The sequence below is a fragment of the Enterobacter chuandaensis genome, from assembly GCF_039718975.1.
GTDB classification, from domain to species: domain Bacteria; phylum Pseudomonadota; class Gammaproteobacteria; order Enterobacterales; family Enterobacteriaceae; genus Enterobacter; species Enterobacter chuandaensis.
The window spans coordinates 1,484,231-1,541,901 of sequence record NZ_CP097173.1; the positions used below are offsets into that span (position 1 = coordinate 1,484,231).

General features: G+C 54.9%; 52 protein-coding genes (2 of these 52 running past the window's edge). 29 read left to right on the forward strand and 23 right to left on the reverse strand.

What is annotated here, in order from left to right; all coding sequences use genetic code 11:
* Nucleotides 1-313, reverse strand: the 5' portion of a protein-coding gene (locus tag MX657_RS07160; protein ID WP_080327819.1) for a fimbrial protein. Its footprint begins 224 nt before the window's first position; the window shows 313 of its 537 coding nt (coding positions 1-313); the start codon lies at nucleotides 311-313; the stop codon falls past the left edge of the window.
* Nucleotides 314-568: 255 nt separating this feature from the next.
* Here MX657_RS07160 and ybiB point away from each other — a divergent pair, with 255 nt between their 5' ends.
* A complete protein-coding gene (gene ybiB, locus MX657_RS07165; RefSeq protein ID WP_080327818.1) occupies nucleotides 569-1,531 on the forward strand; it encodes a DNA-binding protein YbiB in 963 nt (320 codons plus the stop codon).
* Nucleotides 1,532-1,650: 119 nt separating this feature from the next.
* On the opposite strand, the gene ybiJ is transcribed toward ybiB, so the two are convergent.
* The 3 genes from ybiJ to mcbA form a co-directional block, all read right to left on the reverse strand.
* Nucleotides 1,651-1,911 (reverse strand): DUF1471 family protein YbiJ, encoded by a 261-nt coding sequence (gene ybiJ / locus MX657_RS07170; RefSeq protein ID WP_048957009.1) that lies wholly within the window; start codon nucleotides 1,909-1,911, stop codon nucleotides 1,651-1,653.
* Nucleotides 1,912-2,196: 285 nt separating this feature from the next.
* Nucleotides 2,197-2,463, reverse strand: coding sequence for a DksA/TraR family C4-type zinc finger protein (locus MX657_RS07175; RefSeq protein ID WP_346807843.1), 267 nt, complete (start codon nucleotides 2,461-2,463; stop codon nucleotides 2,197-2,199).
* Nucleotides 2,464-2,577: 114 nt separating this feature from the next.
* A complete protein-coding gene (mcbA, locus tag MX657_RS07180) occupies nucleotides 2,578-2,844 on the reverse strand; it encodes a DUF1471 family periplasmic protein McbA (RefSeq protein ID WP_080327817.1) in 267 nt (88 codons plus the stop codon).
* Between the two features lie 243 nt (nucleotides 2,845-3,087).
* On the opposite strand from mcbA, the gene rlmF reads away from it, so the two are divergent.
* Entirely contained in the window at nucleotides 3,088-3,999 is a 912-nt protein-coding gene (gene rlmF, locus MX657_RS07185) for a 23S rRNA (adenine(1618)-N(6))-methyltransferase RlmF (RefSeq protein WP_218728764.1), read from the forward strand.
* A gap of 44 nt (nucleotides 4,000-4,043) precedes the next feature.
* Here the strand turns inward: rlmF and ybiO are convergent, their stop codons facing one another.
* The 6 genes from ybiO to rhtA form a co-directional block, all read right to left on the reverse strand.
* Nucleotides 4,044-6,257 (reverse strand): mechanosensitive channel protein, encoded by a 2,214-nt coding sequence (ybiO, locus tag MX657_RS07190; RefSeq protein WP_346808535.1) that lies wholly within the window; start codon nucleotides 6,255-6,257, stop codon nucleotides 4,044-4,046.
* Nucleotides 6,258-6,382: 125 nt separating this feature from the next.
* A complete protein-coding gene (glnQ, locus tag MX657_RS07195; protein ID WP_028012446.1) occupies nucleotides 6,383-7,105 on the reverse strand; it encodes a glutamine ABC transporter ATP-binding protein GlnQ in 723 nt (240 codons plus the stop codon).
* A complete protein-coding gene (glnP, locus tag MX657_RS07200) occupies nucleotides 7,102-7,761 on the reverse strand; it encodes a glutamine ABC transporter permease GlnP (RefSeq protein WP_003858462.1) in 660 nt (219 codons plus the stop codon). The genes glnQ and glnP overlap by 4 nt, the downstream gene beginning before the upstream one ends.
* 93 nt (nucleotides 7,762-7,854) lie before the next feature.
* Nucleotides 7,855-8,598, reverse strand: a complete 744-nt coding sequence (glnH, locus tag MX657_RS07205; RefSeq protein WP_080327814.1) for a glutamine ABC transporter substrate-binding protein GlnH — start codon at nucleotides 8,596-8,598, stop codon at nucleotides 7,855-7,857.
* Between the two features lie 361 nt (nucleotides 8,599-8,959).
* The gene (dps, locus tag MX657_RS07210) at nucleotides 8,960-9,463 is read right to left on the reverse strand and encodes a DNA starvation/stationary phase protection protein Dps (RefSeq protein ID WP_008501171.1); all 504 of its coding nucleotides are present in this window, start codon (nucleotides 9,461-9,463) and stop codon (nucleotides 8,960-8,962) included.
* A gap of 299 nt (nucleotides 9,464-9,762) precedes the next feature.
* Entirely contained in the window at nucleotides 9,763-10,650 is an 888-nt protein-coding gene (gene rhtA / locus MX657_RS07215; protein WP_080327813.1) for a threonine/homoserine exporter RhtA, read from the reverse strand.
* Between the two features lie 355 nt (nucleotides 10,651-11,005).
* Here rhtA and ompX point away from each other — a divergent pair, with 355 nt between their 5' ends.
* Nucleotides 11,006-11,524: an outer membrane protein OmpX gene (ompX, locus tag MX657_RS07220; RefSeq protein WP_028012448.1), complete on the forward strand. Its 519-nt coding sequence runs from the start codon at nucleotides 11,006-11,008 to the stop codon at nucleotides 11,522-11,524.
* A 116-nt stretch (nucleotides 11,525-11,640) separates the two neighbouring features.
* On the opposite strand, the gene MX657_RS07225 is transcribed toward ompX, so the two are convergent.
* Complete coding sequence (locus tag MX657_RS07225; protein ID WP_080327812.1) at nucleotides 11,641-13,224, reverse strand: phosphoethanolamine transferase; 1,584 nt, start codon at nucleotides 13,222-13,224, stop codon at nucleotides 11,641-11,643.
* Nucleotides 13,225-13,503: 279 nt separating this feature from the next.
* On the reverse strand, nucleotides 13,504-13,632 hold the full coding sequence (gene mntS, locus MX657_RS07230) for a manganase accumulation protein MntS (protein ID WP_014831181.1): 129 nt from the start codon (nucleotides 13,630-13,632) through the stop codon (nucleotides 13,504-13,506).
* Between the two features lie 184 nt (nucleotides 13,633-13,816).
* Here mntS and mntR point away from each other — a divergent pair, with 184 nt between their 5' ends.
* The 9 genes from mntR to MX657_RS07275 all read left to right on the forward strand — a co-directional run bounded on the left by mntR (nucleotide 13,817) and on the right by MX657_RS07275 (nucleotide 24,457).
* On the forward strand, nucleotides 13,817-14,290 hold the full coding sequence (mntR, locus tag MX657_RS07235; protein WP_023335001.1) for a manganese-binding transcriptional regulator MntR: 474 nt from the start codon (nucleotides 13,817-13,819) through the stop codon (nucleotides 14,288-14,290).
* Entirely contained in the window at nucleotides 14,287-15,396 is a 1,110-nt protein-coding gene (locus tag MX657_RS07240; protein WP_119917212.1) for an anion transporter, read from the forward strand. Before mntR ends, MX657_RS07240 begins: the two co-directional genes overlap by 4 nt.
* 101 nt (nucleotides 15,397-15,497) lie before the next feature.
* A complete protein-coding gene (locus tag MX657_RS07245) occupies nucleotides 15,498-16,592 on the forward strand; it encodes an HlyD family secretion protein (protein WP_080327810.1) in 1,095 nt (364 codons plus the stop codon).
* Nucleotides 16,589-18,160: a DHA2 family efflux MFS transporter permease subunit gene (locus MX657_RS07250; protein ID WP_346807850.1), complete on the forward strand. Its 1,572-nt coding sequence runs from the start codon at nucleotides 16,589-16,591 to the stop codon at nucleotides 18,158-18,160. The genes MX657_RS07245 and MX657_RS07250 overlap by 4 nt, the downstream gene beginning before the upstream one ends.
* On the forward strand, nucleotides 18,160-19,683 hold the full coding sequence (locus MX657_RS07255; protein ID WP_346807851.1) for an efflux transporter outer membrane subunit: 1,524 nt from the start codon (nucleotides 18,160-18,162) through the stop codon (nucleotides 19,681-19,683). Before MX657_RS07250 ends, MX657_RS07255 begins: the two co-directional genes overlap by 1 nt.
* Before the next feature lie 102 nt (nucleotides 19,684-19,785).
* Complete coding sequence (locus MX657_RS07260) at nucleotides 19,786-20,826, forward strand: aldo/keto reductase (RefSeq protein ID WP_346807853.1); 1,041 nt, start codon at nucleotides 19,786-19,788, stop codon at nucleotides 20,824-20,826.
* A 148-nt stretch (nucleotides 20,827-20,974) separates the two neighbouring features.
* Nucleotides 20,975-22,351, forward strand: a complete 1,377-nt coding sequence (locus MX657_RS07265) for a glycoside hydrolase family 1 protein (protein WP_346807854.1) — start codon at nucleotides 20,975-20,977, stop codon at nucleotides 22,349-22,351.
* A 51-nt stretch (nucleotides 22,352-22,402) separates the two neighbouring features.
* Nucleotides 22,403-23,725 carry a PTS sugar transporter subunit IIC gene (locus MX657_RS07270; protein ID WP_346807856.1) on the forward strand — a complete coding sequence of 441 codons (1,323 nt, stop codon included), beginning with the start codon at nucleotides 22,403-22,405 and terminating at the stop codon, nucleotides 23,723-23,725.
* A 15-nt stretch (nucleotides 23,726-23,740) separates the two neighbouring features.
* Complete coding sequence (locus tag MX657_RS07275) at nucleotides 23,741-24,457, forward strand: GntR family transcriptional regulator (protein ID WP_080327804.1); 717 nt, start codon at nucleotides 23,741-23,743, stop codon at nucleotides 24,455-24,457.
* A gap of 41 nt (nucleotides 24,458-24,498) precedes the next feature.
* On the opposite strand, the gene ldtB is transcribed toward MX657_RS07275, so the two are convergent.
* Nucleotides 24,499-25,419, reverse strand: coding sequence for a L,D-transpeptidase (gene ldtB, locus MX657_RS07280; protein WP_080327803.1), 921 nt, complete (start codon nucleotides 25,417-25,419; stop codon nucleotides 24,499-24,501).
* A 222-nt stretch (nucleotides 25,420-25,641) separates the two neighbouring features.
* Here ldtB and MX657_RS07285 point away from each other — a divergent pair, with 222 nt between their 5' ends.
* Nucleotides 25,642-27,237 (forward strand): ABC-F family ATPase, encoded by a 1,596-nt coding sequence (locus MX657_RS07285; RefSeq protein ID WP_346807857.1) that lies wholly within the window; start codon nucleotides 25,642-25,644, stop codon nucleotides 27,235-27,237.
* Nucleotides 27,238-27,299: 62 nt separating this feature from the next.
* Here MX657_RS07285 and MX657_RS07290 read toward each other — a convergent pair whose 3' ends face one another.
* Both MX657_RS07290 and MX657_RS07295 read right to left on the reverse strand, forming a co-directional pair.
* The gene (locus MX657_RS07290) at nucleotides 27,300-29,663 is read right to left on the reverse strand and encodes a glycoside hydrolase family 31 protein (protein WP_346807859.1); all 2,364 of its coding nucleotides are present in this window, start codon (nucleotides 29,661-29,663) and stop codon (nucleotides 27,300-27,302) included.
* Between the two features lie 17 nt (nucleotides 29,664-29,680).
* Entirely contained in the window at nucleotides 29,681-30,982 is a 1,302-nt protein-coding gene (locus MX657_RS07295) for an MFS transporter (protein ID WP_346807861.1), read from the reverse strand.
* 288 nt (nucleotides 30,983-31,270) lie between these two features.
* Here MX657_RS07295 and MX657_RS07300 point away from each other — a divergent pair, with 288 nt between their 5' ends.
* Entirely contained in the window at nucleotides 31,271-32,344 is a 1,074-nt protein-coding gene (locus MX657_RS07300) for a LacI family DNA-binding transcriptional regulator (protein WP_346807862.1), read from the forward strand.
* Here MX657_RS07300 and MX657_RS07305 read toward each other — a convergent pair.
* The 4 genes from MX657_RS07305 to MX657_RS07320 all read right to left on the reverse strand — a co-directional run bounded on the left by MX657_RS07305 (nucleotide 32,341) and on the right by MX657_RS07320 (nucleotide 38,064).
* On the reverse strand, nucleotides 32,341-33,597 hold the full coding sequence (locus MX657_RS07305) for a DUF1479 domain-containing protein (protein ID WP_119917198.1): 1,257 nt from the start codon (nucleotides 33,595-33,597) through the stop codon (nucleotides 32,341-32,343). The two genes, MX657_RS07300 and MX657_RS07305, sit on opposite strands and share 4 nt — an antisense overlap.
* Nucleotides 33,598-33,746: 149 nt before the next feature.
* Nucleotides 33,747-34,562: a Cof-type HAD-IIB family hydrolase gene (locus tag MX657_RS07310; protein ID WP_119917197.1), complete on the reverse strand. Its 816-nt coding sequence runs from the start codon at nucleotides 34,560-34,562 to the stop codon at nucleotides 33,747-33,749.
* A gap of 165 nt (nucleotides 34,563-34,727) precedes the next feature.
* Nucleotides 34,728-37,160: a formate C-acetyltransferase/glycerol dehydratase family glycyl radical enzyme gene (locus tag MX657_RS07315; RefSeq protein ID WP_346807864.1), complete on the reverse strand. Its 2,433-nt coding sequence runs from the start codon at nucleotides 37,158-37,160 to the stop codon at nucleotides 34,728-34,730.
* Nucleotides 37,161-37,164: 4 nt separating this feature from the next.
* Nucleotides 37,165-38,064 carry a glycyl-radical enzyme activating protein gene (locus MX657_RS07320; protein ID WP_346807866.1) on the reverse strand — a complete coding sequence of 300 codons (900 nt, stop codon included), beginning with the start codon at nucleotides 38,062-38,064 and terminating at the stop codon, nucleotides 37,165-37,167.
* 128 nt (nucleotides 38,065-38,192) lie between these two features.
* Between MX657_RS07320 and fsa the strand changes: the two genes are divergently transcribed.
* Nucleotides 38,193-38,855, forward strand: a complete 663-nt coding sequence (fsa, locus tag MX657_RS07325; RefSeq protein WP_346807868.1) for a fructose-6-phosphate aldolase — start codon at nucleotides 38,193-38,195, stop codon at nucleotides 38,853-38,855.
* An 85-nt stretch (nucleotides 38,856-38,940) separates the two neighbouring features.
* On the opposite strand, the gene moeB is transcribed toward fsa, so the two are convergent.
* Nucleotides 38,941-39,693: a molybdopterin-synthase adenylyltransferase MoeB gene (gene moeB, locus MX657_RS07330; protein WP_346807870.1), complete on the reverse strand. Its 753-nt coding sequence runs from the start codon at nucleotides 39,691-39,693 to the stop codon at nucleotides 38,941-38,943.
* Between the two features lies 1 nt (nucleotide 39,694).
* On the reverse strand, nucleotides 39,695-40,927 hold the full coding sequence (gene moeA, locus MX657_RS07335) for a molybdopterin molybdotransferase MoeA (RefSeq protein WP_265194223.1): 1,233 nt from the start codon (nucleotides 40,925-40,927) through the stop codon (nucleotides 39,695-39,697).
* A 188-nt stretch (nucleotides 40,928-41,115) separates the two neighbouring features.
* On the opposite strand from moeA, the gene iaaA reads away from it, so the two are divergent.
* Genes iaaA through gsiD form a run of 5 tightly spaced genes read left to right on the forward strand, consistent with a single transcriptional unit; the run spans nucleotide 41,116 to nucleotide 47,338 of the window.
* A complete protein-coding gene (gene iaaA, locus MX657_RS07340; RefSeq protein ID WP_080327792.1) occupies nucleotides 41,116-42,054 on the forward strand; it encodes a beta-aspartyl-peptidase in 939 nt (312 codons plus the stop codon).
* 11 nt (nucleotides 42,055-42,065) lie between these two features.
* Entirely contained in the window at nucleotides 42,066-43,937 is a 1,872-nt protein-coding gene (gene gsiA, locus MX657_RS07345) for a glutathione ABC transporter ATP-binding protein GsiA (RefSeq protein WP_265194222.1), read from the forward strand.
* Between the two features lie 23 nt (nucleotides 43,938-43,960).
* Nucleotides 43,961-45,499 carry a glutathione ABC transporter substrate-binding protein GsiB gene (gsiB, locus tag MX657_RS07350; RefSeq protein WP_080327790.1) on the forward strand — a complete coding sequence of 513 codons (1,539 nt, stop codon included), beginning with the start codon at nucleotides 43,961-43,963 and terminating at the stop codon, nucleotides 45,497-45,499.
* Nucleotides 45,500-45,504: 5 nt separating this feature from the next.
* Nucleotides 45,505-46,425 (forward strand): glutathione ABC transporter permease GsiC, encoded by a 921-nt coding sequence (gene gsiC, locus MX657_RS07355; protein WP_061098770.1) that lies wholly within the window; start codon nucleotides 45,505-45,507, stop codon nucleotides 46,423-46,425.
* A gap of 1 nt (nucleotide 46,426) precedes the next feature.
* Nucleotides 46,427-47,338: a glutathione ABC transporter permease GsiD gene (gsiD, locus tag MX657_RS07360; protein ID WP_119917189.1), complete on the forward strand. Its 912-nt coding sequence runs from the start codon at nucleotides 46,427-46,429 to the stop codon at nucleotides 47,336-47,338.
* Between the two features lie 60 nt (nucleotides 47,339-47,398).
* On the opposite strand, the gene rimO is transcribed toward gsiD, so the two are convergent.
* Nucleotides 47,399-48,706 carry a 30S ribosomal protein S12 methylthiotransferase RimO gene (gene rimO / locus MX657_RS07365; protein WP_119917188.1) on the reverse strand — a complete coding sequence of 436 codons (1,308 nt, stop codon included), beginning with the start codon at nucleotides 48,704-48,706 and terminating at the stop codon, nucleotides 47,399-47,401.
* A 43-nt stretch (nucleotides 48,707-48,749) separates the two neighbouring features.
* On the opposite strand from rimO, the gene MX657_RS07370 reads away from it, so the two are divergent.
* On the forward strand, nucleotides 48,750-50,639 hold the full coding sequence (locus MX657_RS07370; protein WP_346807875.1) for a recombinase family protein: 1,890 nt from the start codon (nucleotides 48,750-48,752) through the stop codon (nucleotides 50,637-50,639).
* Nucleotides 50,640-51,864: 1,225 nt separating this feature from the next.
* Nucleotides 51,865-52,362: a hypothetical protein gene (locus MX657_RS07375; RefSeq protein ID WP_346807877.1), complete on the forward strand. Its 498-nt coding sequence runs from the start codon at nucleotides 51,865-51,867 to the stop codon at nucleotides 52,360-52,362.
* Between the two features lie 199 nt (nucleotides 52,363-52,561).
* Here MX657_RS07375 and MX657_RS07380 read toward each other — a convergent pair whose 3' ends face one another.
* Nucleotides 52,562-53,176, reverse strand: coding sequence for an XRE family transcriptional regulator (locus MX657_RS07380; protein WP_346807879.1), 615 nt, complete (start codon nucleotides 53,174-53,176; stop codon nucleotides 52,562-52,564).
* Between the two features lie 102 nt (nucleotides 53,177-53,278).
* Between MX657_RS07380 and MX657_RS07385 the strand changes: the two genes are divergently transcribed.
* The 7 genes from MX657_RS07385 to MX657_RS07415 form a co-directional block, all read left to right on the forward strand.
* On the forward strand, nucleotides 53,279-53,551 hold the full coding sequence (locus tag MX657_RS07385; protein ID WP_346807880.1) for a helix-turn-helix domain-containing protein: 273 nt from the start codon (nucleotides 53,279-53,281) through the stop codon (nucleotides 53,549-53,551).
* A 9-nt stretch (nucleotides 53,552-53,560) separates the two neighbouring features.
* Nucleotides 53,561-54,118, forward strand: a complete 558-nt coding sequence (locus MX657_RS07390) for a hypothetical protein (RefSeq protein ID WP_346807882.1) — start codon at nucleotides 53,561-53,563, stop codon at nucleotides 54,116-54,118.
* Nucleotides 54,119-54,144: 26 nt separating this feature from the next.
* Complete coding sequence (locus MX657_RS07395) at nucleotides 54,145-54,501, forward strand: hypothetical protein (RefSeq protein ID WP_346807884.1); 357 nt, start codon at nucleotides 54,145-54,147, stop codon at nucleotides 54,499-54,501.
* A gap of 134 nt (nucleotides 54,502-54,635) precedes the next feature.
* Nucleotides 54,636-55,361, forward strand: coding sequence for an HNH endonuclease (locus tag MX657_RS07400; protein ID WP_346807886.1), 726 nt, complete (start codon nucleotides 54,636-54,638; stop codon nucleotides 55,359-55,361).
* A 2-nt stretch (nucleotides 55,362-55,363) separates the two neighbouring features.
* A complete protein-coding gene (locus tag MX657_RS07405) occupies nucleotides 55,364-56,155 on the forward strand; it encodes a DUF6998 domain-containing protein (RefSeq protein ID WP_346807888.1) in 792 nt (263 codons plus the stop codon).
* 586 nt (nucleotides 56,156-56,741) lie between these two features.
* Entirely contained in the window at nucleotides 56,742-56,972 is a 231-nt protein-coding gene (locus MX657_RS07410; protein WP_346807889.1) for a hypothetical protein, read from the forward strand.
* Between the two features lie 456 nt (nucleotides 56,973-57,428).
* A protein-coding gene (locus MX657_RS07415) for a recombinase family protein (RefSeq protein WP_346807891.1) crosses the window boundary here: on the forward strand, nucleotides 57,429-57,671 show its 5' portion. It continues 378 nt past the right edge of the window; 243 of the gene's 621 nt are visible here — the first part of the coding sequence; the start codon lies at nucleotides 57,429-57,431; its stop codon lies beyond the right edge, outside the window.

A 57,671-nucleotide genomic window follows, 5' to 3' on the forward strand; every position in this document is an offset into this window, starting at 1 on the left:
GCGTAGAGTTGTTATTCGCATCCGGGGTCCCGCCGAAGTTAATCGCTGCGGAGGTGACCGTTTCCGGGCAATTGGTTAACTGAATATCAAACTTCGTTAATGTGCTGGTGGAGCCTGCTCCGGTAAATACCGTTTTAGACACTTTGCCCAGCTGAACATTTAATGGATTACTTAACCCATTCACGACCTGGCAAGCAGAATCGATGATCTCGCCGGTGAAATTAATCTGGCCTTCACCGTTAGTTGCCGCAAATGCGGATGCAGAACATCCCACCGCTGCGGCGATGATTAAACCTAAAGCAACCTTGTTCATAACAAATCCTGGTATGTTTCTGGTGATAGCGTTGCCTGGACGTTTTCACCGTTGACCCTAAATGACTTTCCGCTGGTTATTTAAACAAATAATGACGGGTTAAGGATCTTCTGTAGAAATCACAAATAATTGAAATAATCCTTGAGTTTCATTTTTCGCCATAAAAACAGCGCCTTGATTGTGTCGAAAAAACTAACGTCCGGACGTTCAACGGGGCTATATTGTTAATAAGATGATATTTTCAGGAGAGATGTCGTGGATTATCGCAAGATTATCAAAGAGGTAGGCCGGGGCAAAAACCACGCCCGCGATCTGGACCATGAAACCGCTCGCGCGCTGTATACCCATATGCTTAATGGTGAAGTACCAGACCTGGAGATGGGCGGCATCCTGATTGCGCTGCGCATCAAAGGCGAAGGTGAAGCGGAGATGCGCGGCTTTTATGAGGCTATGCAGGCGCAAACGCTGCGCTTAACCCCGCCGGTGGCAAAACCAATGCCGATTGTGATCCCAAGCTATAACGGGGCGCGCAAGCAGGCTAACCTGACGCCGCTGCTGGCCATTCTGCTGCAAAAACTCGGTTTCCCGGTGGTCGTGCATGGGGTAAGCGAAGATCCCACGCGCGTACTGACAGAAACCATCTTTGAACTGCTGGGCATTGAACCGACTCTCCATGCCGGCCAGGCGCAGGCAAAGCTGGAGGGGAACCAGCCGGTCTATATTCCCGTGCGCGCGCTCTGCCCGCCGCTGGAAAAGCAGCTGGACATGCGCTGGCGCATGGGCGTGCGTAACAGCGCGCACACCCTGGCGAAGCTGGCGACGCCGTTTGCTGAAGATGCCGCACTGCGCCTTTCCAGCGTTTCTCATCCGGAGTACGTGACGCGCGTCGGTCAGTTCTTTGCCGAAATCGGTGGACGCGCGCTGCTGATGCACGGAACAGAAGGGGAGGTGTACGCCAACCCGCAGCGTTGCCCACAGCTGATGCTGATTGAACCTGCCGGTACGCGCGTTGTGCTTGAACGCGGGGAAGAAAACAGCGATGTGATTCTGCCGGAGTCGAAAGATCCCCAGGTTACCGCGCACTGGATTACGCAGTGTCTGGCTGGAAATGTGCCGGTTCCACAGTCGATCAAGCTGCAAATGGCCTGCTGCTTGCTGGCGACAGGGGAGGCTGAGACGGTTGAGGCGGGGCTACAGCGCGTGGCGCAGTCGTTTTAGGCAAAAAAAAGCCCGTCCAGTGGCGGACGGGCAAGCAAGGGTAACAAACAACAGGGTCAATGAGGGTTGGAGCAGCTCACCAGAGGGTTTGGCGAGGGTACAGCATTCATTTCAGGCGATTATTTGTAGATAACCGCAGTACCGCTCAGCTTGTTATTGGTGTTAGCGGAAGTGATGGTGTATCCGCTTGCACCGGCAGCAGCAGCTTTCTCAGCCAGTTTGGCTTCCAGGCCGTCCAGCGTGGTCGCGCCTTCTGCACTTACCACACCGATTTTATTCATGCTCTGTGCCTGAGTGGTTGAAACAGGCTCTACAGCGAATGCGCCAAAGGACAGAGCGGACAGGGCAACAGCAGCAACAGCATATTTGATGGTTTTCATAGTTAATCTCTCGCAGGTTATTCTGTTAAGGGGACGATGTTCCGTCGATGTGATAAGTATCACGGTTTTTCGCGAAAGATAAAATCGAAGAGAATTGACGTGGTCAGTCAAAAAAATTGAATGACAAATAACTTATTGAATATTAATAAATTCAAACCAGCGCTTTACACTTCTTGTTGATGCGCTTTACAGAAGAACGATGAAGGGCACATTTTGCTACGCGGTTCGCTAAAAACCATGAGCGTAAAGGAAAGTGCAGGCAGGGTTAACTTAGGTAAAGGAGAGTCAGCGTAACTGGCTATCTTTCGATCCTCTGCGATTATAACCTGAATGTGAAGCATTTTTTGAATCTTTATCCTGTTGGCAGGTGATACATAACCTTACGCCGGGGATGGCTTTACGGCGCGCCTGCGGAATCGGCTCGCCACACTCTTCGCACTCCTTCAGGCTTTCGCCGCGTGGAATCTCACCGCGAGCGCGCGCCACCGCATCTTCAATGGTACTGTTGATCTGTTCGTTAACGGCGTCATCATTTGCCCAACCGGAAGCCATACTTCCTCCTCAAATCGGTATACACCCTGACAATAATATGGGGTTAAAAAGTGAACAATCAAGGGGGAGGCAAACTGCATCTGGCAGGCAGATGCAGTCTTGTGGAGGGGGAAACTATTTGTAGATGGTCGCCGTGCCGTACATATGGTTATCTCCGCCTGCGGAGTTCACCACGAAGCCTTTCGCACCTTCCTGGCGGGCTTTCTCGGCCAGTTTGTTTTGCAGATCGTCGAGGTTACTCGCGCGGCTTACCGAGACGGTGCCCGCAGGACGCAGCTGGCTGGTATCGTTACTTTGGGTCAGCGACTGGACGGCCATTGCAGAAAATGAAGCGGTCGCCAGAACGCCAGCGATAACAGCAAGGGTCAGATACTTTTTCATAATCACATCCTCATGAGGAAACAACAGGTGATTCCCTTTAAGTTTAGAAGCCTGCCGAGTGTGACTTAGCGCAAATATTTGATGATGATCTGCTTATTTTTTGAACGATAAAAATTGACAATCTGCTGACAGATCATAGAGATAAAGGTGTTTGATTTATGAAGAGTTTTTAAGCGACGCAGAGAAAGATTTACCGCTGAGCCAGCACAGGGTATCTTACGCCGCTGTTTAAAGGAGAACGCCATGACTTCCCACAAGCCGGGATTGCACCCACGAAATCGCCACCGCAGCCGCTACGACATGAACGCCCTGTGCCAGAGCTGCCCTCCGCTGCAGGACTATATTGTCCAGACGCCTGCCGGGGAGCCGTCGGTCAACTTTGCTGACCCGCTGGCGGTAAAAACGCTGAACAAAGCGCTGCTGGCCCATTTCTACGGTGTGGCGCACTGGGATATTCCGGAAGGCTTTCTCTGCCCGCCCGTGCCGGGCCGTGCAGATTACGTTCATCACCTTGCCGATCTGCTTGCCGAAGATCGTGACGGCGCTGTACCGCAGCAGGCTTCTATTCTGGATATTGGCACCGGGGCAAACCTGATTTACCCGCTGATTGGCGTGCATGAATATCACTGGCGCTTTACCGGCAGCGAGATCGGTGCCGAGGCATTTGCCAGCGCTCAGGCGATTATCAGCGCGAACCCTGGCCTGAGTCGATCCATTCGCCTGCGCCGTCAGAAAGAGGCGGCTGCGATCTTCAACGGCATTATTCACAAAAACGAAAGCTATGACGCCACGATGTGCAACCCGCCGTTCCATGATTCTGCAGCGGCAGCCCGCGCAGGCAGCGAGCGCAAACGCCGCAACCTCGGTCAGGCGGAAGATGCCGCGCTGAACTTCGGCGGGCAGCAGCAGGAGCTGTGGTGCGAGGGTGGGGAAGTCGCTTTTATCCTGCGCATGATTGCAGAAAGCAAACAGTTCGGACGTCAGGTGAAGTGGTTCACGACGCTGGTTTCCCGGGGGGATAACCTGCCACCGCTCTACCGCGCGCTGACCGAAGCGGGCGCCGTAAAAGTAGTAAAAAAAGAGATGGCGCAGGGCCAGAAGCAGAGCCGATTCATCGCCTGGTCGTTTATGGACGATAACAAACGTCGCAAATAGCACCCGTCGTAAGCCGGGTAAGGCGAAGCCGCCACCCGGCTCGGTTACAGCGTCGGCTCCTGCGGAGGGAGTGGCGAGGTGGGCGGCGGTAACACCTGATACGTCTGCACCGGCATCCGCACGTTCGCCAGATCAAAGTGTTTTTTCACCATGCTGTCGAGGGCGAAACGCACCGTCCACTGCTTCAGCGGCTGCGTGGTGAACGACACGCGCAGGGTGAACGCCGTGTTGGTCAGCCCAACGATGCCGGCAAACGACGGTTCACCAATCACCAGCCCGCGAATATCCACCATCTCCATCAGTTCGCTGACCGCATCCCGCAGCGCCTGCTTCGCTTTATCCGCATCCTCGTGACGATCCACATCGTAGTTGGCCACAACGGAGCCAATCCCGCGCACAAAGTTGGCGAAGGTGGTGATCGATGACCACGGAATAATGTGGTACGCCCCGGTATCCTGGCGCACCCCGACGGAACGAATCGACATCCGTTCGACCGTGCCGGTCAACGGCCCGATGGTCACCAGATCGCCGGTGTTCATCCCGTTCTCAAACTGGATAAAGATGCCGGTAATAATATCCTTTACCAGCGTTTGTGAACCGAAGGAGATCGCCAGCCCCAGGGCACCGGCACCCGCCAGCAGCGGGGCGATATTCACCCCGATTTCAGAGAGCACAATCATGATGGTGATGGTGCTGATAATCACCGCCAGCGCGTTACGGAACAGCGTTAACAGCGTGCGCGCGCGGGCGCTGGGGAGTGGTCTGCCGTGAATATCGGATACCAGACGGTTCTCGATAAGGCTCGCCAGCAGCGTCCAGCCGACGGCGGAGAAGAACAAAATCAGCGCGATGCGAATTAAAATATCGACGGTTTTCTCACCTGCGCCGTTGTGCAGCCAGTTCCAGAAATCAAACAAGCTCCACGCATTCAGCAGCAGCATGATCGCCACGCAGACGGTCAGAATGCGCGCCACCTTGAGCGACACCGACATCCAGCCGTTCACCCGCTTTTGCAGCTCCGGGTAGTTACGCTGCACCTGCGGCGACAGGGTAATGGTTTTCGAGAGCCAGCGCGAAAGCAGCCCGGACACAAACGCTGCGATGCCGATAATCGCCAGGCTTTTAAACGTCGCCCCCATCATAAATTTCAGGCTGTTTCCCGGGTCGAACAGCGAGAAGAAGCACAGCACGATAAAGTACGCGCTCGCCAGCCAGTGCCAGACCAGCGCGAAGGCGCGGATAAACAGGCTGAAGAAAGAGAGGGAACGGTCGGCCAGATGCAGCAGACTTTCGGTGATCGCCTTTTTGTTGTGAAAGATAAGGTAAAGGGACCAGACGGTTATACAGAGCATGATCATCACGTTCGCCAGCGCGCCAAACTGCACGTTGACCTGGTTGGAGATAATCGGCACGGCAACCAGCAGGCCGTAGCCTATCAGGCCGCTGAGCACGCTTAGCCGCACGGCCCAGTATTTCGCGCTGTCGTCGGTGATATTGAAAGGACGAAGTTCAGGCACGCGCGGGCAAAAGATGACGCGCAGCACCGCTTTAAAAAATTCGATGAGCGCAAACGCATTCAGGAAGAGCGCCTGCTGAAAGGCAATGGTTTTGTTGCCCGTGTTGAGGCGATCGGCCACGACCTGACCGACAAACAGCGTCAGTGCCAGCAGCAGTAAATCGATGAAAAACGCCCCGGTAATCATGGCCGGGAGATGCAGCCAGCTGCTTTTATGCTGGTTCTTTTTTCGTCCCCACAGGCCCATCCTGCGGTACAGGGGCCAGGCGCACAGGCGCACCAGCCAGTAAAAAATAAAAACGGCAGCGGCCAGCATCAAAAACTGGGTGGCAGCCGCGGTAAAGGTTTGCGGATTGAATGCCTTATGCGGCGATCCCATCAGGTTGCGGTAGAGCTGGGCAAAGCGTGAGGAGAGCGCTTCACCATAGTGGCGGCTTACGTCGGTGACGTTTTCCAGCACCGTTTTTTGCTCCTCCACCTGCGGCGGGGTGAGGGTAGGAGCAGACTCCTGCGGCGGCGTGGCGGCGGCTTTGCGCAGCTGCTCGATGAGCTCTTTGCGTGAGGCGTCGTTCTCCAGAACATCGGCAAGGGCGCTATAGGCCGCTTTTTTTTGTTCTGCATCCGGCTCCGGAGGCGGCGTATTTTGCTGAGTAGCAGTTGTTCCGGTGGTGACGCCGGGGATCGCCACGGCGAGCGATGGCGCACTAAACAGGCTTATCAACAGCAGCAGGATCCACGGCACGGCGTCCTCCGACAAAAAATATCGTGCAAAATGATAAGTATAGAGGGCGAGAGGCGGAGGGGAGTTTTTGGGAACAATCTGGCGTAAAAAAGCCGGGCAAGCCCGGCTCTGTACGAAGCGAGTGATCAGGAGACGTGCTGCAGGAACTCCTGCAAACGCTGGCTCGGCGGATTCGCGATCAATTCCTGCGGGTTACCGTCTTCCGCGATGCGGCCCTTATCAATAAAGATCAGGCGGGAGGCCACTTTCTCGGCAAAGCCGATTTCGTGGGTCACGATCACCATCGTCATCCCTTCTTCTGCCAGATCCTGCATGACTTTCAGCACCTCGTGGCGCAGCTCCGGGTCGAGTGCGGACGTTGGCTCATCAAACAGCATCATCTTCGGTTTCACCGCCAGCGCGCGCGCAATCGCCACGCGCTGCTGCTGGCCACCGGAGAGCTCGGAAGGGTAGTGGTGTGCACGCTCCGCCAGGCCCACCTTCGCCAGCAGATCTTTTGCCAGCGCTTCCGCCGCCGCTTTGTTGGCACCGCGCACGCGCAGTGGACCAAACATCACGTTTTCCAGCGCCGTCAGGTGCGGGAACAGGTAGAACTGCTGGAACACCATGCCCGCTTCCTGGCGAATCAGACGCTCGTCCACTTTCGGATCGTTAACCTTCAGGCCGTCGACGATCAGATCGCCGCTGGTGATCTCTTCCAGCTTGTTGATGCAGCGCAGCAGGGTGGATTTACCGGAGCCGGACGGCCCGATAATCACCACCACTTCACCCTGCTTAATGTTCAGATCGATATTGTGCAGCACCTGGGTTGGGCCAAAGTGCTTGGAAACGTTTTTAAATTCAATCACAGGATTTTCATCCTTCTTTCAAGACGGCGCAGAACAAAGCTCAGTACCAGCGTAATGATCAGATAAACAACGGCGACCGCACTCCAGATTTCCAGCGCGCGGAAGTTGCCCGCAATAATCTCCTGACCCTGACGGGTCAGCTCGGCCACGCCGATAACGATGAACAGCGACGTATCTTTGATGCTGATGATCCACTGGTTACCCAGCGGCGGCAGCATGCGGCGCAGCGCCAGCGGAAGTATAACGTGGCGGATCGTTTCGCGACGAGAAAGACCTAATGCCAGACCGGCTTCGCTGAAACCTTTATGAATCGACAGCACCGCACCGCGGGTGATTTCCGCGATGTAGGCGCCCGAGTTGATCATAATGGTAACCACGGCCGCGCTGAACGGATCGATGCGCAGGTCGGTGAAGGCCATTGGCAGGGCGAAGTAGATAAACATGACCTGCACGACAATCGGGGTGCCGCGGATCACTTCGATGAAAACCAGTGCGATGTGGTTTGCAATCCAGCCACCGTAGGTACGGGCGAAACCGGCGACAAGACCGATAATCAACCCACCTACCAGACCCAGGACCGAAATCCACAGGGTCATTTTAGCGCCTTCAAGCAAGAGTGGAATGGCAGGCCAGATGGCGCTCCAGTCAAACTGCATGATGTATTCCTGTATACCGTGGTGAAAAACGAAAAACGTAGGCCCGGCAAGCGTGAGCGTCGCCGGGCGTTACAAACCTGAATTCAGGTAAAATTATTTAGGCTCAGTACCGAACCATTTTTTGTAGATTTCGTTGTAAGTACCGTTCTCTTTCAGCGTTTTCAGCGCGCCGTTAACTTTCGTGCGCAGGTCGTCGCTGCCTTTCGGGAACGCGATACCATACTGCTGCGCTTCCAGAGAGTCGCCTACGGCTTTGAACTTGCCGTTACCGGCCGTTTTGATGAAGTACAGGATGTTCGGGGTGTCGTGCAGAACGGCGTCAGCACGGTTGGTGCCGAGCTCCATGTACGCGTTGTCGATGTTCGGGAACTGGCGCAGGTCTTTGGTTTTGATGTTCGCTTTCGCGTAATCCACAGAACCGGTGCCGCTCTTCACTGCCACCACTTTACCGTCGAGATCTTTCACGCTTTTGACGTCGTTATTATCCGCTTTCACCATCACCAGCAGACCGCTTTTGTAGTAGCCGTCAGAGAAGTCGATCGCTTTTTTTCGTTCGTCGGTAATGGTGATACCCGCCAGGGCCAGATCAACGTTTTTGGTTTGCAGCGCCGGGATGATGCCGCTGAAGTCCATCGGCTTCAGGGTGTAATCCAGTTTGAGTTCTTTGGCGATAGCGGCCCACAGATCCACATCAAAACCAACGTATTTATCACCCTGTTTGAATTCAAACGGAACGAACGCCGTGTCGGTCGCCACAACCAGTTTGTCGGCAGCCTGAGAGGACACCGCAAAAGCCAGGGTAAGTGCAGCCAGTGAAACTTTTAATACAGACTTCATAGCATTTCCTTTTATATCCACGGGGCGATCCCCTGCGAGAACGAGTGGCACAATGAAAAAATCGTGCCAACTTTACAAGCTGTTGTTTTGCAAAGGGGATGGAATCATGCATTGCACAAAAAACGGGGCAATGATGTCGTGTTGCACCAGGATGGAGCACCATTTTGGTGCGCTTCGTTTGGCTCAACTGACGGGGAGATATTTAGCGTCCATTCTGACGAAAAAACAATCTTCCGTTAACGGTTGTGTGAGGTGATTATTACAATTTTTTCACTTTTGCACCGTCTCAGGCAAAAAGTGTGCACCACAGATGTGCAAAACCCTCACCGGAGGCGAGGGTTTGATAGAAAAGTCGTATGGATTATTCGATGTTGGATTCGATAAACCACAGGAACTGATCAAGGTCGCGGGACGCGGCGGTGAAGATGTCTGCGGTATCTTCATCTTTGGCTTCGCTAATCGCTTTACGCACGTCATTAGCCACAATCGCGTAACGGTCTGCCAGCTCTTTCAGGTGATCCTGAACGGTGTGGATATCCAGCGGGTAGCTTTTCAATGGCGTTTTGCTGTTGATGACCTGCGTGGTCCCCAGAGCAACACCGCCCAACTGTACGGCACGTTCAGCCATCGTATCAAGGTGTGTCACCAGTGCTGTGCGGAAACCATCCAGCATTTCATGGACGGCAATAAAGTTTGCACCGCGCATATTCCAGTGGGCCTGTTTGGTGATCAGCGAAAGATCGATGAACTGGATCACCTGGCGATTCAGCAACTCAATGGTCGCTTTTTTGTCGCTATCCGATACATCGTTACGGGTATAAAGCAGATTAGACGCTTTCGTTTTCACCAGTTTAGCGGTACTCATAATCTCATATCCTCTTGATGTTTATGTCCCAGGTAATTACGGAACTAAGTATAGCACCGGATTTTTTCTCTGCGGTCTGGCTGTGCCTATCGGTTTAATAGCAAGAAGGATCTTGATAATTTAATTGATTGAAATTAATGGATAATTTTAAAATTGATACAGATCAATCTTAATTCCCCTGGAGAGGAGTGGGTGGGGAAGGATATTTCGATAATATGACAAACTATGTAAGAAATTATAACGGATGATGTTCTGGCCTTTATTCTGCATGGCCGTGAAGCCATGCAGAATATATGGCTTTAGCGGATGTCGACTTTCTCGACTTTGGGTTCAGGACGCATGGTGAGCGTTGAGCCCATCGACGCCGCAATAATCGAGCAGAGCGCCAGCGTCTGGGTGAATGTCAGCGTTTCGCCCAGGAACACCATTCCGGAGATTGCGGCGAGAGCAGGCTCCATACTCATAAGGGTGCCAAATATGCGCGTCGGCAGACGCGTCAGGGCGATCATCTCAAGAGAGTAGGGGAGAGCCGTTGAGAGAACAGCGACCGCCAGGCCGATGGGCATGACTGACCATTGCCAGATAGACTCCGTGGCCTGCGCCATCCCGATCGGCACAAAAACGATAGCCGCAATCACCGAACCCAGGGCCACCGTTGCCGGGCCATGTTCCTCTCCCGCGCGCTGCCCGGTGAGGATGTAAACAGCCCAGCAGGCACCTGCCCCCAACGCCAGCGCTGCGCCTGTGAGATCAATCTCAGAGACATTCTGGCCGAGCGGCAGCAGGAACCATAATCCCAGCACGGCTAACACGACCCAGATAAAATCCACCGCCCGACGGGAAGAGAAAAGCGCCACCGCCAGCGGACCGGTAAACTCCAGCGCGACGGCAATCCCCAGCGGGATGGTCTGGATGGAGAGGTAGAACATATAGTTCATCGCCCCAAGAGAGAGACCATAAAACAGAAGGGGGAGACGCTGCTCCTTTTTGAAGCGCAGACGCCAGGGTTTGAAAATGGCAACCAGTATCGCCGTTCCCAGCACGATACGCAGCGCTGTCACCCCGGGCGCGCCCACCAGTGGGAAAAGCGATTTTGCAAGCGAAGCACCGCTCTGAATGGACAACATGGCAATAAGTATGACTGCTACCGGCAACCAGACCGACGACGTGCGGGATAACCCAGGCATCCTTTCTCCTGTCAGCTTATGTCAAATGAAGTAAAGGTTGCAGTGTAAAGGAAATATACGGCAGCGGTTGAGACTCCGTTGAAATAAAAGCCTCATGAAATCCGTAAAATGGTTAAGCGCTGGTGGATTTATCGCCTGAAAGATTAGGAATAATCTGGATGAATGTAACAGCGCACACGCGCACTATGAGCATTTAGTAGGGAAAATTGCATGTGATTTGAAAGGGATAGCTGAGGCTGGAAACGTTTAGTTACAGGAAAAGCCTCATTAGACATCACGAATCGCAAAGAGTTTCGCAAATTTTTTTGATATATTTAAAACTTACGGACTTACTTGAAGCACATTTGAGGTGGTTATGAAAAAAATTGCATGTCTTTCAGCACTGGCAGCCGTTCTGGCTGTTTCTGCAGGTACCGCTGTAGCGGCAACTTCAACTGTAACTGGTGGTTACGCTCAGAGCGATATGCAGGGCGTGATGAACAAAACTAACGGTTTCAACCTGAAGTATCGCTACGAGCAGGATAACAACCCGCTGGGCGTGATCGGTTCTTTCACCTACACCGAGAAAGATCGTACTGAAAACGGCGCATATAACAAAGGCCAGTACTACGGGATCACTGCGGGTCCAGCTTACCGTCTGAACGACTGGGCGAGCATCTACGGTGTTGTAGGTGTTGGCTACGGTAAATTCCAGCAGACCGAAAACCAGGGTCTGAACCGCACTGCAAGCAACAGCGACTACGGCTTCTCCTATGGCGCAGGCCTGCAGTTCAACCCAATCCAGGACGTTGCTCTGGACTTCTCCTATGAGCAGAGCCGTATCCGCAACGTTGACGTTGGCACCTGGATCGCGGGCGTAGGTTACCGCTTCTAATCACTTCGGTGAGCTAATAAAAAATCCGCCCAATGTGGCGGATTTTTTTTGTTTGTACCCTCTCCCGACAGGAGAGGGCCAGGGTGAGGGCATCAGACCGCACGAGACAGCAGAAACTACTTACTCTTAATATCAAAAATATCCGTACCCAGGTGGTTATAGTCAACTTTCTGTAACTTGAAGTTAGTAATGTAGACTGCCGGCCCCTTTTTCCCGGAGATAAACGGGTAATCATTTTTTATCTCTTTGGCCTTAATCCCCGTCCACTGCGAGAAGAACTGCAGGAAATCATTCGCTGAGCGCCGCGCTTTAATAATGCGATGCGTTTTATCATCGCTCGACAGCACCATAAACGGCACCTGGAAGTTCTGCTGGAACGTGTCGTCGTGCGCCAGATACTGCACTTCTTTCCCACGCTCTTTAAACGCCAGCCCGTGATCCGAGAAGTAGACCATCGAGAAGCTGTCGCCCGTATTGCGCAGCTGATCGTACAGCTTGCTGAGCAGCTCGTCGGTTTGCGTCATGGTGTAGAGATAGCAAGAGGTCTCTTTCGACTGCACAAACTCCGCGTATTTACCGCCAGTGCGATCGCAGGCCTGCGGATGCGATCCCATCAGGTGCAGGACAATCAGCTGAGGCTGAGTGCGCGGAGTAGCAAAGACCTGGGCCGTCATTTTCAGCAGCGCCTCGTCTTTGGTATTTTTGTCGGCTTCAAAATCGCCGCTCTTGAGGAACTGCACTTCGTCAGCACGCTTAGCGATACTGGCTATGGCCGTGTCGTACTCGCCAATTTGTCCCTGATTGGAGAACCACCATGTCTGAAAACCGGCGCGGTTGGCCAGGGTGACAAAATTATCCTGATACTGGGGTTTACCATCCACTACACGGTTAAGCGTCAGACCGAGCGATTTCTGCGTCGAGCCGCTGGCCGCAATATAGTCGGTAAACAGAGTGCCATTGACGGAGCTGGCAAACGGGGTGTTATTCCAGTGCCCGCCGAAGGCGCCCAGCGCGTCGCGACGCGCGCTCTCGCCAATCACCACCACGTAGGTATGGTATTTCGGCTTAACCGCCAGCACGTTCCAGGTGTCTTTCATCGTGGAAAGCTCAGCCATGCGCGCCTGTTCGTCGAGAACCTCTTTATTGTTCACCACGACGTCTTTCACGAAACGGAATACCGGGTAGCCAGTATCCTTCAGCTTGAATACGCCACCCCAGGCCAGGTTTTGCACCGGCGCAACGAAAAACGTCCCCACGCTGAACGCCAGGCACAAATATTCTATTTTTCCCCATGCTTTTTTGGCTTCTGCTTTACGGCGAACCGCGATGACGCCAAGCGCAAAGATAAAGAGGCCGACGACGTAGCTGTACCACGGGAAGATCGTCAGGATCTCCGTCGACTCTTCCATATTGGTGGAGTGCAGCGCCAGCAGGGTGTTGAAGTTTGGCGCGCCATAGGCCTGGCCAAACGGGAAATACATCGCAGCAATCAGCGAACAGACCCCCACCAGCGCTTTCTGCACGCGCGGGGCACTCCGCCACAGTACGTGGAGCACGCAGGTGAACGCCACGGCGTAGAGAAGGCTAAACGGGTAGCCAAGCGCAAAGTTAATCAGCAGCGATTGCAGAAAGTAGAATCCCGTCCACGGGCTTAAGGCCCGGCTGCGGGTAACAAGTGTTTCTTTCAGGGTTAAGTTCATAGATCACTATCATGAAAACGCCATGTGCTCACCCTGGCGCCAAGGGTCAAAACCTGCCTGACAGTGCGTGGAGAGGGAATGAGGGTCCGCTTCAGCGAGCCGCAATTTGTGCAGGGCTGCAAGAAGATAGAGCGAGCGAGTAATAAGGTCAACAGTTGCTAAGCAGATGTTTTGCGAAGGGGGCTGCAAATCCGTAAAAAAGATCGGGAATAGGGCGGCCGAAAGCCAGTGTACAGCGGAAGTGTGACGGAAAAATGAAGCGGCGTACCGCAACGCCGCTTAGTGGGAAGGTTTGTCGTCCTGATGCGGTTTGTTGTTAAACATATCGCACAGCATGTTCAACAGCATTAAGCGCACTTTAAAAGGAGAGTGGGTAAACACGGTCATACACCTCTTGAATTCGTTCATAAGACCTCCTGATTTCAGATCCCTTCGATCCGTGAAGGGTGACTGCATTACATACAGATATAGCACAGGCTATATTGTATAGCTATGGCTATTTCGTTAATTTTTTGTGCTTGCAGAGCTATGGTTTACAATGTGCGCTCTCGATACCGGGCGCTGGAAGCGTCACCCCCACTGAGGAAGTACAATGAACCGTCGTGCAGGTAAGCCAACAATGAGGAAAACGACGCAACTGGTGAACGTTGAAGAACATGTCGAAGGTTTTCGCCAGGTTCGTGAAGCGCACCGACGTGAACTGATTGATGATTATGTTGAGCTGATTTCCGATTTGATTCGCGAGGTTGGGGAAGCGCGTCAGGTCGATATGGCCGCCAGACTGGGCGTTTCGCAACCGACTGTCGCGAAAATGTTAAAACGTCTGGCCTCGGTAGGCCTGATCGAAATGATCCCCTGGCGCGGCGTATTTCTGACGCCGGAAGGGGAGAAGCTTGCGCAGGAGAGCCGCGAGCGCCACCAGCTTGTCGAGAACTTTCTGCTGGTTCTGGGCGTCAGCCCGGAGATTGCCCGCCGGGATGCGGAAGGAATGGAGCACCACGTGAGCGAAGAGACGCTGGTGAAGTTTCGCGAGTTTACCCTTAAATATGGTCCCTCCGCTGAATGAAAATCCCTGGACTGCAGGCTCTGTCACGCGATCGTTTCTTCCATCTTTTATTAATCACTGGCGCAGGGTTAAGCCTCTTTGTGCCATTTGCCCCCCACGCCTGGCCCGCAGCCATTGACTGGCGCACTATCATTACGCTGAGCGGCCTGATGATGCTCACCAAAGGTGTCGAGCTGAGCGGCTATTTTGACGTGCTGGGGCGTAAAATGGTGCGCCGTTTTGCCACCGAGCGCAGGCTGGCCCTGTTTATGGTGTTTTCCGCCGCGGTGCTGTCGACATTTCTGACCAATGATGTGGCGCTGTTTATCATTGTGCCCCTCACGCTCACCCTGCGTAAGCTGTGCGAGATCCCGGTCAGCCGCTTGATCATCTTTGAAGCGCTCGCGGTTAACGCCGGCTCACTGTTGACGCCCATCGGTAACCCGCAAAATATTCTTCTCTGGGGACGTTCCGGCCTGTCGTTCGCCGCCTTTACCTGGCAGATGGCGCCTCTGGCGCTGGTGATGATGCTGTCGCTGCTGGCGGTCTGCTGGTTCGCGTTCCCGGATAAAAAGCTGCAATACCATAGCGGGACCACGGGCCCGCAGTGGCAGCCGCGGCTGGTCTGGAGCTGCCTCGGGTTATACATCGTCTTTCTGTTCGCGCTGGAGCTGAAGTATGAGCTGGCGGGCGTGCTGCTCGTTGCCGCGGGCTTTGTCGTGCTGGCGCGGCGCGTGCTGGTGAGCGTGGACTGGACGCTGCTGCTGGTCTTTATGGCGATGTTTATTGATGTGCATCTCCTGATTCAGCTTCCGGTGCTGCAAAACGTTCTGCACAGCGTCAGCACGCTGTCGCAGCCGGGACTGTGGCTGACGGCGATTGGCCTGTCTCAGTTTATCAGCAACGTGCCTTCCACCATTCTGCTGCTTAACTACGTTCCACCGGATACCCTTCTGGCCTGGGCGGTGAACATCGGCGGGTTTGGGCTGCTGCCCGGCTCGCTGGCAAACCTGATCGCCCTGCGTATGGCCAACGACCGTCGCATCTGGTGGCGCTTTCATCTCTGGTCAATTCCGATGCTGTTCTGGGCAGCGGCGATCGGTTTCGGACTATTCCTTCTCATATAGTGCGCAATTTGTCAGTTTTTCCTGGCAAACGTATAGCAACGTCCTAGCTTTAGTGAACGGCATAGTGTGATGCCGCTCACTGACAGGACCGTTGCTGAACTATGGCTGAAGATCAAAACCCACCTGCTGACGAGCAGGACAAAAACAATAATGAGCGTAAGCGCCCGGGCAAAAAACCGTTAATTATCCTCGGCATTGTCGTGGTGGTAATGGTCGTCGTGGCGCTGGTCTGGTGGTTTTTAACCCGTAACGAAGAGACGACTGACGACGCCTTTACCGACGGCGACGTGGTGACGATTGCCCCCAAAACGGCGGGCTACGTTACCGAGCTGCGGGTGCGCGATAACCAGCGCGTGAAAAAGGGCGATCTGCTGGTGGTCATCGATCCGCGCGATACCACCGCCCAGCGCGATCAGGCTCAGGCTCAGCTTGGGCTGGCTATCGCGCAGCTGCATCAGGCCCAGGCGCAGCTGGCGCTCTCGAAGGTGCAATATCCCGCCCAGCGTGACGAAGCCAAAGCGCAGGTGCTGAAAGCGCAGGCCGATCTGGCGAACGCCCAGGCGGAGTACCGTCGCCAGCGCGGCGTCGACCCGCGGGCGACCACCCAGCAAAGTATTGATTCCGCGAACGCTCAGCTGCGCAGCGCCCAGGCTGGCCTTGCCAGCGCGCAGGCGCAGCTGGAAGTGGCGGAGCAGGTACAGCTGCAAATCCGCCAGCAGGAGACCAACGTCGAAGCCCGCGAGCGTCAGGTCGACCAGGCTAAAGCGCAGCTGGAAACTGCGAACCTGAACCTCTCTTACACCGAAGTCCGCGCCCCGTTCGACGGCTTTGTCACCAAACGCAACGTGCAGCCCGGCACGCTGGTGCAGGCGGGCACGGCCCTGTTCTCGCTGGTCTCCCCGAACGTGTGGATAGTGGCGAACTTTAAAGAGTCTCAGCTCGAGCGCATGAAGCCCGGCGATAAGGTTACCGTCTCCGTGGATGCGTGGCCGGATATGGAGCTTGAGGGCCACGTCGACAGCATCCAGCAGGGCAGCGGCTCGCGCTTCTCCGCCTTCCCGGCAGAAAATGCCACCGGCAACTTCGTCAAAATTGTGCAGCGCGTGCCGGTGAAAATCGTGATTGATAAGGGACTCGATCAGAATAAACCGCTGCCGCTGGGGCTGTCGGTTGCACCGAAGGTGACGGTGGAATGACGGATCACAGCCACGATAACTGGAAGCCCGCCAGCAACCCGTGGGCGGTGGCGATTGTCGTCACCCTGGCGGTGTTTATGGAAATTCTGGACACCACCATCGTCAACGTGGCGCTGCCGCACGTGGCGGGGTCACTCTCGTCCAGCTATGACGAATCCACCTGGGTGTTAACCAGCTATCTGGTGGCGAACGGCATTGTGCTGCCCATCTCGGCGTTTTTGAGCCGGGTGTTTGGCCGCAAGCAGTTCTTTCTGATCTGCATCGTGATGTTTACCGTCTGCTCGTTCCTGTGCGGGATTGCCACCGAGCTGTGGCAGATCATCCTGTTCCGCGTGTTGCAGGGCTTCTTTGGCGGCGGACTGCAGCCCACGCAGCAGTCGGTGCTGCTCGACTACTTCAAGCCTGAAGACAGGGGCAAAGCGTTTGGGCTTTCCTCCATTGCGATTATCGTTGCGCCGGTCCTCGGCCCGACGCTGGGCGGTTGGATCACCGACAACTACTCCTGGCGCTGGGTGTTCTTTATCAACATCCCGGTGGGGATTGTCACGGTGCTGGCGATCTACCAGCTGCTGGAAGATCCGCCCTGGGAGAGCAAATCAAAAGAGAAGCTGACGATCGACTGGACGGGGATCGGCCTGATTGCCTTAGGGCTTGGTTGTTTGCAGGTGATGCTCGACCGGGGGGAAGATGAAGACTGGTTCTACTCGAACTTTATCCGCACCTTCGGGGTGTTAACACTTATCGGCATTATCGGCGCAATCTACTGGCTGGTGTATGCCAGAAAGCCGGTGGTGGATCTCCACTGCATGAAAGATCGCAACTTCGGCATCTCCAGCCTGCTGATGGCGGGGATGGCGATGATCCTCTACGGCAGCTCGGTGGTGATTCCGCAGCTGGCGCAGCAGGATTTGGGCTATACCGCCACCTGGTCCGGGCTGGTGCTGTCGCCCGGCGCGGTGCTGATTGTGCTGACCATCCCGCTGGTGCTGAAGCTGATGCCGGTTGTGCAGACGCGCTGGATCATCGCCTTCGGCTTTACCTGCCTGGCGGTGTCGTTCTTCTGGTCGCGCACGCTGACGCCGGATATAGACTTCGAAACGCTGGTGCTGTTCCGCAGCGCCCAGTCGATTGGTCTTGGGTTCCTGTTTGTGCCGCTGACTACCATCGCCTTTATCTCGATACCGAGGCGGCTCAACGCCGACGCGGCGGCGCTGTTTACCATGTTCCGCAACGTGGCGGGCTCAATTGGGATTTCGCTCTCGACGGCCGCCATTACCGAGCGCTCGCAGGCGCACAGCGCCCATCTGGCGTACCACGCCTCGCCGTTTAACGAGCAGTTCCAGCAGGCGATACGCGAAAGCGCCCAGGCGATCCAGAACTTCACTACCCAGGTGGGCGACCCCACCGGCATCGCCACCGGGCGGATGTACCAGACGATGATCGAGCAGTCGCGCTTTTTGGCCTACATCGACGTCTTCACCATCCTGAGCGCGGTGGCCTTGTTACTGATTCCGTTTTGTTTGTTGCTCTCGCCGGTTAAGAGCGAGGGGAGTGCAGGAGCACACTGATGATACACAGACGTTTACACCCTCTGATGATAATGATGCTGCTGGTGGGCTGCGCCGTCGGGCCGGACTACCAGCAGCCCGCGCCGCCCGCCGTTACGCACTGGAACGATAAGGGCGACAGCGCGGTGAAATCGCAAACCACCTCCGCCGCGACCAACCCGCGCTGGTGGAAGACCTTTGGTTCGCCGCAGCTCGACAGCCTGGTCGAGCGCGCCATCGCCGGGAACCTGACGCTGCAGCAAACGGTGCTGCGCATCGCAGGAGCGCGTGAGCAGATTAACCAGGCGGGCGGGGCGTTTTTCCCGTCGGTGAACGGCAATCTGCAGGCGACGCGCCAGCAGCTCGGGCTGGAAGGGGAGCTGAAATCCCACGGCGTGTATGACCAGCTGGATAATGTCGACCCTGAACTCAGAGGCGCGCTGGGGCCGCTGACGCAGCCGATCAATCTCTATCAGGGCAGCTTCGACGCCCAGTGGGAAATCGACCTCTGGGGCAAGGTGCGCCGTCAGGTAGAAGCCGCAGAGGCGCAGCAGAAGGCCGCAATCGAGCAGCGCAACGACGCGCTGGTATCGCTGGAAGCAGAAGTGGCGCGCGCGTGGCTCCAGCTGCGCGGGGCGCAGAGCATTATCGCCACCCTGAACACCCAGATTAAAAGCGCCCAGCAGACGCTGGATCTCACCGAAAGCCGCCAGCGCGGCGGGCTGTCACCGCAGATGGACGTGGAAAACGCCCGGGCGCAGTTGGGCAATCTTGAAGCGCAGTTGCCGCAGTATCAGGCTCAGGAACGACAGGCGATGAACGGCCTGGCTATATTGCTCGGCAAGCCGCCGGGTGCGCTGGATGGCGAACTTCAGTCTGTGCAGCCAATGCCCGCACTGCCGGATATCGTACAGACCGGCATTCCGTCCACGCTGGCGCGCCGTCGCCCGGACGTGCGCGAAGCGGAGGCGAACCTTCATGCCGCCACGGCGCAAATCGGCGTCTCGGTGGCGGAACTGTTCCCGAGCTTTACCCTCTCGGGTCAGTTTGGCCTGCGCAACAGCGAAACCAACTGGCTGACCGACTGGAGCAGCCACTTTTACAGCTTCGGTCCGCAGGTCTCCATTCCCATCTTCCAGGGCGGTCGACTGGTCTCCAGCGTCAAGGTGGCGCGCGCGCAGCAGGGGGCGGCGGTGCTGGACTATCGCCAGACGGTCCTGACGGCGCTCGGGGACGTGGAAAATGCGCTGGTGAGCTATCGCACCGACCAGCAGCGTGAAGCGGGCCTCGCGAAAACCATCGACGCCCTGCAAAACGCCTTTGATTTAGCCAGCGACAGCTACCGGCAGGGGATCGCCAGCTTTATCGACGTGCTGGACGCCCAGCGGCAGCTGGCGCAGGCCGGGCAGCAGCGCGCGCAGGCGCAGGTCCAGAGCGCGCTCGATCTGGTGGCGCTCTACAAGGCCCTCGGCGGCGGCTGGGAGCCCTATCAGCAGGTGCAGCTCCCGGATTACAGCGTCTTTGGTGATGCCCCGCGCGGATAAATTCAGAGGATTGGGCAAGAAACGGACAGGAACGCCACATTCGCGATGGCTGAGGGGCGGGTATAACTAACAGGCACCCAATCGACATGCGAGGAATGACTTATGCGTTATCAAAAACTGGGCAACACCGGTCTGTTTGTGTCTGAACTCTGCCTCGGCACCATGACCTTCGGCGGTGAAGGCGGCATGTGGGGCAAGATTGGTCAGCTTCAGCAAAACGAGGCCGAGCAGCTGGTGGGCCGCGCACTGGATGCCGGGATCAACTTCATCGACACCGCCGACGTTTACTCGGAAGGGCGCTCGGAGGCAATTCTCGGGCAGGCGCTGAAAAACCTCAACGTCCCGCGCGAAAATGTGGTGGTTGCCACCAAGGTGTTCGGTGAAACCGGCACCGCGGGGGTGAACTCGCGCGGCAGCTCGCGGTATCACATTATCAGCAGCGTGAAGGAGAGCCTGCGCCGCCTGCAGCTGGATCATATCGATCTCTATCAACTGCACGGTTTCGACCCGGCAACGCCGATTGAAGAGATGCTTTATGCGCTGGATAACCTGGTGCAGCACGGCCACGTGCGCTACATCGGCGTTTCTAACTGGGCGGCATGGCAGATTGCCAAAGCGCTCGGTATCTCTGAACGCCTCGGGCTGGCGCGTTTCGCGTCGCTGCAGGCGTATTACACCATCGCCGGGCGCGACCTTGAGCGCGAGCTGGTGCCAATGATGCAGAGCGAAGGCGTCGGCTTGATGGTCTGGAGCCCGCTGGCGGGCGGCCTGCTGAGCGGAAAATATGGCCGCGACGGGACGAGCGAGGCCGGTAGCCGCCGTCTGGAATTTGACTTCCCGCCGGTGGATAAAGATCGCGCCTTCGACTGCGTGGACGTGATGCGCACGATTGCCGAGAGCAAGGGCGTCTCTGTCGCGCAAATCGCCCTGGCGTGGCTGCTGCACCAGAAAGCGGTGACCAGCGTCATTATTGGTGCGAAACGCGTCGATCAGCTGGACGACAACATTGCCGCCACCGGGATCCTCCTCAGCGAAGACGAGCTTAAGCAGCTGGATGCCGTCAGTGCAATGCCGCGCGAATATCCGGGCTGGATGCTGGAGCGTCAGGGGGAATATCGCCGCAATCAGCTTGCGCAACAATAACCTTCCTTTCCCCGGCGGCGTTTCGCCTGCCGGGGCTTTTTTTCCCGCACTGCTCACAAAAAACGATCCTCCTCTTTGATCCTCATTTCATCTTCGCCTATATGACTAGTCATGAAATATTAAATGACTAGTCATATAGGGAGAGAGCATGAACAATTCGCTGCCGGCCAACTTTTTATGGGGCAACTCGGTGTCCAGCATGCAGACGGAAGGCGCATGGAACGAGGGTGGAAAGGGGATGTCGGTCTACGACATTCGCGAAGCCGGAGAAAACATCTCCGACTGGAAAGTGGCAACCGACTCCTACCACCGCTACCGGGAAGATTTCGACCTGATGCAGGATCTGGGCATGAACTGCTACCGCTTCCAGATCTCCTGGAGCCGCGTCTGCCCGCAGGGCGACGGCGTGTTCAATGATGAAGGCATCGCGTTTTACGACCGCTTTATTGACGATCTGATCGCCCGCGGCATCGAGCCGATGGTCTGCCTGTACCACTTCGATATGCCGCTGGCGCTGGCGCAGGAGTACAACGGCTTCAACGACCGCCGCGTGATGGACGCCTTTATCCGCTACGGCAAAAAAATGATCGACTGCTTCGGCGACCGCGTGAAGTACTGGCTGACCTTCAACGAGCAGAACATCTTCCATATGCCGGAAGCGTTCCGGATTTCCGGCTACATGAAAGGGGGGCAAACCCTGCGCGAGCTTTATGAGCTGCAGCACCATGCGATGGTGGCGCACATGTCGCTCACCGAGTACCTGCACCAGACCAAACCGGGCCAGCTGATGGGCGGCATGCTGGCGCACCAGCTGATCTACCCGGCCACCTGCAAGCCGCGCGATATCTTCTGCGCCCAGCAGTACGACGAATTCCTCAACCAGAACCTGCTGCGCGTCTTTGCCGGTCAGGGCTACAGCCCGGCGGTGATGGCGGTGGTGGAGCAGGAGGGCTTTGGCGATATCTACCGTGCTGAGGACCTGGCGCTGTTCGCCCGTACAAAGAACGACTATATGGCCTTCAGCTACTACGCCAGCAAAACGCTGGACAGCGATGCGATCCCGGAAGGCACGCCGGTGAACTATTACCTGCTGCACGGCGAGAAAAACAACCCGTACCTGAAAGCCACCGAGTGGAACTGGCAGATCGATCCACTCGGTTTTCGCACCATCATCACCCGCTACGCCAACGACTGGCGGATGCCGGTCTTCCCGATTGAAAACGGTATCGGGGTGATTGAGTCCTGGGACGGCGTAAATCCAATCGACGACACCTACCGCATCGACTACCACCGGGCGCATATCAACGCCATGAAGGACGCGATGTTCGAGGACGGGGCAGAGGTGATCGGCTACCTCGGCTGGGGGTTAATCGACATTCTCAGCTCCCAGGGCGACATGCGTAAGCGCTACGGCGTGGTCTATGTCAACCGGGAAAACCACGACCTGAAAGACCTGAAGCGTGTGCCGAAGAAAAGCTACGCGTGGTTAAAACAGGTAATCCATACCAACGGACGCGAGATGTAAGCCGTACGCTGCCGGGCCGTTTTTGTGACTGATTGATGGGAATTATCCGCTATGTCTGAAGCAAAAATAACACCGCACATGCAGTCTTTTGTCGATAAATTTGTTGAGTTCTCGGCGCGCCTGGCAAACCAGGTGCACCTGCGTTCCCTGCGCGATGCCTTCGCCACGGTGATGCCGATTTTCATCCTCGCCGGTCTGGCGGTGCTGGTGAACAACGTGGTGTTCCCGTGGATTTTTGAGGGCGACACGCTCGCGCAGTTTAAGGTGTGGGGCGAGGCGATCGTCAACGGCACGCTGAACATTGCCGCGCTGCTGCTGGCGCCGATGATTGCCTGGTCGCTGGCGCGCAACAAAGATTTCGGCAACCCGGTCTCGGCAGTGGTTATCGCCGTCAGTAGCTTCATCATCATGATGCCGATGCGCTTACAGATTACGCCCGTAGGCAGCGACGCCGCGGTGAACGTCACGCAGGTGCTGACGTTCGCCAATATCGGCTCTACCGGGATTTTCGCCGGGGTGCTGATCGGGCTACTCTCAACGGAGCTGTTTATCACCATTTCGCGGCTGAAGGCGCTGCACATTTCGCTGGGGGAGAACGTGCCCCCGGCGGTCAGCCAATCCTTTACCGCGCTGATCCCAACCATTCTTACCCTGTCAGTGTTCGCCGTGCTGGCGGCGCTGCTGGCGAATGTGCTGCACACGGATCTGATCCACCTCATTACGACCTTTATCCAGCAGCCGCTGCGGCTGATCAATACCAGCCTGCCGGGGACGATTTTCATCTACAGCTTCGGTAACTTCCTGTTCACGCTGGGTATTCATCAGTCGGTGGTCAACAGCGTGGTGCTGGAGCCGTTCCTGCTGATCAACACCAACGAGAACATGCTGGCCTTCGCCAACGGACAGCCCATCCCGCACATCATCAACAATATCTTCGTGCCGACGTTCGGCATGGTGGGCGGTACCGGCAGCACGATCTCGCTGCTGATCGCCATTTTTATCTTCTCGCGGCAACAATCGGCGAAACAGGTGGCGCGTCTGTCGCTGGCGCCGGGCCTGTTCAACATCAACGAGCCGGTCATTTTCGGCCTGCCGATCGTCTTTAACCTGCCGCTGATGATCCCGTTTGTGCTGCTGCCCGCCATTGGCATTTACTTTGCCTGGCTCTGCACCACGCTGGGGTTAATGTCGCGCTGCGTGGTGATGATCCCGTGGACCACGCCGCCGATCCTCAGCGCCTGGCTGGCGACGGCGGGGGACTGGCGGGCGGTGGTAGTGCAGTTGGCAATCATCGTATTTGGTGTATTCTTCTACCTGCCTTTCCTCAAGATTGCCGAGCGAGTGGCGTTGAAAAACAGCGGGATAGAAAACTAACGGTAAGGAAGGACGATGGCGGCGAAGTACATCACCATAGCGCGGGAAATTAAGAAACGTATCATCACCCAGCAGTACGCCGCCAATGAACCCCTGCCGGACCAGTTTGCGCTGGCGGCGGAGTTCAGCACCAGCCGGATGACCATTCAGCAGGCCATGCGCCAGCTTATCGTCGAAGGGCTGGTCTATACCCGTCAGGGGCAGGGAACGTTTATCCGCAAGAATTTCCTTCAGCTTTCCCGGTGGGATCTCTCCGGCAGCGACTACTTCGGCGCCACCAAAACCTGGGAACATCTGGGTACGGTCACCAGCCAGGTGGTGCATTTTGAACTGCGCTTCCCGAACGAAAAAGAGCAGGCGTCGCTGATGATTAACGCCGATGCGCCTGTTTATGACTTTATTCGTCTGCGTTTGCTGAACGGGGAACCCATGTCGCTGGATTCGACGATAATGCCGATGAATCTGGTTCCCGGCCTGACGAAAAGCCATCTTGAAGGTTCGGTGTTCCAGTACGTGCAGGAGACGCTGGGGCTGAAAATTATGGGGTCGTATCGCGTCGTGCGCGCGCTGAAGCCAAACGCGCTGGATATGCAGCACTTAATCTGTGAGCAGACCGATCCGGTGCTGGAGGTGGAGCAGGTGATTTATCTGGAGGACGGCACAGCGCTGGAGTACGCCCATTGCCACTATCGCTACGACCACGGCGGGATTGTGATCGTCAATAACGGATAAAAAAAGCGGGCATCGAAGCCCGCTTTTTTAATGTTGCTCTATCAGTTCAAACGAACCGGCATACCGGAACGGTTTTGAATCGCCTGGTCAACGATGGTCGTTTCCACGTCAGCCTGAGAGGTCACGGACTGCACCGCGCTGTTCAGCGAAATTGGCACGATCTCGTTGTTGTTGATCTGGTCTTCGCTGGTGGACAGCGGGTTGTGCACTTCAATATAACGGCTGCCGTCTGGCTCAGACGTTGCTTTCACCGGTTCGTTGATGAACTGCACGCGCGTACCGACCGGCACGTTTTCGAACAGGAACTTAATGTCGTCGTTACGCAGACGCACGCAGCCGTGGCTTACGCGCAGGCCGATACCGAAGTTGGCGTTGGTCCCGTGGATCGCATACAGACGACCAATATACAGAGCGTACAGGCCCATAGGGTTATCCGGACCTGCCGGCACAACGGCGGGCAACGGTTCGCCCGCAGCGATGTATTCTGCGTGCATTTTCGCGGTCGGCGTCCAGGTTGGGCCCGCTTTCTTACGCTCTACTTTGGTGGTCCAGTTCAGCGGGGTGTCTTTGCCCAGCTGGCCGATACCGATTGGCAGCACGATAACGGTGTTGGTACCTTTCGGATAGTAGTACAGACGCATTTCGGCGCTGTTGATCACGATGCCTTCATGAACGGTATCCGGCAGGATCAGCTGCTGAGGGATGTTCAGCACGGTACCCGCTTTCGGCAGATACGGATCAACGCCCGGGTTGGCTTCCAGCATGTTGGACAGGCCCAGCTGATACTGCGCAGCGTAGTACTCCAGCGGCTGCGTGTTACCCTCAGGCACCGTCACCACCTGGTTTTGACCCACCAGACGGCTTCCGTCTGTCGGCAGGGGATACGTCACCGCAGACGCGGTCTTACAAAAACCTACTACGGCTAACGCCGCCGCAAAAAGCGTTGTTAATTTCATGTTCATGTTGTGCGAGGTATCTAAGCCATTCTGGCGATGAGTTGATAAGTCTGAATCTGTGATGGGAGCGCATTATATGTGCATTCCCGCTAACAGGGAATTCAGATGTGTACGAAATCACATTTTTTTCGATTTTGTTAAAGTTTAGTGGATCGCCGCAACACGGGATCTCAATTCGGAATTGTGGCATAATGCCGTGTTTATCACACTTTTCGCAGGAATCTCCCCGTGTTAGTTACCAGCAACGTCACTATGCAGTTTGGCAGTAAGCCGCTGTTCGAAAACATTTCCGTCAAATTTGGCGGCGGCAACCGTTACGGCCTGATTGGTGCCAACGGTAGCGGAAAATCCACCTTCATGAAGATCCTCGGCGGTGACCTGGAGCCGACGCTCGGCAACGTGTCGCTCGACCCTAACGAGCGCATCGGTAAGCTGCGTCAGGATCAGTTCGCCTTTGAAGAGTTCACCGTGCTCGACACCGTGATCATGGGGCACGCGGAGCTGTGGGAAGTGAAGCAGGAGCGCGATCGCATCTACGCGCTGGCCGAAATGAGCGAAGAAGACGGCTATAAAGTGGCCGATCTGGAAACGCAGTACGGCGAGATGGACGGTTACTCAGCGGAAGCGCGTGCGGGCGAGCTGCTGCTGGGCGTGGGCATTCCGGTCGAACAGCATTACGGCCTGATGAGCGAAGTCGCGCCAGGCTGGAAGCTGCGTGTGCTGCTGGCTCAGGCGCTGTTCTCTAACCCGGACATCCTGCTGCTCGACGAACCGACGAACAACCTGGACATCGATACCATCCGCTGGCTGGAGCAGACGCTGAACGACCGTGACAGCACCATGATCATCATCTCGCACGACCGTCACTTCCTGAACATGGTCTGTACCCACATGGCGGATCTGGACTACGGCGAGCTGCGCGTTTATCCGGGCAACTACGACGAGTACATGACGGCGGCCACCCAGGCGCGTGAACGTCTGCTGGCGGATAACGCCAAGAAGAAAGCGCAGATTGCGGACCTGCAGTCCTTCGTCAGCCGCTTCAGCGCCAACGCCTCAAAATCGCGCCAGGCAACGTCGCGCGCCCGTCAGATCGACAAAATCAAGCTGGAAGAAGTTAAAGCTTCCAGCCGACAGAACCCGTTCATCCGCTTCGAGCAGGACAAGAAGCTGTTCCGTAACGCGCTGGAAGTGGAAGCACTTACCAAAGGCTTTGATGAAGGCCCGCTGTTTAAAAACTTCAACCTGCTGCTGGAAGTGGGCGAGAAGATCGCCATTCTGGGCGCCAACGGCGTGGGTAAATCCACTATGCTGAAAACCCTGGTGGGTGAACTGCAGCCGGATAACGGCACCGTGAAGTGGTCTGAAAACGCGCAGATTGGTTACTACGCGCAGGACCATGAATACGAATTCGAAAACGACCTCACCGTCTTCGACTGGATGAGCCAGTGGAAGCAGGAAGGCGACGACGAGCAGGCGGTGCGCAGCATTCTGGGTCGTCTGCTGTTCAGCCAGGACGATATCAAGAAGCCAGCCAAAGTGCTCTCCGGTGGTGAGAAGGGCCGTATGCTGTTCGGCAAGCTGATGATGGAAAAACCAAACATTCTGGTGATGGACGAACCGACCAACCACCTGGATATGGAATCTATTGAGTCGCTGAACATGGCGCTGGAGATGTATCAGGGCACCCTGATCTTTGTCTCTCACGACCGTGAGTTCGTCAGCTCACTGGCGACCCGCGTGATCGAAATTACGCCAGAGCGCGTGGTGGACTTCACCGGTAACTACGAAGATTACCTGCGCAGTAAAGGTATCGAGAGTTAAAACAAATTCCCCTTACCCCGACCCTCTCCCCATAGGGGAGAGGGCTAGGGTGAGGGGCTCTGTTACAGCACCCACTCGCCCCCTTCAACCCCGTTCACCAGCAGCGTACGTTTTTCCCCTACCGGCAACGACACCTTCAGCGCCTTCCACGCCGGACGATAGTCCCCGCGCGCGTTGACCTTCAGGTTGATGGTTGCGCCGTCGCACACCATTTCCCACTCCACCCACAGCGCATTGCCGTTCTGGTAGCCCCAGCTTTCGCCGTCGTCTTCAAACAGCATTCCTGAGGTTGTCCCCACGCCCTTCACCGGGAACAGCTTCAGCTCGCGGGTATCGTCTTTATCGGCGCTAACGTGACGGATGCGCTCGCTGAGCGGAAGAGCGGCACCGGCGCGCACCAGCAGCGGCAGTTGTTCCAGCGGGGCATCGAGGACGATCGACTGGCCCCCCGCATACCACGCGTGGGTGTAAAAATCGTACCAGCCGGTTTCGTTATCCGGCAGCCAGACGCGGCGCTTGCGCTGCCCGGCTTCAACGACGCTGGCCACCAGCAGGTCGCGGCCCAGCAGGAAGTCATCGCACTCTTCGAAGGTCTGCGCGTCGTGCTCGTGGTCGAGGAAGGTCGGGCGCAGCATCGGCTCGTCGTCGGCGTGCGCCTGCCAGAGCAGGGTGTAGAGGTACGGCAGCAGGCGGTAGCGCAGCTCAATCGCGCCGCGAATGGCGGGCGTGACGCCCGGGTACATCCACGGCTCGTTCACGGTGTGGTCATCGTTCCACGAGTGAATGGTAAAGCGCGGATGCATCACGCCGTTCTGCACCCAGCGCACAAACAGCTCTGCGTCCGGCTTGTCGCCGGAGAAACCCCCGACGTCGTGACCGACGTTGAACAGCCCGGACAGGCTCATGCCCAGCCCCATGCGGATGTTATAGCGCAGGGTGTCCCAGCTGGTGCGGTTATCGCCGCTCCAGGTCTGGACGTAGCGCTGCATCCCGGCGCAGCCGGAGCGGGAAATCAGATACGGACGCTTCTCCGGTGCGAAACGCTGCTGTGCTTCCAGCGAGGCGCGCATCATCAGCAGCGGCATCACCGGGCGAATATGCTTGATGGCGATCTCTTTGCCAAAGCCAAAGCAGCGGGCTTCCCCGTCCCACACTTCATACTCGTTGTTGTCGTTCCAGGTGGAGTCGATGCCCATTTCCAGCAGCTGTGTGGTGACGCCGTTCTGCCACCACTGCACCGTCTGCGGGTTGGTAAAGTCGAGGTGCGAGCCTTCGTCATCCCAGAAGCTGGAACGTTCGGGCGCGTCGGTTTCTGAATCGCGAATGAACAGACCGCTTTCCGCCACTTCGTTATAGCGCGGATGGTCCTGCAGCAGGCACGGCTTGATGTTCGCAGCCAGCTTCAGCCCCGCGTCGTGGAACGCCTGGCTCATCACCTTCGGCTGCGGCACCTTGTCGTAATTCCAGTTAAAGACGTAGCGCTTGCCGTTAATGGAGGTATAGCCGGACGAGAGCTGGAACGAGTCGCACGGAATGGCGTGCTCTTCGCACAGGCGGATGAAGTTCATCAGCTGGTTTTGCGCATCCGGCGCGTCAGTGTAGTGCATGGTCGAGCCGCTGTAGCCCAGGCTCCACTTCGGCCCGAACAGCGTTTTCCCGGTCAGGCGCACGAAGGCTTTGGTCACGTCCAGCACGCGCTTGCCGGTAAAGATGTAGTAATCAATATCGCCCGCTTCCGCCTGCCAGCGGCGGTAGGCGGTGTGGTAGTTGTCGATCTCGTTGCCCAGATCCAGCCAGCAGCTGCTCAGGTTGTCGTAGAACAGGCCGTAGCTCACGTCATCGCGGCGGGTGATAGTGAACGGGATGTGCTTGTACAGCGGGTCGGTGCTGGCCGCGTTGTACCCCATCGCGTCAAGGTTGCGCATCTCGTAACGTTTGCCGTTGCGCTGCAGATCGCCCGCTTTCTCGCCCAGGCCGTAGAAACGCTCGTCCTTACGGCGGCTGAGGTAGTGCGCCACGCCGTCGCCGTGGGCGTTCAGCAGGTAGGCGCTGGTCGGACGGTCATTGACCAGCGGCTGCCACTCGCCTGCGTCATTGCGGTAGTGCCACTCCAGCCACAGGGGCTGGTGGACGGTCACGCGCAGCTGTTCAGTCGCTACGGTTAATGTGTCGTCCTGCTGCGTCAGCGTCCAGGCCGGGCAGGAGAAACCGCTCAAGTCGTCACGACGGCGGCCTTCCCACGGCACGTCTTGTTCCGGCGCGATGCTCCAGGTGCGGTCCAGCGCCAGCTCGCCTTTGCGCTTAATCAGCACGCGGAACAGGTTCTCTTCCAGCACATACAGGCACAGGCGGTGCTGGTTATCCACCAGCAGTTCCAGATGGTTCGCCGACTGCGTATCAACGGTCCAGTTTTTCAGGGTTTTCATATGCAATACATCCACTATCAGGCGCGCTTGGCGCGACGTTCAGCAATAAATGCTACCAGGAAGACAGCGCCAATCAGGTCAAAGAAGCCCATGGCAATAAAGAGCGGGTTAAAGCCGATTTTGTCGGCGGTCACCCCGATTAACAGCGAGAACAGGAAGCTGGCGATCCACGCCGCCGAGCCGCGCATACCGTTGACGGTCGCCATCTGGCCTTTGTCGAACGACTCCACGACCAGGGCGCTCAGCATGCAGGAGATGATCTGGTGCCCGAAGCCGCCGATGGAGATCAGCACGATGGTGATGTACGGGTCGCGAGTCACGGCGACGATGGCGAGAGAAATCATCAGGAACGCGCCGGTAGCGGAGCTTGCGACGACCGAGTTCACACGGGTGCAGCCGAACCAGCGGGTGTACAGGCGCGTCAGGTAGCCGCTCGCCACGCTGCCGAGGTCGGCGGCGAGGAACGGCAGCCAGGCGAACATCGCAATCTGCTTCAGATCCATGCCGTGCTCTTTGGCGAGGTACAGCGGCACCCAGAAGCTCAGCACGGCCCAGGCCGGTTCCGCCATAAAGGCCGGAATGGCGATACCGTAGAAGCGTTTGTTTTTCGATACGGTTTTCAGCGCCGTCAGGAAGGGCAGCTTGACCGGTGCGGGTTCGTTATCCTGCTTAATAAACGCCAGTTCGTCCTTGCTCAGGTTCGGGTGCTGTTCCGGGTTGTGGTAGAACACCCACCAGAGGATCACCCACAGCAGCGCCAGCACGCCGGTGAACATAAACGCGCCCTGCCAGCCGAACGAGGCGTGCGCGAAGTAGATGATAGGCGGGGCCAGCATCGCGCCGATGGAGAAGCCCACGCCCGCCCAGCCGGCGGCAACGGGACGCTCCGATTTCGGGAACCATTCGCCAATAGTTTTGGCGTTCGCCGGAGTGGCGGCGGCCTCTGAGGCGCCCATAAAGAAGCGCAGAATCGCCAGATGCAGCCAGCTTCCGGCGCCCGCGTGGAAGATACACATCAGCGCCCAGATCCCGGCGCAGACCATAAAGCCAATCTTGAGGCCGATAACGTCGATCAGCCAGCCGCACAGGGGCTGGAAAATGGTGTAGGCGATCTGGAACGCGCCGACGATCCAGGAGTATTGCTCGGTGGTGATCCCGAGGCTCTCTTTCAGTTCCGGGGCGAGGATCCCCAGCGAGTTACGGGTGATGTAGTTAACGGTGACGCCAAGTAAGAACAGCACCAGCACGTACCAGCGCAGGTTCTTGATGACGCGACGGGTTTTGCTTGTCGCAACGGTGTTATTAATGTCCTGACTCATTTTACTCTCCACAAGACGGACGGTAAGGGGACGGAGGTTCAGGTATCACACAGATTGTTATGCCTTTGATTTCTATCCGTTTAGAATACTTAAGTTGGTATACAACTAGTATGGAAGCTGTGTGACAAGTTCACCTTAAGGGAGAAAATGAGCAGGCAATAGCGGATTTTGTGCAAAATTTCTCATAACTGACCATAACCCTCTGGCATGATGGCTTTTATATCAGTTATTGCCTGATGGATACGCTATGAAAATTTTTTCATTTCGCAAATGGAGCCAGATCACAAAATGGACAAAAGGCTAAAAATCACCGAAATTGCGGCCCGGACGCAGCTCTCCATCAGCACCGTCTCGCGCGTGCTGGCGGGAAAAGCGAATACCAGTGAAAAGGCGCGGGCTAAGGTGCTGGCGTGCGCGAGGGAGCTGGGGGTGATGGACGGCATGGCGGCGGGGCGCTTGCTGCTTAACAGCCTGGTGGTTTTTGCTCCTCAGCGAGCCTTTGACGAGCGGTCCGACATCTTTTACTACCGCGTGATCCAGAGCGTGAGCAAAGGGCTTGCCTCGCACGAGGTTCGCCTGCGCTACTGCGCGCTGGAGGAGAACGACAGCGATGCCCAGCTGTTTCTGGCACGCATGAACGAGCCCGATACCCAGGCGGCGATTCTGCTCGGTATCGACGATCCGCATATCCACGATCTGGCGGTGGACGTGGGAAAACCCTGCATGCTGATCAACTGCCGGGACCGCCACATGCGCCTCCCTGCCGTCGCGCCGGATCATCGCGCCATCGGCGAGCGGGCGGCAGAGTACCTGTTCGAGATGGGGCACCGCGAGGTGATGAGCGTGCTGTGCCTGCGTCGCTACACCATGGAGCTGCGCCTGTCGGGGATCCGCGACGCGTGGCACGCCCATAACCTCAGGTTTAACGACAGGCGCGACCTGCTGGTGGTTCCAAGCTTCAGCGCCAGAGAGACGGAGCAGCTGGTGAGTGAGTGGCTTAACCAACAGCAGGGAAAAGACCTGCCGACGGCGTTCCTGGTCGGGGGTGACTTTATGGCGGCGGGCACCATCAGCGCGCTGCAAAACCACGGTCTGCGCGTGCCGCAGGACGTCTCGGTGATGAGCATAGACGGGTTTAACCTGGCGGCGATTCAGGATGTGCCCTTAACGGCGGTGCATGTTCCCCGCGATGAGCTGGGAACGGAAGCGGTGCATATGCTCCAGCAGAGGCTGATGCGCCCGGACGCGCCGGTGGGGACGTTACTGCTTAACGGTACGTTGACCGTGCGGGAATCGGTACGGCGGATACGTCAGGGGAAACGACGCACCGCCGTGGAGCGGGAAGGGCTGTACGACAGTTAAGCCATGCCCAGCGCGCGCTTGCCGTGGATGTTGAGATCGTTCACGGTAAAGCGGCCCTGCCAGCTCTTTTCATAATCTTCACGCGGGAAGTCTCCCGGCGACGCGCCGGTTTCCAGCGCTTCCTTGACCTTTTTCGCGTAGGCGAGGTTTTTCTCGCACATTGGCGCGGCGGGGATGTACATCACGTTGCCCCAGCCCTGCTGATTTTCCACCGGCGCGACGGAGTGGATCACGTCGCAGTGCCACCACACGGAATCGCCCGCTTCGAGTGCCGGAATGCTGGTCAGCGCTTCGATGAGCAGCGGGTGCCACTTCTCGGAAATCGGCAGCACGCGCCCCGGCGCGACGCCGCAGAGTTCATCTTCCGGCACGTCGTCCAGCAGCGGACGCAGCAGAATGTACGCCATCGCTTCCGGGATCGGCACCACATGCAACAGCCCCTGTCCGGGGATCATGTCCGACAGCGCCGTCCAGCCCTGGAAGGTGCGGAACACCGAACATTTGGTGGTGTTATCGACTGTGTACTCTTCCACTTCGGTGCGGTGCGCGGCGTTCCACGGATCGTATTTCTCGACGTTGCCGTCAAACACGCGGGCAAACACCTGCTGGTAGGCCGGAAGCAGCCAGCGCTCCAGCGCGCCGGAATCGGTGTGCGCGCCCAGCCCTTTGGAGGTCGTTCCCGGCGGGCGGCGGCGGATGCGGTCCGGATAAATGACGCTCACGTCCGGGTCGAACCACTGCTTGCCGTTGCTCTCGAATGTCCATAAACGGTTCAGGAACGACTGCACCTGAGCCATTTCTTCGCTCTGGCGCGCCTGCATCTGCGCCTGCGACCAGTAGATCGGGTAAATCTCCGGGCGGGAGGCGGTTAAGGTGCCGAAGAAGTTATCGCCTGGCCCTTTGTAGACCTCGTCAAACTTGTTCAGATCGAGGTAGTCGAGCATCGACTGATCCCACGCCAGCGCCTGCTCGCGCGGGAAGTGACCTTTAATCACCGCGCAGCCGCGGCGTTTTACCGCTTCGCGCTGTGCTTCTGTCATCGTGCCGTTTTTCACATCGGCAAACGGAATCACCGGCCAGACGGATTCACCTTTGTTTTTAAGGGCGTTGATCTCCGCCACGCGGGTGGCAATTTTATCGCTGAGCTTATTAAACACCGCCTGCACGTCGCCGATCTGCGCGCGTAACTCACGTTTTAACTGACGGATTGCCGCTTTGTGATCCGCTGGCAACGTTTCACTGGTAAAGGTCATAACTGCCTCGCATCTTTCATTCGAAAGTAAAAATGTCTACAAGTGATACTTTAAGTTAAAAATAAGTTAATGCAAGTTTAAAAACTTGACGCAAGCCACAGGATGGAAAAAGAGTGAGAGGCCGGAGCGGGGCTCCGGCAAGGAAAGGTTCAGGCGTCGAAAGGAGAGTGGTTGTCGAGCACGGCCTGAATGACGTTCAGCGCGCCCTGATGGTTGTTATCGTCGGTGCAGTAGTGGCTAATGTCTTTAATGCTCTCTGCTGCGTTGCCCATCGCAAAGGCGTATTTCACCAGCTTCAGCATCTCGGCATCGTTGCCGCTGTCGCCAATGCCCACGCACTCCTGCGGGGAGATTTTCCAGCGTTTCAGCAGGCGGCTGATGCCGTTGGCCTTGTGCAGGCCGGGGATAATCAAATCGACAAAACCGAAACCGCTGGTGACCGGCTTCATGATGCCGTCCAGGGAGACGTGCAGTTTATCGACCAGGTTCGGGATATCGCTGTCCGGCAGGTTCAGGGAGAACTTAAACAGCACGTCGTCAATTTCGCGGTAATCGCTGATGCGCTTTAAGCGGTGGTAGTGCTTTGACATCAGCGCCACGAACGCTTCAGGGGCCTGGTCGCTGACGTAGGCACTCTCCAGCCCGCAGGCCACGAAGTTCAGCCCTTTGTCTTTCAGCAGTTCGCCAATAACAATCTGCGACTCATGGCGGGTCAGCTCGCCGTGGAAAATCTGTTCGCCGTGGTCGAACACCAGCGCGCCGTTTTCCGCCACGAAGGAGATCTGCTCTTTCAGCTCGGGGAAAAAGGAGATGAGCTGGTAATACTGGTTACCGCTGGCGACAACGAATTCAATATCGCGGGATTTAAGCTGCTCAAACTGTGCCTGGAAGCGGTCACGATCGTACTGCTTGGCATCATCAAGGAAAGTTCCGTCCATATCGGTGACGATAACTTTAACGGTCATACTGTGCTCCTGGGTCACTGCGTTTTGAAACATTCTAATAACAAGGTGACGGGGAGCACAAATTTAATTTCGAATGAAAGTCAGAAAGCCGGGTGGCGGCTTCGCCTTACCCAGCCTACGGGGAGAATTGTAGGCCCGGTAAGCGCAGCGCCACCGGGCGTTTTTTTACAGCGTATGCTCAGTACGCGCAATAATATCATCCTGCGCATCCGGCGACAGGGCGGTGAAGAACGCCGAGTAACCCGCCACGCGCACGACCAGGTCGCGGTACTGGTCCGGGTGTTTCTTCGCGTCCAGCAGCGTGTCGCGGGAGACGATGTTGTACTGAATATGCCAGCCCTTATGCACCTCGAAGAAGGTGCGCAGCAGCACCATCAGCTTCTGGCGATCGCTGTCGTTTTCCAGCGTCGACGGGTTCAGTTTCTGGTTCAGCAGCACGCCGCCGAGTATTGCCTCGGTAGGCAGTTTACCGACCGAGCCGATGACCGCCGTCGGGCCGAGGTGGTCGGTACCGGAAGCCGGGCTTGCCCCTTCCGCCAGCGGGGTATGCGCCTTACGTCCGTCCGGCGTCGCCATCGTTGCCGCGCCAAACGGCACGTTCGCGGAGATAGACGACGTGCCCGCGTAGTAGTTACCGCCAATCGGGCCGCGGCCGTAGCGCGGATTGTGGTACTGCTTCAGCTCTTCAATATAGGTCTGATAGGCGCGCGTCAGCAGCATGTCCACGCTGTCATCGTCGTTGCCGTACTTCGGCGCGCCGTTGATCAGGCGCTGGCGCAGCTGCTCGTGGGTCAGCCCGTCGAAGTCATCCGCCAGCGCCGCCGCCAGCTGCTGCTGACCTACAGCGCCCTGCTCAAACACCAGCTTTTTCACCGCTGCCAGGCTGTTGCCGAGGTTGGCGATACCCACCTGCAGGCCGGAAACCCAGTCATACTTCGCGCCGCCCTGCTTGATGCTTTTCGCGCGTTCGATGCAGTCGTCCACCAGCGCCGAGCAGAGAATATCGTGGACGTTCTCCTCCAGCATGGTGTCTACCACATACTCGATCTCGATGGATTTGCGGGTGTAGTAGCGGATCTGGCTGTCCCACGCCGCCATCACTTCATCGAAGTTATCGAAGTTACCGGCGGAGAGCGCTTTCTCCTGCGGCAGGAACACTTTGCCGCTGGTGGCGTCGCGTCCGCCTTCCAGCGCGGCCAGCATCACGCGGGCGAAGTTGATAAAGCTCATGCCGGTGCAGCGGTAGCCCCACTTGCCGCCCACGGCGGTTTCAATGCAGCCGATGGCCGCGTAGTCGTAGGCGTCGTCGCGTTCAACGCCGAGCTTGATGAATTCCGGGATCACGATTTCATCATTGTTGAACGCGGGCATCCCGAAGCCGCAGCGGATCACCTGTACGCAGGCATCGAGGAAGTCGTTGCTCATGCCCGCGTGGTAGCGCACGCTCAGGTTTGGCTGGGTGGAGCGCAGGCGACCGCAGGATTCCAGAATCGCGTAGGAGAGCGGGTTCACCGCGTCCATCGGCTCACCGTTGACCAGCTTCTGACCACCGATGGTGACGTTCTGGTACAGCGGGCTACCGGCGGAGGCCTTGGAGTGGGAGCCGGAGCGGATCTTGTTCACTTCCAGCAGCTTCAGCCAGCAGCTGTGCAGCAGCTCGATGGCGTGCTCGCGGTCCAGACTCTGGTCCAGCTCCACGTCGCGGCGGTAGAACGGGTAAAGGTACTGGTCCATACGCGCAAACGACACGGAGTGGCCGTTGGACTCAATCTGCAGGATCAACTGAATGAAGTAGCACAGCTGCAGCGCCTGCCAGAAGGTTTTTGGCGGCTCGTGGGCAATCACGTCGCAGTTTTCCGCCATCGCCAGCAGCTCGTCGCGGCGGCTTTCGCGGGTCTCGGTAGATGCCATCTCACATGCCAGATCGGCGAAGCGTTTAATGTGCAGGCTCACGGCTTCCAGCACGATATCAATCGCTTTCAGGAACTGATCGCCGTGCAGGTCTTCCAGCACCGTCAGGTTGATGCGCGAGCGGCGCTCGGCCACTTTGGCGCGCAGGCCGTCGAGGCCTTTTTCCAGCACCAGCGGGAAATTAACGGCCAGGTGCGCGTCGCCGGAGGTCATGTTGCCTTCGGCTTTGATGATGCCGGTTTCCAGCAGGCCTTTCTGCTCGTCGGTGAACATGCCGTAGCAGCGATCCTGCACCGTCTGGCCGCGCCACCACGGGCAGATCTCATGCAGCACGCGCTTGTTCTCTTCGCTTACCGCAAAGCCCGCGCCCGGGCGGTCCGCCAGATCGTCTATCTCTTTCTCAATCCAGGAGACGGTGTATTCCGGGAAAATCGGCGCGGCGCGCACTTCGCTGGCCTGGTTGCCGATAATCAGCTCGTCGTGTTTGATCCAGATGGTACGTTCCGCCAGGTGATGTGCCAGCGCCAGCGCGCGACGCACCGGGATCGGCTTGTCCATGTGCTGCTGGTACATTTCGGTGTAATGCTGTGCGCGCTCGGTACAGACCGGCGGCTTGACGATATGCACCAGCGCCATTTTATGCGCTTTAATCCGTTCGCTGAGGGTGTTGAGATTCAGGGTGGTCATAGGTTTATCCTCGTAAGGTCGCGGTTAACCCTTTCTGGCAGGCGTACTGCTGTGCGAAGTCCAGCAGGGCAGGGTTATCCAGCGGTTTGTCAGGGGCAGAGTAGGGTTGGCCGAGCAGGGTGTATTTGTTCATGCCCAGCGTGTGATACGGCAGAAAATGAATATCCCCGACGCCGAGCTCGTCGGCGGCGAAGTTAGTAATGGCGGTGATGGACGCTTCGTCCGCATTAAAGCCCTGGATCAGCGGCACGCGGATGGTGATTTTTTTCCCGGCCGCGGCAAGGCGTTTCAGGTTGTCCAGGATCCGCCTGGCCGAGCCGTCGGTCCACTGTTTGAACACCGCTCCGTCGACGTGCTTAAGGTCGGCAAGGAACAGATCGACGTACGGTAATGACGGCTCGATATAATGCCACGGCACGTGAAGGCAGGTTTCCACGGCGGTGTGGATGCCCTGTTTGTGGCTGGCCTTAAACAGGGCGTGCGCCAGCGCTGGGTTCATAAACGGTTCGCCGCCGGAGAGGGTGATCCCGCCGCCGCTGCGGTCGTAGAAAGGTTTGTCGCGCAGCACGGTGGCCATGATCTCGTCCACCTGCTTCTCTTCACCGCAGACGGTCAGCGCCTGCGTTGGACAGCAGTCGGTGAGGGCGTTAAGCGTCTCTTCACTCAGCTTTTCGCGGTGGATGACCAGGCCATTGAGCGCGCGGTCGATACAGCCCGGTGCCGCCAGCTGGCAAAGGTCGCAGCCCTCCAGGCACAGGCGCGCGTCAAACAGCACGTCCCGGCTGCGGGAGCGGCTTTCCGGGTTCTGGCACCAGCGACAGCCCAGCGAGCAGCCTTTCAGGAACACCACGGTTCGAATACCGGGGCCATCGTGGGTAGAGTAACGCTGAATATTGAAGATCATGATTTCGCCTCTCATCTTGCATATGAAGATTAAATTACTTTCGAATGAAAGTTATCTTGATGCAGGTCAACTACTGAGCAGGTTTTGTCGTGATAGGGTAAGTGCAGGCTAATTTTGAGGGTGACATCATGGAACTTTATCTCGACACATCTGACGTTGCGGCAGTCAAAAAGCTGGCGCGTATCTTCCCGCTGGCGGGCGTGACCACTAACCCAAGCATTGTGGCGACAGGTAAAACGCCGCTCGACGAGTTGCTGCCCGCACTGCACGACGCGCTGGGCGGCAAAGGTCGTCTGTTCGCGCAGGTGATGGCGACCACAGCCGAAGGGATGGTGGAAGACGCGCGCAAGCTGCGCGCCATCATTAACGACCTGGTGGTGAAAGTGCCGGTGACTGCGGAAGGGCTGGCGGCGATCAAGATGCTGAAAGCCGAAGGGATCCCGACGCTGGGCACGGCGGTGTACGGTGCCGCGCAGGGGATGCTCTCCGCGCTGGCGGGAGCAGAGTATGTCGCCCCTTACGTTAACCGCGTGGACGCGCAGGGTGGGGACGGGATCCAGACCGTGATTGAACTGCAACAGCTGCTGACGCTGCACGCCCCGCAGTCAAAGGTGCTGGCCGCGAGCTTTAAAACCCCGCGTCAGGCGCTGGACTGCCTGCTGGCAGGTTGCGAGTCCATCACGCTGCCACTGGACGTGGCGCAGCAGTTTATTACCTCTCCGGCTGTGGATGCGGCGATTGTGAAGTTTGAGCAGGACTGGCAGGGGGCGTTTGGACGGAAGTCTATCTAATGCTGTTGCCGGGTGGCGCTGGCGCTTACCCGGCCTACGTTCGAGCCGTTGTAGGTCGGGTAAGGCGGAGCCGCCACCCGACTTTTTATTTGCTACAAACCTCACACCCCGGGTTACGCATCAGCTTCATCTCGCGGAACTGGCAGGTCATCGCGTCATACATCACGATTTTCCCCGCGGCAGGCGTGCCGTAGTGCGCCAGCACTTTGATCGCTTCCATCGCCTGCAGTGAGCCAATCACGCCGACGAGCGGCGCCATCACGCCCGCCTCGACGCAGGTTAGCGCGTTCTCACCGAACAGGCGGCTCAGGCAGCGGTAGCAGGGTTCACCTTCCGCATAGGTAAAGACGCTGATTTGCCCCTCCATGCGGATCGCCGCCCCGGAAATCAGCGGGGTTTTATGGGCAAAACAGCCCGCGTTCAGCTGGTTACGAATCGCCACGTTGTCGGTGCAGTCCAGCACCAGGTCATGCTGCGCAATCTGCGCGGACAGCGCGTCGTCATCCAGCATCGCGTCAATCAGGGTGAATTCACAATGAGGGTTAATGCGCGCCAGCGCCGTGCGGGCAGAGCCTACTTTTGGCTGGCCCACCGTCGCGTCGCTGTGCAGCGTCTGGCGCTGCAGGTTGGACACCGACACGGTATCGAAATCCAGCAGCGTCATGCGGCCCACGCCCGCTGCGACAAGGTACTGCGCGGCGGCGCAGCCCAGCCCGCCAAGACCGACGACCAGCACATTGGCTGCCTTAAGCGCTTCCTGGCCCTCGAAATCAAACCCGCGCAGCACAATCTGGCGGTTGTAGCGCAGCATCTCCTGGTCGCTCAGCTCCACCGTCATGTTAGCCCCCGAACAGGTGGTTAAAGCGCTCAACCTCAACCCACTCGCCCGGCTCTACGCTGCCGCGCTCGCGCTCCAGCACGATAAAGCAGTTGCCCTGGCTGAAGGAGCTGAAAATGTGCGAGCCCTGGTGGCCGGTGGTGCTCACTTCGAGCTCGCCGTCCGCGCTGCGCGCCAGAATGCCGCGCTGGAAATCGAGGCGACCCGGTGATTTTTTCAGACGCGTGGCGGCACGCACGCGCAGGCGTTCCGGCAGCGGGTTAGCATTGTTGCCTGAAAGCTTCGCCAGCAGCGGGATCGCCAGCTGGTAGAAGGTGAGTGCTGCAGAGACCGGGTTACCCGGCAGGCCGCAAAACCAGCTGTGTGTGAGCTTGCCAAACGCGAACGGTTTACCCGGTTTAATCGCCAGCTTCCAGAAGGCGATTTCGCCCAGCTCTTCAAGAAGGGTTTTGGTGTAATCCGCTTCGCCAACCGATACGCCGCCGGAGCTGATAACCACGTCGGCGGATTTGTCCGCCTCGATAAACGCCGCGCGCAGTTTATCCGGATCGTCAGGAATGATGCCCAGGTTAATCACCTCGCAGCCCAGTTGCTCCAGCATCAGGTGCACCGCCAGGCGGTTGGTATCGTAAATCTGACCGTCCTGCAGCGGCTGGCCCGGAAGCTGCAGCTCGTCGCCGGTAGAGAAGACCGCCACGCGCACCTTGCGGACAACGTCGACGTCGGCAATGCCGAGCGACGCCAGCACCGGCAGCTCAGCGACCGTCAATTTCTGTCCGGCGGCAAAGACCGTTGCGCCAAGGGTAATATCTTCGCCCGTGCGGCGGATGTTCTGGCCCGCTTTAACGCTGGCGGTAAAACGCACGCCGTCGTCGGTCTGTTCGGTCTCTTCCTGCATCACCACGGCGTCGCAGCCAGCCGGAACCGGCGCACCGGTCATAATGCGCACGCAGGTGCCCGCAGGCCATTCACCGCCAAACGGCTGGCCCGCAAAGGCTTTACCCGCCACCGGCAGGGCGTTACCCGTCTGGAGATCCGCCAGGCGCACCGCGTAACCGTCCATCGCGGAGTTATCGAACCCCGGCACGTTCATCGGCGAGACGATATCGCGCGCGGCAATACGACCAAAACAGCGCACAAGCGGCAGCGTCTCAACGTCATGCAGCGGAGAAATACGGTCAAGCATCTGCGAGAGTGCCGTCTCAAGCGGCATCAGTCCGGCGGTAAAATCCATGGTGGGCTCCTGCGGAGTAACAACGAAAGCGCCCATTATGGCAGAAAAGTGCGGCTAACTGTATGACCCGATGGGTGTACGCTTTACATCACTGTTGCGTCTTTCTATATTCAAAAATCATCTGAAGTTTCATCGACGATAATGATATTTATAGAAAAAGCCGCGAATCAGGCTAACGGGTGATGCGAATGGTTAATGCGGTAATCGCAATTCATGGCGGCGCAGGGGCAATCACCCGTGCACAGCTCAGTCCCGAGCAGGAAAAGCGCTACATTGACGCGCTGTACGCCATTGTGGAAACGGGCCAGAAAATGCTGGAAGCGGGCGAGAGCGCGCTGGATGTGGTCACCGAAGCGGTGCGTCTGCTGGAAGAGTGTCCACTCTTTAATGCCGGAATCGGTTCGGTCTTTACCCGGGATGAAACCCACGAGCTGGACGCCTGCGTGATGGACGGTGTCACCCTCAAGGCGGGCGCCGTGGCGGGCGTGAGCCATCTGCGAAATCCGGTGCTGGCGGCGCGTCTGGTGATGGAGGAGAGCCCGCACGTTCTGCTGGCGGGCGCCGGGGCGGAGAAATTTGCCTTTGAGCACGGAATGGAACCGGTATCGCCGGATCTGTTTTCCACGGAAGAACGCTATCAGCAGCTGTTGGAAGCCCGCACGGCGGGCATGACGCAGCTTGACCATGCTGCGCCGCTGGATGAAACCACCAAAATGGGCACGGTCGGCGCGGTGGCGCTTGATAAAGCCGGCAACCTCGCGGCGGCGACGTCAACGGGCGGTATGACCAACAAGCTCCCCGGGCGCGTCGGCGACAGCCCGCTGCCTGGCGCAGGGTGCTATGCCAATAACGCCACGGCGGCGGTGTCGTGTACCGGCACCGGGGAAGTATTTATACGCGCCCTCGCGGCCTACGACATCACCGCGCTGATGGATTACGGCGGACTGAGCCTGAACGAGGCCTGCGAGCGCGTAGTGATGGAGAAGCTGCCTGCGCTGGGCGGCGTCGGTGGGCTGATTGCGGTGGATCGTGAGGGCAACGTATCCCTGCCGTTCAACAGCGAAGGTATGTACCGCGCCTGGGGTTATGCCGGTGATGAGCCGAGTACGGGCATCTATCGTGAATAAGGGGGCTACGCGTGCCGCATCGTGAAGAGCTGGACAACTGCGAAGTGCTGGCTGTCCACCAACTGAATATTGCGTTTCAGGAAGAGCGGCAGTTCATCCCCGCAGTACAAAATTTATCGTTCTCGCTCAGGCGCGGCGAGACGCTGGCGATTGTTGGCGAGTCCGGTTCCGGTAAATCGGTCACCGCGCTGGCGCTGATGCGCCTGCTGGAACAGACGGGCGGACAAATCAGCAGCGAGAAAATGCTCCTGCGCCGCCGTAACCGTCAGGTCATTGATGTCAACGAGCTGAGTGACGCGCAGATGCAGGGCGTGCGCGGGGCGGATATCGCGATGATCTTCCAGGAGCCGATGACCTCGCTCAACCCGGTTTTCCCGGTCGGGGAGCAAATTGCCGAGTCCATCCGGCTGCATCAGGGGCTGAGCGGCGATGAGGCGCTCAAAGAGGCCCGACGAATGCTGGAGCTGGTACGCATTCCGGAGGCTCAGGCCATTCTGGGACGCTATCCGCATCAGCTTTCCGGCGGGATGCGCCAGCGGGTAATGATTGCCATGGCGCTCTCCTGCCGTCCGGCGGTGCTGATTGCCGATGAACCGACAACGGCGCTGGACGTGACGATTCAGGCGCAGATCCTGCAGCTCATCAAAGTGCTGCAGCAGGAGATGGAAATGGGGGTGATTTTCATCACCCACGATATGGGCGTGGTCGCCGATATCGCCGATCGGGTGCTGGTGATGCACAAGGGCAGCGCGGTGGAAACTGGCCCGGTTGAGCAGATTTTCCACGCGCCCGTGCATCCTTACACCAACGCGCTGCTGGCGGCGGTGCCGCGCCTTGGGGCGATGAACGGCAGCGATTTGCCGCGCCGCTTTCCGCTGATTTCCCTGGAGGCGACAGAGCCGCAGGAGGATGAACGCGAGCAGGACACCGTGGTGCCGGGCAAACCGATACTCGAAGTACGCAATCTGGTGACCCGCTTTCCGCTGCGCAGCGGAATTTTCAACCGCCTGAAGCGCGAAGTGCATGCGGTGGAAAACGTCAGTTTCGATCTCTGGCCGGGTGAAACGCTGGCGCTGGTAGGGGAATCCGGCTGCGGGAAATCCACCACCGGGCGGGCGCTACTCAGGCTCGTGGAGACGCAGGAGGGGACGATAACCTTTAACGGTGAACGTATCGACACCCTGCCGGATAATAAATTACAGGCGGTCCGCCGGGATATTCAGTTTATCTTCCAGGATCCGTATGCCTCCCTCGATCCGCGACATACGGTAGGGTACTCGATCATGGAGCCGCTGCGGGTGCATAACCTGCTCGACGGCGAAGCGGCACAGCGCCGCGTGGCCTGGCTGCTGGAGCGCGTCGGCCTGAAGCCGGAACATGCCTGGCGTTACCCGCACGAGTTTTCCGGTGGACAGCGGCAGCGTATCTGCATCGCCCGCGCGCTGGCGCTGAACCCGAAAGTGGTGATTGCCGATGAGTCGGTCTCGGCGCTGGATGTCTCTATCCGGGCGCAAATCATCAACTTACTGCTGGATTTACAGCGGGATATGGGAATCGCCTTCCTGTTTATCTCGCACGATATGGCGGTAGTAGAACGCATCAGCCATCGCGTGGCGGTGATGTTTATGGGGCAAATCGTAGAGATTGGCCCGCGAAGGGCGGTGTTTGAGAACCCGCAGCACCCGTACACCCGCAAGCTGATCGCGGCGGTCCCGGTTGCCGATCCCGCGCACCGTCACGGCCAGCGCGTGCTGCTGCAGGATGAGATGCCGAGCAACATTCGTAAACGCGGCGAGGCCGTGGAGCGCGTGACGCTGCGCGAGGTCGGGCCGGGTCATTTCGTCGCTCCCCCGCGTCAGGACAATGCGTTTTCGCGGTTATAACTTACAACAGGCTGGAGAACACAATGGTTACATTTGTAGCGCGTAGATGGTTGTTAGCCGCGAGCATGACGGCAGCCCTGGCCGCTGCCCCCGCGTTCGCTGCCAAAGATGTGGTGGTTGCCGTCGGCTCCAATTTCACCACGCTCGATCCGTACGATGCCAACGACACGCTCTCCCAGGCGGTGGCGAAATCGTTCTATCAGGGCCTGTTCGGCCTGGATAAAGAGATGAAGCTCAAAAACGTGCTGGCGGAGGGGTACACCGTGTCCGACGACGGGCTGGTTTATACCATCAAGCTCCGTTCCGGCGTGAAGTTCCAGGACGGGACAGATTTCAATGCGGAGGCGGTGAAGGTCAACCTCGACCGTGCCAGCAATCCTCAAAACAGCCTCAAGCGCTATAACTTGTATAAAAATATTGCCAGCACCGAGGCGGTGGATCCGGCGACGGTAAAAATTACTCTGAAAGAGCCATTCTCGGCGTTTATCAACATTCTGGCGCATCCGGCGACGGCGATGATTTCCCCCGCCGCGCTGAAAAAATACGGTAAAGAGATCGGTTTTCACCCGGTCGGTACTGGCCCGTATGAGCTGGTGACCTGGAATCAGACCGACTTTGTGAAGGTGAAGAAATTCGCTGGCTACTGGCAGCAGGGGCTGCCGAAGCTCGACACCATCACCTGGCGCCCGGTGGTGGACAACAATACCCGCGCGGCGATGCTGCAAACCGGCGAGGCGCAGTTTGCCTTCCCGATCCCGTATGAGCAGGCCGCGATATTGCAGAAAAACAGCAAGCTGGAGCTGGTCGCCAGCCCGTCGATCATGCAGCGCTACATCAGCATGAACGTTACGCAAAAACCGTTCGATAACCCGAAGGTGCGTGAGGCCATCAACTACGCCATTAACCGTCAGGCGCTGGTGAAGGTCGCCTTTGCGGGCTATGCCACTCCGGCGACCGGCGTGCTGCCGCCGTCTATTGCGTATGCGCAAAGCTATCAGCCGTGGCCGTACGATCCGGCCAAAGCGCGCGAGCTTCTGAAAGAGGCGGGCTTCCCGAACGGCTTCAGCACCACGCTGTGGTCGTCGCATAATCACAGTACCGCCCAGAAGGTGCTGCAGTTCACCCAGCAGCAGCTGGCGCAGGTCGGTATTAAGGCGCAGGTCACCGCGATGGATGCCGGACAGCGTGCGGCAGAAGTGGAGGGGAAAGGACAGAAAGAGAGCGGCGTGCGGATGTTCTACACCGGCTGGACGGCTTCGACCGGGGAAGCCGACTGGGCGCTGTCGCCGCTGTTTGCCTCGCAGAACTGGCCGCCAACCCTGTTCAACACCGCGTTTTACAGTAATCCGCAGGTGGACAAAGACCTGGCAGATGCCCTGAAAACGACGAAACCGGAAGAGAAAGCCCGCCTATACAAAGACGCGCAGGACATTATCTGGAAAGAGTCGCCGTGGGTGCCGCTGGTGGTGGAGAAACTGGTTTCAGCCCATAACAAAGCGCTGACCGGGTTCTACATCATGCCGGATACGGGCTTTAGCTTTGACGATGCGGATCTAAAATAAACCTCATGCTGAATTATGTTTGTAAACGCCTGCTGGGGCTTATTCCGACGCTGCTGATTGTGGCGGTGCTGGTGTTTTTATTTGTCCATATGCTGCCGGGCGATCCGGCGCGCCTGGTTGCAGGGCCCGAAGCGGATGCCACCGTCATTGAGCTGGTGCGTAAACAGCTGGGCCTCGACCAGCCGCTGTATATGCAATTTCTGCACTATATGTGCAATGTTCTGCAGGGCGATTTTGGTATCTCGATGGTGTCGCGGCGTCCAGTGTCGGAGGAGATTGCCAGCCGCTTTATGCCGACGTTCTGGTTAACGATTGCCAGCATGGGCTGGGCGGTGGTGTTTGGGCTTGGCGCGGGGATTATTGCGGCCGTCTGGCGCAACCGCTGGCCGGACAAGCTCGGCATGGCGCTGGCGGTGACCGGCATCTCCTTCCCGGCGTTCGCGCTGGGGATGCTGCTGATGCAGATCTTCTCCGTTGAACTGGGCTGGCTGCCGACCGTCGGGGCCGATACCTGGAAGCATTACATCCTGCCTTCCATGACGCTGGGGGCTGCCGTGTCGGCGGTGATGGCCCGCTTTACCCGCGCCTCGTTCGTTGACGTGCTGAGCGAAGATTATATTCGCACCGCGCGGGCGAAAGGGGTCAGCGAGAAGTGGGTCATTCTCAAGCACGGGTTCCGCAATGCGATGATCCCGGTGGTGACGATGATGGGGCTGCAGTTTGGCTTCCTGCTCGGCGGCTCTATCGTTGTGGAAAAGGTCTTCAACTGGCCGGGGCTGGGACGCCTGCTGGTCGATTCCGTCGAGATGCGTGACTACCCGGTGATACAGGCGGAAGTCCTGCTATTCTCGCTGGAATTTATTCTTATCAACTTAGTGGTTGACGTGCTCTACGCCGCCATTAACCCGGCCATCAGGTATAAGTAAGATGCGATTGTTGAACTGGCGGCGTCAGGCCGTTTTGAACGCGATGCCGGGGCTGAAACCGGAGCATGTCCGCACCCCGTGGTCTGAATTCTGGCGGCGTTTTCGCCGTCAGCCGGTCGCGATGGCGGCGGGGCTCTTTGTCCTGCTGCTGATTGTGGTGGCGGTGATTGCGCCGTGGGTGGCGCCGTTTGATGCGGAAAACTATTTTGACTACGACCGTCTGAACGACGGCCCCTCAATGCTGCACTGGTTCGGCGTGGACTCGCTTGGCCGCGATATCTTTAGCCGCGTGCTGGTGGGTGCGCAGATCTCGCTCGCCGCCGGAGTCGTCGCCGTGCTGATCGGCGCGGCTATCGGTACCGTGCTGGGGCTCGTCGCCGGATATTATGAAGGCTGGTGGGACCGCATCATCATGCGCATCTGCGACGTGCTGTTTGCCTTTCCCGGCATTCTGCTGGCGATTGCGGTTGTCGCCATTATGGGCAGCGGCATGGCGAACGTCATCATTGCGGTCGCGGTCTTTTCGATTCCGGCATTCGCCCGTCTGGTGCGCGGCAACACGCTGGTGCTGAAGCAGCAGACGTTTATCGAATCCGCCCGCAGTATGGGGGCGAGCGACGCTACCATTCTGTTCAGCCATATTCTGCCGGGTACGGTGTCGTCCATCGTGGTCTATTTCACCATGCGTATCGGCGTGTCGATTATTTCGGCGGCGAGCCTGTCGTTTCTGGGGTTAGGGGCGCAGCCTCCGACGCCGGAGTGGGGCGCGATGCTGAACGAGGCGAGGGCGGATATGGTGATTGCGCCACACGTGGCGATCTTCCCGAGTCTGGCGATTTTTCTGACCGTGCTGGCGTTTAACCTGCTGGGGGACGGACTGCGCGATGCGCTGGATCCGAGGATAAAGGGGTAGTGCAGTGAAATGTGCCGGGTGGCGGCTACGCCTTACCCGGCCTACAACAGAGGGGTGAGATTAAACCCGGCTACCCCACAGGTCATATTCATCCGCGTTTTCAACCTTCACGCGAATAATATCACCCGGCTTAACGCTGGTTTCGCCGTTCAGGTACACCGCGCCGTCGATTTCAGGGGCGTCCGCCATGCTGCGGCCAATCGCGCCTTCTTCGTCCACCTCGTCGATGATAACCATGATCTCACGGCCCACTTTCTCCTGCAGACGCTCAGCAGAGATCTGCTGCTGCAGCTGCATGAAGCGGTTCCAGCGCTCTTCTTTCACCTCTTCCGGCACCTGATCCGCCAGCTCGTTGGCGGTTGCGCCTTCTACCGGGCTGTACTTGAAGCAGCCTACGCGGTCGAGACGCGCTTCTTTCAGGAAGTCGAGCAGCATCTGGAAATCTTCTTCGGTTTCACCCGGGAAGCCGACGATGAAGGTGGAGCGCAGGGTCAGTTCCGGGCAGATCTCACGCCACTGCTTGATGCGCGCCAGCTGGCGGTCAACGGAGCCAGGACGCTTCATCAGCTTCAGGATACGCGGGCTGGCGTGCTGCAGCGGGATATCCAGGTACGGCAGAATTTTGCCTTCCGCCATCAGCGGGATCACGTCGTCTACGTGCGGGTAAGGGTAGACGTAGTGCAGACGCGTCCAGATACCGAGCTTAGACAGCTGCTCGCACAGGCCCACCATGCTGGTTTTCACCGGCTCGCCGTTGTGGAAACCGGAGCGGTGTTTAACGTCCACGCCGTAGGCCGAGGTGTCCTGGGAGATGACCAGCAGCTCCTTCACGCCCGCGTCAGCCAGACGTTTCGCTTCCGCCAGCACTTCGCCAATCGGACGGCTCACCAGATCGCCACGCATGGATGGGATGATGCAGAAGGTGCAACGATGGTTGCAGCCTTCGGAAATTTTCAGGTAGGCGTAGTGACGCGGCGTCAGCTTCACGCCCTGTTCCGGCACCAGGCTCAGGAAAGGATTATGCTTTGGTTTTGGCACGTAGTGATGAACATGTTCCAGCACCTGCTCGTAGCTGTGCGGGCCGGTGATCTCCAGCACCTTCGGGTGGACTTCGCGGATCTGGTCCACTTTCGCGCCCAGGCAGCCGGTAACAATCACTTTGCCGTTTTCCGTCAGGGCTTCACCGATGGCTTCCAGGGACTCCTGAACCGCGCTGTCGATAAAGCCGCAGGTGTTAACGATCACCATATCGGCGTTGTCGTAGCTTGGCACCACGTCATAGCCCTCGGTGCGCAGTTCGGTCAGGATGCGTTCGGAATCCACCAGGTTTTTCGGGCACCCTAATGATATAAATCCAATCTTAGACATTTTTTTGTACAATCAGTTGCTCACAATGCCGGGGATTATATAGATGCCGCAACTTTATAGCTATATCAGGTGGTCAAGTGATCGCCAGGATAAAGGGACAACCAGGAACAGGCAGGTAGCGGCAGCGAAAGCCTATGCCGAGGAAGCTGGCCTTGAAATGGTTGAAATTTTAGAGCCTGGCGTAAGTGCATTTCGCGGAAAGAACAGGGCGGGGAAGTTGGGAGACTTCATAGACGCCGTTAAAAACAATGCTATACCTTCTGACTCTTGGCTTTACTGCGAGAACCTTGACCGCCTTTCACGTGATCAGGTAGATGAAGCACTGCGTTTATTCCTTGAGTTGATAGGTTTAGGGTTAACAATTGTCACTGGGATGGATCGGAAGGTTTATAACAGTGAATCCATCAAGAAAAATCCTTTTGATCTGATGATTTCTATTCTGATGTTCATCCGTGGCAATGAAGAGTCAGAAACGAAATCAAACAGGACTGTAGGCAATGTTGTTGCTTTGGTCGAACGTCATCAAGCAGGATTGCCAGTAAACATTAAGTCAGTTGGCCGCCATCCGTTTTGGATAGATGATTCAGGTTCGCAATATGAAGCGGTTAAAGAACATCCGGTTTACTGGAGTATCGCCCGCGAAGCTATAGACATGTTTTTGGATGGGAATGGCATCTATACAGTAAAGCGTTATCTCGATGAAAAATATCCTAACGGTTTAAAGGGTAAGGAGTGGGATTATCAAGTTTTAAAGAAAATGCGTGATAATCGTGCGTTGATTGGGGAAAGGACTATCAATGTCGGTGGTGCTACTTACAAACTTGATAATTACTATCCGTGGCTATGCAAAGATGAAGCAGAGTATTTAACCTTGGCTGAGCGTAAGCAGCAAAACAACTACAAGGCTAAGAAAGACAAAGTAGAAGAAATCAAATTGTTGTCAGGGCTACAGGTGTTGCGGTGTAGTAAGTGTGGTGGGACTATGCATTCATTTATGAATCATGGTAGTGCTCGCTACATCTGTACGAATGGGGTTCACTTACAAAAAAGGTGTTCTGGCTGGTCGATATCAGCTCAATTAGTTGAACACTGTACAATGATTGCACTACTGATCGGTTACATGGACAAGAGTCGAAAAGATGGTATTGACACTACTTCTATAGAAGACGAAATCAGTAGAAAAGCAACATTGATAACTGATCTGGAATCACGCATATCAAACATGGCGAAAGCAATAGCTATTGCTCCTGAGGTTAGTGAGTTAGCAGTTCAACTGAATGCGTTTGATTTAGAACGTAAAAAGGCTGTTCTGGAAGCTGATAAATTGAAAGAACGCTTACATTCATTGAAAGGTAAAGGATCTTTAGAAGTAGATATTACGGATTTCCTGATGCTTATTCAGTGGTCGGTGTTTACCAATATGGAGGATACTGACAGAAACAAAATAAGGAAAGTTATTAGATCTATTATCGAAGGTATTATTGTTGACAAAACAGATGGATGTATAACTATAAAGATAAAGTGTTATTATAAAGATGAATGGCTAGTGTTTGGTGGAGTCAACAGAAAACCTTTTTGGGCTTTTACTATCGAGTATTCCACTAATGATGCAAAAGACATTGAAGGTGAAGACTCTTCAAATTTTGTTAGTAATCCGCTATTTCAGAAGGCAGTAGAGCAACTGGATAGTATCAAACAGAGTTATCTAAATCTTTTCGAAACTGCTAACACTATGTTAGGAGTAGTTGGATATAGTGATATTCGAGGGGCATCATTCTGGCCTAATACTGGACAGTATGAACGTGCGAATGTCGAGTATGAGGGTATTACTTATAGCATTGCCATGAATGGCCGGGTTCCTAAGGCAATAACCGCAGCATTGGAAGTTACTGGATTGTCGCGTAAAGAATTCATAGAGTGTTATAAGGTATGAAGCCAAAGAGCTTGTAGAGTTGCAGGCTCATCACAGGATGCTTTATTAGTCGGCAATGGCCGCATTTAGAGTGAGAACGCTATCATTTCTTTAAAAGTGTACCACTAAGAAAGTACAAGGATACTTGCTACTTAATCGAGGAATGTATTAGTTAGAAGGTACAAAGATAGTGCTAAAATAGATAAATTATTTACGGACTATTCAGTGGACTAATTGTCAAGGAAGAGTTGTAACTATTCCTTGATTGGGGGAGTTTTGCTCGTTAACATATAGCCAATCGAACATAAACAGCAGCCGTGAGAGGTTAACCATAAGATGACTATTTTATGGTATAATTTACAGCGGTAAATACATTGTTATTTTGTGAAATAAATGAAACGCATAAAAATAATGTGGTATAATATATATAAAACTCTGTTTGACAGTACTAATGTACTGATAGTTAAAACCTGATCCTATCGAAAATGTAGATGGCAGTTGAGAAGTTCAAGCAGTTCGATGTGCAAATGAGACCCGAATCAATTTCCCGAGCGTAATCCGATACCAAATACTAAGGAACGCAGGAGCTTCGGCAATGCGGCACAATAAAAAAGTACAATAGACAGATAAGTACTTTCTAGATAGACATATAGGTTCGCCCCTAAGTAATTTGTTAAGGGAGTTTCTTTAAAGGACGATGCGATGGATTTTTTATAGTATAGTTCCATCCAAAATTTAAAGAAACAAGTACTAGCTTGATTGTATAGGCTCAGTACTAAGTCGTGTTATGTTTAAAGCACGGACCGTTGCATATGAACTGCGATTATGAGAGAAACCGAGCAACCCGCTTTCAACTCATAAATTTGAATAGTATAGATCCGTCTAAATTTTGAGTAAGTCGCAATACAATAATTCCGATGGCTATCATCGTCAGAATAAATTAAGTACACAATTTGTGTGCTTTTTTTATTGTTTTCATTCCCCTGCGGGGGGATGAAAATCCCTTAGCAAATCTCGTCAGGATAGATCGTGTTAAACGACGCAAAGCGAGTAAGTACGGTAAAGTACTAGCGGCGATAGCAAGCGAAGTACTTAACCGTACTTTAGAGAGTACTAACGTAGTTAGTACTTGATACTCTTAATGAGACATAAAACATGTTCTTGTTAAGCTATTCTTGTTGTTCAATTTTAAATGAAGTAATGTTATGCTTTTTACACGAAATCAGTAATTCAAAAGGAAAGTATAATGAGTAAAAAGACTGATGTGGTGCATGATCTTAACAATGCTGACTACAAGAAACTGATTGAAAGAAGTGCTGGGGAGAACTTCAAACTAGCGGACTGCAAAACTGATGTTGATAAACTTTTTACTGATAATCCTCATGTATTCATTGATCAGTTAAACCGCGTATCACGAAACCTTGCGATTGTTGCAAGCGAGTACAAGAAGGAGCTTGATGCAAGTAAAGTTGATGATATCAAGCAGCAGATTTTGCATTTAGATGAATCAGTCAAGGCTGCTCTGCTTGCTTCTTTGGGTATCAAAAATAGCAAGGCAAAGTCCGGTACTGAAAGAGGCACTAATCAGAGAAAAATCATTAATGTTACTGTTGATGGCAAAGAGTACGCGATCAAAGAAACGGGTAATATCAGTGCTGAACTTAAAGAACTGATTAAATCCCAAAACTTTGACTACAAAGGTGAAGGACGTTTGAAGTTCTTTGAAAAGTTCGCAACCAAGTAAGATCACTACCTCTGGTTAAAGAGTATTGTCAGTACTCGCCTGATGGGAACCACGCGAAGCAGCTTCCTGATTGCTTCATGAAATTGCATAGGAAGCTGCTAGCAGCGATTAAGACAAAAAGTAGTATCAACCCATAGCACAGATAGATAAACGCCTCAGAAATGCACTGAGGGCATTTAAACAGCCACATCGACACAGACTACAAATGATTCAGTACTACTAGCACTTCCCCTAGGACGTCAAAGGAAGACAGTGAATTTTGATTGACGATCATCGCACTGTATTTGGGGTTATCACTGCTTAAATTGTATCCATCTGGCACTACTTGAACCCGCTTATACAGGTAGTTTCCTTCTTTGTGCAGTACTGCCACTTTTCCATCTTTTAGCTGCTTATGATGCTGATCAATAAGCAAAATACTATCAACTAAGAATGTTGGTTCCATTACATCAGTACTGACCCGTAATGCAGCAAGAGACTTGGCCTTTTCCTGTAAATCGGGGAAAGCACCTAAATCCAGTAAAAGGAAATCATCAGAATCAATAAAAGGAATTTTCAACAGTTCTTCGGCTTGGTTTGTGTTTGCCGATGTTGAAAATTCTTTTCCAGTCGCCAGCCATTCAACCGACACGCCTCCGGCTTTAGCCAGTAGTACAAGATTTTCTAAAGTCGGGCTTGATACCGCTTGTAGATAGTTGTGGACAGTACTGTAGCCAATGCCTGCTTTTTTGGCGAAATCTCGCCCTGAACCAGAAGGTACTATCGATTTTAGCCTTTCACTGAACCGTTCAACGCTTTCTTTTTTGCCAGCCATGCACAACCCACCACATTAAAAGGAACTTTGTTCCTTATTTTTATTTGACGAATTCCTTTTAATGATCAATCATGTTCTCAATATTAGTAATGAGTGGTCATTATGAGTATTCATAACCAGTTAGAATCTCAGATAAGGGATCAAAATGCCAGTACTGAGAATTGGCATAGAGCAGATATTTTGGCAGCTATCAAGAAGCGAGGAGGAACACTGGCACAGCTATCAAGAGACAACGGTTTACATGAAAGAACGCTCTACAACGCACTAGAGAGGCATTGGCCTAAAGGTGAGCGAATTATTGCCGATTTTATCGGTGTACCCGTTAGCACGATTTGGCCTGAACGCTATAAGAAACTTAACGCAAACGAAATCTAAGGAAAATGTATGTCTGGATTGATTGTTTTCATTATCTGCATAGCAATTTCTGTACTTACTTATAGGAAAGTTTCAAGCCGTTCCAAAAGTAAAGGTCGAGGAAAGGTCAGAACGTTGATTACATCTTTGGCAATGAGTTTCATTGTTTTTATGGTATCTATTGGAATCGGTGCAGGGGTTGTTTCACAAGATAAGCGTACTGGTGCAAAGGCTTCAGCGGCTGACAGTACGGAAAAGACAAAATCCAATGTTTATAAATGTGATAAGTTTGATGCAATAACACAAACTCGGCAAGGAACAAAACACGATTCAGGTTACTATTCCGATAAAGGGATTTCAATTTACTATACTATCTCAGACAATGAATTAATCAGCAGAATGCCAATTCCTGGCGAAAACGATAGTATATATACAGCTAAGTTTAACAATGTTGCAGCAGATGGGTCAAGGAAGTACGGGAATTCATCAAGTAACTACTTTGTATCAATACTAAATGATAGCACTATAAAAGTAATTGATGTTGAATTTAACCATGATGCAACGATTACACAAATTTGTTCGAAATAGTGACTTTCACTCAAGGAATAGAATAAATGATAAAGATAATATCAGTACTGTTAATGTTACTCCCATTCGCTACAAATGCGGCTACGATTCCTGACGGTAAAACTGAAAAGCCGTTCGTAATTGATGGGGAAGTTATTTGTTTGAAAGAAATTCAGAATCAGATATCCCCTTATCTCAAATCTTTTGAAGAAGAAAGCGGCGTTAAGTACAAGTACAATGTTAAATCTGGTTTATCATCCAAGGATACTGTTGGGTTAAGGCTACAGATAAACCGTGTAGATTCGGGGCTGGATGTGCATGTTGCCGATCTTGATTACTACTGGCTTCAGGAACGCGGTAGTATGTGCCAACCGCAATATATGGTACTTGACCGTTCTCAGTAAATACAGTGCTTAATTAAATTTGTTAACTTATTATATTGATAAAGATCACAAACTGTATGAGAAATCTGCCATCTCTCCAAGGTTCCTATAACATAGGATATTACATATCAGAATTATACAACTAAGGATTAGATATGAATCGAAAGCAATTCATCCAGTCACATGGAGCAACTTGCAATAACTGGACTTGGAGTTGGTCGTTTGTTAACCATGAAAGGAAAATGGTCATTTTTGGGTCATGGGATGTTGAGAGTGATCAAGAGCGGTCAGTCATTCTCCGAGAATGTTGGGAGTACAACTCCAATAACAAAAGGCAACCAGGCTATACACAGGCACTTGAACACATCCGCTTGGCTCATGAAGGCTATGAATTGTTCACCTTCAACATGGTTTTCTCTGAACATCCAGAAAACCCTGAAGTTGCAGTAATCAAGGATTTTGAACGAAAATTGAACAAGCGTTATCTTCGGAAAGAAGGGGATGTTTGGTACGCTGATTTCATGTCTAATCCATTCCCTGATGAAATTCCTTCAGGAGAGAGCTTCTTTGAAGGTGCAAAAACGCAGGTAACAGTGAACTACTACGAGCGTGATCCCAAAGCTCGTTATGCTTGTATCCAGCATCATGGCACTACCTGTAAATGCTGTGGGTTCGACTTTGAGAAGGTCTATGGTGAGCATGGTCGTGGGTTCATTCATGTACACCATATTAAGCCTTTGCATACGATTGGTGAAAATTACGTCGTCAATCCAGTAACAGACATGATCCCCTTATGTCCAAACTGCCACGCGATGGTTCATCGTGGTAGCGAAGTACTGAAAGTTGAAGAACTGAAAGAGAAAATGGCATTTTGGAGTTAGTAATGGATTTATCACAATTAAGTAACGTCGAGTTGATGCAGCTAAATCAATTGACGCTTGATGAGTTAGAACGACGAGAGGTTATCAGAACCAGAAACAATCCTATCAGTGAGTACACTGAATGGTTGGTCGCAGACAGGATGCAAATGGATTTGGCTCCGCCAAGTACTAAAGGGTATGACGCAACAACTACTGATGGTCGAAAGATACAGATAAAATCAAGAAAGAATAACCTTAAGAACAGATCATTAATTCTTGGTATTATTAGAAATTACGAATTGAATCAGTTCGATGAACTCATTGCTGTAATCTATAACCCGGATTACTCTATTCGCTATGCCATTTCAATACCTCACGGATTGGTGAAGGAATATGGTTTTTACAATGAGCATCAAAATGGTTATACATTAAGAATAAGTAATTTGTTACTTAAAGATCCACGAGTAATAGACATCATAGAATTTATTGAACCAGACGCTGTACGGACAAGTACAGAGAGCACGGTGAAGCCAGATTTAAATATTATCCGTGATGTACAGACAATAGGAATGCAGACATTTGTTGAGTATTATCAAGATGTTGAAAATGGAATGAACGCTGCTGATCTTATTGAGAAAATGGTGACTGAACATCCAGAGTGGAAGGAAAGTACTGCAAGAACAAAGGCATCTTCAATGCGAAGAGTGTTCAACAATGAAAGTAACATTGAAGCACTTGAAATCATCTATAAGTCAAATCACCCAGCAATTACCGATGATATTAAGAGTAAACTGAGTACACTATGGGATAAATGAACAAAGTTTGTCTTATGTTTTTTGATGCAAAAACATATAATCGTGGTGCTTCCACCTTTAGCGTTTGGGTAGGTTTGTTTGGGTTATTGGTGGAAATACTTAAAATGGTAATTTTTCTTGAGCATAAAACCAACCATCTTCATTAAGCCTGCTATTTCATTTTCCCTCGCCATGTAGCTTAACCATTCCAGTACTTACAATATCGGGTACTCCATGATCAGATAGAAGCAATCACGCTGAACTGTACCGGACCAATCTACTACGACTTTACTTGCATAACATGCCATGGCGGTGTTCCTAAATGGTGGACGTAAGAGCCTACTGCTATTGTCCTCAGGTCCAAAGTGAACTCGGTCGAATCTATAATCCGATATATCAGATGGATAATGACAGTGTTAGATGCATGATACATAAAGTATAGTTGATCGGCCTATCCATACAAGAAGTTGTTAAAACAATATATGTTGAAATTAAATTGTTCCATAAGAAAAATTCATGGTGTTGAATGCCGTTCTCGTTGTATTTCTTGAGCAATCATGGAAAAGAACTATTTTTCTATTAACCACTATCAACACAGGTGTAGATTATGGAGATTATCGCTTTCTTACTTCATTGGTTGTTTGCATTGTTTAGCATTGCTGGAATGCTTGCAATTCCTGTTGGTGCTTATATGTGGTTCACTCATAGTTATCTAACATTTGATATGTATGTTGGAGCATTAGTTTCTTGCACGTTATGGGTTACCTTGACATATGGCATTATCATGATGGTAATTGCAATATTTGCAATGATTGGAGGGAAGAAGAAAAATAGTTAAGAATATTGCATTTTGTTATGCTTTGTCGCCCCACCTCTGATAGAACTGGATGTCCTGAAGGATTAGTCACGCATGCAATATTTTTTGTACCCACTAACATTACTGGCCGTTTAGACCTCAAATAATCAAATCCCAGCCTCCTCAATTTTTGACAAAAAACCTTAAGTAATCTTTTACTCAGGAAAAAGTACAGCCAGTATTTTTCTGCACGATTTAAAATCTCGTTTATTTGATCAGGTTCAACCCCGCCGACCAAATGCCGTGTGCTCAGGTCTCAGTACTGAATTTTTCATCAATCCTGCATTGACTAAAAAACGAACGACAGAAAATGTGTTTTTAGGTATACCTCAAGCAGACCAATGCAGACCACCAGCAAGACTGGTTCATTAAATTCCCTTTACAACCTAAAATGAACCAAATATAATGAACCATATAAAACAGACTAATGGGGGTGTCATGAGAATATGGGGTTATCTTCGGGCTTCGACGAAGGAGCAGGACGCGGACAGGGCCTTTAATGAGTTAGAGGCATTTGCCCATTCACATGATCTGAAAGTATCAAAGTACTTCAAAGAGAATGAATCAGGTGCAAGCCTGCAACGCCCTCAGTTGTTCCTGCTTTTGGAAATAGCAGAGCGTGGTGACATTTTGCTTTGTGAGCAAATTGATCGAATCAGTCGCCTTACTGGTGAGGATTGG

Coding starts and splice junctions, on each gene's coding strand:
- MX657_RS07410 (WP_346807889.1), top strand. CDS start 56,742: ATGGAGATTATCGCTTTCTTACTTCATTGGTTGTTTGCATTGTTTAGC.
- MX657_RS07375 (WP_346807877.1), top strand. CDS start 51,865: ATGAGTAAAAAGACTGATGTGGTGCATGATCTTAACAATGCTGACTAC.
- MX657_RS07310 (WP_119917197.1), bottom strand. CDS start 34,562: ATGACCGTTAAAGTTATCGTCACCGATATGGACGGAACTTTCCTTGAT.
- glnH (WP_080327814.1), bottom strand. CDS start 8,598: ATGAAGTCTGTATTAAAAGTTTCACTGGCTGCACTTACCCTGGCTTTT.
- MX657_RS07300 (WP_346807862.1), top strand. CDS start 31,271: ATGGACAAAAGGCTAAAAATCACCGAAATTGCGGCCCGGACGCAGCTC.
- MX657_RS07245 (WP_080327810.1), top strand. CDS start 15,498: ATGGCTGAAGATCAAAACCCACCTGCTGACGAGCAGGACAAAAACAAT.
- rlmF (WP_218728764.1), top strand. CDS start 3,088: ATGACTTCCCACAAGCCGGGATTGCACCCACGAAATCGCCACCGCAGC.
- MX657_RS07175 (WP_346807843.1), bottom strand. CDS start 2,463: ATGGCTTCCGGTTGGGCAAATGATGACGCCGTTAACGAACAGATCAAC.
- mntR (WP_023335001.1), top strand. CDS start 13,817: ATGAACCGTCGTGCAGGTAAGCCAACAATGAGGAAAACGACGCAACTG.
- moeA (WP_265194223.1), bottom strand. CDS start 40,927: ATGGATTTTACCGCCGGACTGATGCCGCTTGAGACGGCACTCTCGCAG.
- MX657_RS07370 (WP_346807875.1), top strand. CDS start 48,750: ATGCCGCAACTTTATAGCTATATCAGGTGGTCAAGTGATCGCCAGGAT.
- mcbA (WP_080327817.1), bottom strand. CDS start 2,844: ATGAAAAAGTATCTGACCCTTGCTGTTATCGCTGGCGTTCTGGCGACC.
- MX657_RS07265 (WP_346807854.1), top strand. CDS start 20,975: ATGAACAATTCGCTGCCGGCCAACTTTTTATGGGGCAACTCGGTGTCC.
- MX657_RS07240 (WP_119917212.1), top strand. CDS start 14,287: ATGAAAATCCCTGGACTGCAGGCTCTGTCACGCGATCGTTTCTTCCAT.
- gsiC (WP_061098770.1), top strand. CDS start 45,505: ATGCTGAATTATGTTTGTAAACGCCTGCTGGGGCTTATTCCGACGCTG.
- MX657_RS07255 (WP_346807851.1), top strand. CDS start 18,160: ATGATACACAGACGTTTACACCCTCTGATGATAATGATGCTGCTGGTG.
- MX657_RS07315 (WP_346807864.1), bottom strand. CDS start 37,160: ATGACCACCCTGAATCTCAACACCCTCAGCGAACGGATTAAAGCGCAT.
- MX657_RS07400 (WP_346807886.1), top strand. CDS start 54,636: ATGAATCGAAAGCAATTCATCCAGTCACATGGAGCAACTTGCAATAAC.
- MX657_RS07295 (WP_346807861.1), bottom strand. CDS start 30,982: ATGAGTCAGGACATTAATAACACCGTTGCGACAAGCAAAACCCGTCGC.
- MX657_RS07260 (WP_346807853.1), top strand. CDS start 19,786: ATGCGTTATCAAAAACTGGGCAACACCGGTCTGTTTGTGTCTGAACTC.
- MX657_RS07390 (WP_346807882.1), top strand. CDS start 53,561: ATGTCTGGATTGATTGTTTTCATTATCTGCATAGCAATTTCTGTACTT.
- MX657_RS07225 (WP_080327812.1), bottom strand. CDS start 13,224: ATGAACTTAACCCTGAAAGAAACACTTGTTACCCGCAGCCGGGCCTTA.
- dps (WP_008501171.1), bottom strand. CDS start 9,463: ATGAGTACCGCTAAACTGGTGAAAACGAAAGCGTCTAATCTGCTTTAT.
- MX657_RS07385 (WP_346807880.1), top strand. CDS start 53,279: ATGAGTATTCATAACCAGTTAGAATCTCAGATAAGGGATCAAAATGCC.
- gsiB (WP_080327790.1), top strand. CDS start 43,961: ATGGTTACATTTGTAGCGCGTAGATGGTTGTTAGCCGCGAGCATGACG.
- MX657_RS07290 (WP_346807859.1), bottom strand. CDS start 29,663: ATGAAAACCCTGAAAAACTGGACCGTTGATACGCAGTCGGCGAACCAT.
- ybiJ (WP_048957009.1), bottom strand. CDS start 1,911: ATGAAAACCATCAAATATGCTGTTGCTGCTGTTGCCCTGTCCGCTCTG.
- MX657_RS07320 (WP_346807866.1), bottom strand. CDS start 38,064: ATGATCTTCAATATTCAGCGTTACTCTACCCACGATGGCCCCGGTATT.
- ldtB (WP_080327803.1), bottom strand. CDS start 25,419: ATGAACATGAAATTAACAACGCTTTTTGCGGCGGCGTTAGCCGTAGTA.
- ompX (WP_028012448.1), top strand. CDS start 11,006: ATGAAAAAAATTGCATGTCTTTCAGCACTGGCAGCCGTTCTGGCTGTT.
- glnP (WP_003858462.1), bottom strand. CDS start 7,761: ATGCAGTTTGACTGGAGCGCCATCTGGCCTGCCATTCCACTCTTGCTT.
- mntS (WP_014831181.1), bottom strand. CDS start 13,632: ATGAACGAATTCAAGAGGTGTATGACCGTGTTTACCCACTCTCCTTTT.
- MX657_RS07250 (WP_346807850.1), top strand. CDS start 16,589: ATGACGGATCACAGCCACGATAACTGGAAGCCCGCCAGCAACCCGTGG.
- MX657_RS07275 (WP_080327804.1), top strand. CDS start 23,741: ATGGCGGCGAAGTACATCACCATAGCGCGGGAAATTAAGAAACGTATC.
- MX657_RS07305 (WP_119917198.1), bottom strand. CDS start 33,597: ATGACCTTTACCAGTGAAACGTTGCCAGCGGATCACAAAGCGGCAATC.
- rhtA (WP_080327813.1), bottom strand. CDS start 10,650: ATGCCTGGGTTATCCCGCACGTCGTCGGTCTGGTTGCCGGTAGCAGTC.
- moeB (WP_346807870.1), bottom strand. CDS start 39,693: ATGACGGTGGAGCTGAGCGACCAGGAGATGCTGCGCTACAACCGCCAG.
- fsa (WP_346807868.1), top strand. CDS start 38,193: ATGGAACTTTATCTCGACACATCTGACGTTGCGGCAGTCAAAAAGCTG.
- MX657_RS07395 (WP_346807884.1), top strand. CDS start 54,145: ATGATAAAGATAATATCAGTACTGTTAATGTTACTCCCATTCGCTACA.
- MX657_RS07405 (WP_346807888.1), top strand. CDS start 55,364: ATGGATTTATCACAATTAAGTAACGTCGAGTTGATGCAGCTAAATCAA.
- iaaA (WP_080327792.1), top strand. CDS start 41,116: ATGGTTAATGCGGTAATCGCAATTCATGGCGGCGCAGGGGCAATCACC.
- MX657_RS07270 (WP_346807856.1), top strand. CDS start 22,403: ATGTCTGAAGCAAAAATAACACCGCACATGCAGTCTTTTGTCGATAAA.
- MX657_RS07380 (WP_346807879.1), bottom strand. CDS start 53,176: ATGGCTGGCAAAAAAGAAAGCGTTGAACGGTTCAGTGAAAGGCTAAAA.
- rimO (WP_119917188.1), bottom strand. CDS start 48,706: ATGTCTAAGATTGGATTTATATCATTAGGGTGCCCGAAAAACCTGGTG.
- gsiD (WP_119917189.1), top strand. CDS start 46,427: ATGCGATTGTTGAACTGGCGGCGTCAGGCCGTTTTGAACGCGATGCCG.